Origin of the sequence: Dyadobacter psychrotolerans (assembly GCF_004349265.1) — a bacterium.
Taxonomy (GTDB): Bacteria; Bacteroidota; Bacteroidia; order Cytophagales; family Spirosomataceae; genus Dyadobacter; species Dyadobacter psychrotolerans.
Genome location: NZ_SMFL01000024.1, coordinates 1 through 57,671, shown reverse-complemented (window position 1 = coordinate 57,671; position 57,671 = coordinate 1). Strand labels below are relative to the sequence as shown.

61 protein-coding genes and 1 pseudogene (1 of these 62 running past the window's edge) are annotated in these 57,671 nt (G+C 38.8%); 31 read left to right on the top strand and 31 right to left on the bottom strand.

Translation table 11 applies throughout. From position 1 onward, the window contains the following. From E0F88_RS32265 to E0F88_RS32250, 4 genes are all read left to right on the top strand, one after another. Positions 1-2,929, top strand: the 3' portion of a protein-coding gene (locus tag E0F88_RS32265; protein ID WP_220466419.1) for an efflux RND transporter permease subunit. 200 nt of this gene lie to the left of the window's left edge; the window shows 2,929 of its 3,129 coding nt (coding positions 201-3,129); its start codon lies off the left edge, out of view; its stop codon occupies positions 2,927-2,929. 17 nt (positions 2,930-2,946) lie between these two features. Further along, positions 2,947-4,224 (top strand): TolC family protein, encoded by a 1,278-nt coding sequence (locus E0F88_RS32260; RefSeq protein WP_131962720.1) that lies wholly within the window; start codon positions 2,947-2,949, stop codon positions 4,222-4,224. A 100-nt stretch (positions 4,225-4,324) separates the two neighbouring features. Continuing rightward, the gene (locus E0F88_RS32255) at positions 4,325-4,603 is read left to right on the top strand and encodes an alcohol dehydrogenase catalytic domain-containing protein (RefSeq protein WP_131962718.1); all 279 of its coding nucleotides are present in this window, start codon (positions 4,325-4,327) and stop codon (positions 4,601-4,603) included. Then, on the top strand, positions 4,591-4,875 hold the full coding sequence (locus tag E0F88_RS32250; RefSeq protein WP_131962716.1) for an MDR/zinc-dependent alcohol dehydrogenase-like family protein: 285 nt from the start codon (positions 4,591-4,593) through the stop codon (positions 4,873-4,875). Before E0F88_RS32255 ends, E0F88_RS32250 begins: the two co-directional genes overlap by 13 nt. Before the next feature lie 11 nt (positions 4,876-4,886). Here E0F88_RS32250 and E0F88_RS32245 read toward each other — a convergent pair whose 3' ends face one another. After that, positions 4,887-7,979, bottom strand: coding sequence for a Tn3 family transposase (locus E0F88_RS32245; RefSeq protein WP_131962714.1), 3,093 nt, complete (start codon positions 7,977-7,979; stop codon positions 4,887-4,889). Between the two features lie 762 nt (positions 7,980-8,741). Further along, positions 8,742-9,512, bottom strand: a complete 771-nt coding sequence (locus E0F88_RS32240; protein ID WP_131962712.1) for a PD-(D/E)XK nuclease domain-containing protein — start codon at positions 9,510-9,512, stop codon at positions 8,742-8,744. A gap of 529 nt (positions 9,513-10,041) precedes the next feature. Between E0F88_RS32240 and E0F88_RS32235 the strand changes: the two genes are divergently transcribed. From E0F88_RS32235 to E0F88_RS32225, 3 genes are read left to right on the top strand one after another with little or no spacing between them, the layout of a single operon-like run. Beyond that, positions 10,042-10,485 carry a hypothetical protein gene (locus tag E0F88_RS32235; RefSeq protein WP_131962710.1) on the top strand — a complete coding sequence of 148 codons (444 nt, stop codon included), beginning with the start codon at positions 10,042-10,044 and terminating at the stop codon, positions 10,483-10,485. Beyond that, a complete protein-coding gene (locus tag E0F88_RS34620) occupies positions 10,482-11,405 on the top strand; it encodes an MvdC/MvdD family ATP grasp protein (protein ID WP_131962708.1) in 924 nt (307 codons plus the stop codon). Before E0F88_RS32235 ends, E0F88_RS34620 begins: the two co-directional genes overlap by 4 nt. After that, positions 11,398-12,279 (top strand): hypothetical protein, encoded by an 882-nt coding sequence (locus E0F88_RS32225; RefSeq protein ID WP_131962706.1) that lies wholly within the window; start codon positions 11,398-11,400, stop codon positions 12,277-12,279. The genes E0F88_RS34620 and E0F88_RS32225 overlap by 8 nt, the downstream gene beginning before the upstream one ends. A gap of 330 nt (positions 12,280-12,609) precedes the next feature. On the opposite strand, the gene E0F88_RS32220 is transcribed toward E0F88_RS32225, so the two are convergent. Beyond that, positions 12,610-13,110 (bottom strand): zinc-finger-containing protein, encoded by a 501-nt coding sequence (locus E0F88_RS32220; RefSeq protein WP_131962704.1) that lies wholly within the window; start codon positions 13,108-13,110, stop codon positions 12,610-12,612. Between the two features lie 184 nt (positions 13,111-13,294). On the opposite strand from E0F88_RS32220, the gene E0F88_RS34140 reads away from it, so the two are divergent. Beyond that, entirely contained in the window at positions 13,295-13,867 is a 573-nt protein-coding gene (locus tag E0F88_RS34140) for a DUF6876 family protein (RefSeq protein WP_220466418.1), read from the top strand. A 73-nt stretch (positions 13,868-13,940) separates the two neighbouring features. Here the strand turns inward: E0F88_RS34140 and E0F88_RS32210 are convergent, their stop codons facing one another. The 3 genes from E0F88_RS32210 to E0F88_RS32200 form a co-directional block, all read right to left on the bottom strand. Further along, complete coding sequence (locus tag E0F88_RS32210; RefSeq protein WP_131962702.1) at positions 13,941-14,774, bottom strand: SOS response-associated peptidase; 834 nt, start codon at positions 14,772-14,774, stop codon at positions 13,941-13,943. Positions 14,775-14,786: 12 nt separating this feature from the next. Further along, a complete protein-coding gene (locus E0F88_RS32205; protein WP_131962700.1) occupies positions 14,787-15,029 on the bottom strand; it encodes a hypothetical protein in 243 nt (80 codons plus the stop codon). 61 nt (positions 15,030-15,090) lie between these two features. Further along, positions 15,091-15,360 carry a hypothetical protein gene (locus E0F88_RS32200; RefSeq protein WP_131962698.1) on the bottom strand — a complete coding sequence of 90 codons (270 nt, stop codon included), beginning with the start codon at positions 15,358-15,360 and terminating at the stop codon, positions 15,091-15,093. Positions 15,361-15,893: 533 nt separating this feature from the next. On the opposite strand from E0F88_RS32200, the gene E0F88_RS32195 reads away from it, so the two are divergent. From E0F88_RS32195 to E0F88_RS32180, 4 genes are all read left to right on the top strand, one after another. Next, complete coding sequence (locus E0F88_RS32195) at positions 15,894-16,289, top strand: hypothetical protein (RefSeq protein ID WP_131962696.1); 396 nt, start codon at positions 15,894-15,896, stop codon at positions 16,287-16,289. 122 nt (positions 16,290-16,411) lie between these two features. After that, positions 16,412-16,999, top strand: coding sequence for a Uma2 family endonuclease (locus E0F88_RS32190; RefSeq protein ID WP_229213979.1), 588 nt, complete (start codon positions 16,412-16,414; stop codon positions 16,997-16,999). Then, positions 16,992-17,282 carry a hypothetical protein gene (locus tag E0F88_RS32185; protein WP_131962692.1) on the top strand — a complete coding sequence of 97 codons (291 nt, stop codon included), beginning with the start codon at positions 16,992-16,994 and terminating at the stop codon, positions 17,280-17,282. Before E0F88_RS32190 ends, E0F88_RS32185 begins: the two co-directional genes overlap by 8 nt. Before the next feature lie 53 nt (positions 17,283-17,335). Further along, positions 17,336-17,674: a hypothetical protein gene (locus E0F88_RS32180; protein ID WP_131962690.1), complete on the top strand. Its 339-nt coding sequence runs from the start codon at positions 17,336-17,338 to the stop codon at positions 17,672-17,674. Between the two features lie 186 nt (positions 17,675-17,860). Here the strand turns inward: E0F88_RS32180 and E0F88_RS32175 are convergent, their stop codons facing one another. Next, positions 17,861-18,289: a response regulator gene (locus E0F88_RS32175; protein WP_131962688.1), complete on the bottom strand. Its 429-nt coding sequence runs from the start codon at positions 18,287-18,289 to the stop codon at positions 17,861-17,863. 160 nt (positions 18,290-18,449) lie between these two features. On the opposite strand from E0F88_RS32175, the gene E0F88_RS32170 reads away from it, so the two are divergent. Continuing rightward, positions 18,450-18,926: a hypothetical protein gene (locus tag E0F88_RS32170; RefSeq protein ID WP_131962686.1), complete on the top strand. Its 477-nt coding sequence runs from the start codon at positions 18,450-18,452 to the stop codon at positions 18,924-18,926. 67 nt (positions 18,927-18,993) lie between these two features. After that, complete coding sequence (locus E0F88_RS32165; protein WP_131962684.1) at positions 18,994-20,154, top strand: DUF3800 domain-containing protein; 1,161 nt, start codon at positions 18,994-18,996, stop codon at positions 20,152-20,154. A 137-nt stretch (positions 20,155-20,291) separates the two neighbouring features. Here E0F88_RS32165 and E0F88_RS32160 read toward each other — a convergent pair whose 3' ends face one another. The 3 genes from E0F88_RS32160 to E0F88_RS32150 form a co-directional block, all read right to left on the bottom strand. Then, positions 20,292-20,819, bottom strand: coding sequence for a DUF6933 domain-containing protein (locus E0F88_RS32160; RefSeq protein ID WP_131962682.1), 528 nt, complete (start codon positions 20,817-20,819; stop codon positions 20,292-20,294). Between the two features lie 6 nt (positions 20,820-20,825). Continuing rightward, a complete protein-coding gene (locus E0F88_RS32155) occupies positions 20,826-21,047 on the bottom strand; it encodes a hypothetical protein (protein WP_131962680.1) in 222 nt (73 codons plus the stop codon). 199 nt (positions 21,048-21,246) lie between these two features. Beyond that, a complete protein-coding gene (locus tag E0F88_RS32150) occupies positions 21,247-21,957 on the bottom strand; it encodes a DUF4145 domain-containing protein (protein ID WP_165940219.1) in 711 nt (236 codons plus the stop codon). A gap of 147 nt (positions 21,958-22,104) precedes the next feature. Here E0F88_RS32150 and E0F88_RS32145 point away from each other — a divergent pair, with 147 nt between their 5' ends. Next, positions 22,105-22,338 (top strand): hypothetical protein, encoded by a 234-nt coding sequence (locus E0F88_RS32145; protein ID WP_131962676.1) that lies wholly within the window; start codon positions 22,105-22,107, stop codon positions 22,336-22,338. Positions 22,339-22,442: 104 nt separating this feature from the next. Here the strand turns inward: E0F88_RS32145 and E0F88_RS32140 are convergent, their stop codons facing one another. The 11 genes from E0F88_RS32140 to E0F88_RS32090 all read right to left on the bottom strand — a co-directional run bounded on the left by E0F88_RS32140 (position 22,443) and on the right by E0F88_RS32090 (position 32,926). Continuing rightward, entirely contained in the window at positions 22,443-22,841 is a 399-nt protein-coding gene (locus E0F88_RS32140; RefSeq protein WP_131962674.1) for a hypothetical protein, read from the bottom strand. Continuing rightward, on the bottom strand, positions 22,838-24,118 hold the full coding sequence (locus E0F88_RS32135; RefSeq protein WP_131962672.1) for a hypothetical protein: 1,281 nt from the start codon (positions 24,116-24,118) through the stop codon (positions 22,838-22,840). The genes E0F88_RS32140 and E0F88_RS32135 overlap by 4 nt, the downstream gene beginning before the upstream one ends. Then, the gene (gene traM / locus E0F88_RS32130; protein WP_131962671.1) at positions 24,115-25,167 is read right to left on the bottom strand and encodes a conjugative transposon protein TraM; all 1,053 of its coding nucleotides are present in this window, start codon (positions 25,165-25,167) and stop codon (positions 24,115-24,117) included. Before traM ends, E0F88_RS32135 begins: the two co-directional genes overlap by 4 nt. Position 25,168: 1 nt before the next feature. Further along, entirely contained in the window at positions 25,169-25,978 is an 810-nt protein-coding gene (locus tag E0F88_RS32125; RefSeq protein WP_131962669.1) for a DUF4138 domain-containing protein, read from the bottom strand. Next, positions 25,975-26,577, bottom strand: a complete 603-nt coding sequence (locus E0F88_RS32120) for a hypothetical protein (protein ID WP_131962667.1) — start codon at positions 26,575-26,577, stop codon at positions 25,975-25,977. The genes E0F88_RS32125 and E0F88_RS32120 overlap by 4 nt, the downstream gene beginning before the upstream one ends. Beyond that, a complete protein-coding gene (locus tag E0F88_RS32115; RefSeq protein WP_131962665.1) occupies positions 26,574-27,614 on the bottom strand; it encodes a TraJ family protein in 1,041 nt (346 codons plus the stop codon). The genes E0F88_RS32120 and E0F88_RS32115 overlap by 4 nt, the downstream gene beginning before the upstream one ends. Further along, positions 27,611-30,031 carry a VirB4 family type IV secretion system protein gene (locus E0F88_RS32110; RefSeq protein ID WP_131962663.1) on the bottom strand — a complete coding sequence of 807 codons (2,421 nt, stop codon included), beginning with the start codon at positions 30,029-30,031 and terminating at the stop codon, positions 27,611-27,613. Before E0F88_RS32110 ends, E0F88_RS32115 begins: the two co-directional genes overlap by 4 nt. A gap of 327 nt (positions 30,032-30,358) precedes the next feature. Then, on the bottom strand, positions 30,359-30,751 hold the full coding sequence (locus tag E0F88_RS32105; protein ID WP_131962661.1) for a hypothetical protein: 393 nt from the start codon (positions 30,749-30,751) through the stop codon (positions 30,359-30,361). 26 nt (positions 30,752-30,777) lie between these two features. Then, positions 30,778-31,068: a hypothetical protein gene (locus E0F88_RS32100; RefSeq protein ID WP_131962659.1), complete on the bottom strand. Its 291-nt coding sequence runs from the start codon at positions 31,066-31,068 to the stop codon at positions 30,778-30,780. 328 nt (positions 31,069-31,396) lie between these two features. Continuing rightward, entirely contained in the window at positions 31,397-32,356 is a 960-nt protein-coding gene (locus tag E0F88_RS32095) for a response regulator transcription factor (protein ID WP_131962657.1), read from the bottom strand. After that, positions 32,357-32,926: a GNAT family N-acetyltransferase gene (locus E0F88_RS32090; protein ID WP_131962655.1), complete on the bottom strand. Its 570-nt coding sequence runs from the start codon at positions 32,924-32,926 to the stop codon at positions 32,357-32,359. Between the two features lie 86 nt (positions 32,927-33,012). Here E0F88_RS32090 and E0F88_RS32085 point away from each other — a divergent pair, with 86 nt between their 5' ends. Both E0F88_RS32085 and E0F88_RS32080 read left to right on the top strand, forming a co-directional pair. Then, positions 33,013-34,887: a toprim domain-containing protein gene (locus E0F88_RS32085; protein ID WP_131962653.1), complete on the top strand. Its 1,875-nt coding sequence runs from the start codon at positions 33,013-33,015 to the stop codon at positions 34,885-34,887. 83 nt (positions 34,888-34,970) lie between these two features. Continuing rightward, entirely contained in the window at positions 34,971-35,222 is a 252-nt protein-coding gene (locus E0F88_RS32080; protein WP_131962651.1) for a hypothetical protein, read from the top strand. Here the strand turns inward: E0F88_RS32080 and E0F88_RS32075 are convergent. Continuing rightward, the gene (locus E0F88_RS32075) at positions 35,200-35,598 is read right to left on the bottom strand and encodes a hypothetical protein (RefSeq protein WP_131962649.1); all 399 of its coding nucleotides are present in this window, start codon (positions 35,596-35,598) and stop codon (positions 35,200-35,202) included. The genes E0F88_RS32080 and E0F88_RS32075 overlap by 23 nt on opposite strands. Positions 35,599-35,609: 11 nt before the next feature. After that, positions 35,610-36,290, bottom strand: a complete 681-nt coding sequence (locus E0F88_RS32070; protein WP_131962647.1) for a ParA family protein — start codon at positions 36,288-36,290, stop codon at positions 35,610-35,612. Between the two features lie 241 nt (positions 36,291-36,531). Here E0F88_RS32070 and E0F88_RS32065 point away from each other — a divergent pair, with 241 nt between their 5' ends. Next, positions 36,532-36,786: a hypothetical protein gene (locus E0F88_RS32065; RefSeq protein ID WP_131962645.1), complete on the top strand. Its 255-nt coding sequence runs from the start codon at positions 36,532-36,534 to the stop codon at positions 36,784-36,786. 1,081 nt (positions 36,787-37,867) lie between these two features. Here the strand turns inward: E0F88_RS32065 and E0F88_RS32060 are convergent. Then, complete coding sequence (locus E0F88_RS32060) at positions 37,868-38,809, bottom strand: replication initiation protein (protein ID WP_131962643.1); 942 nt, start codon at positions 38,807-38,809, stop codon at positions 37,868-37,870. A 556-nt stretch (positions 38,810-39,365) separates the two neighbouring features. After that, the gene (locus E0F88_RS32055; protein ID WP_131962641.1) at positions 39,366-40,262 is read right to left on the bottom strand and encodes an ArdC family protein; all 897 of its coding nucleotides are present in this window, start codon (positions 40,260-40,262) and stop codon (positions 39,366-39,368) included. Positions 40,263-41,208: 946 nt separating this feature from the next. On the opposite strand from E0F88_RS32055, the gene E0F88_RS32050 reads away from it, so the two are divergent. From E0F88_RS32050 to E0F88_RS33890, 8 genes are all read left to right on the top strand, one after another. After that, positions 41,209-41,619 carry a hypothetical protein gene (locus tag E0F88_RS32050; protein ID WP_131962639.1) on the top strand — a complete coding sequence of 137 codons (411 nt, stop codon included), beginning with the start codon at positions 41,209-41,211 and terminating at the stop codon, positions 41,617-41,619. After that, a complete protein-coding gene (locus E0F88_RS32045) occupies positions 41,619-42,599 on the top strand; it encodes a DUF5712 family protein (protein ID WP_131962637.1) in 981 nt (326 codons plus the stop codon). The genes E0F88_RS32050 and E0F88_RS32045 overlap by 1 nt, the downstream gene beginning before the upstream one ends. Next, entirely contained in the window at positions 42,589-43,053 is a 465-nt protein-coding gene (locus tag E0F88_RS32040; protein ID WP_165940218.1) for a hypothetical protein, read from the top strand. Before E0F88_RS32045 ends, E0F88_RS32040 begins: the two co-directional genes overlap by 11 nt. A 21-nt stretch (positions 43,054-43,074) precedes the next feature. Further along, complete coding sequence (locus E0F88_RS32035; protein ID WP_131962633.1) at positions 43,075-44,973, top strand: type IV secretory system conjugative DNA transfer family protein; 1,899 nt, start codon at positions 43,075-43,077, stop codon at positions 44,971-44,973. 11 nt (positions 44,974-44,984) lie between these two features. Continuing rightward, positions 44,985-45,227: a hypothetical protein gene (locus tag E0F88_RS32030; protein ID WP_131962631.1), complete on the top strand. Its 243-nt coding sequence runs from the start codon at positions 44,985-44,987 to the stop codon at positions 45,225-45,227. Then, the gene (locus tag E0F88_RS32025; protein WP_131962629.1) at positions 45,228-45,614 is read left to right on the top strand and encodes a hypothetical protein; all 387 of its coding nucleotides are present in this window, start codon (positions 45,228-45,230) and stop codon (positions 45,612-45,614) included. A 147-nt stretch (positions 45,615-45,761) separates the two neighbouring features. After that, a complete protein-coding gene (locus tag E0F88_RS32020) occupies positions 45,762-46,256 on the top strand; it encodes a DUF6934 family protein (RefSeq protein WP_131962627.1) in 495 nt (164 codons plus the stop codon). Positions 46,257-46,288: 32 nt separating this feature from the next. Further along, positions 46,289-46,447, top strand: coding sequence for a hypothetical protein (locus E0F88_RS33890; protein WP_165940217.1), 159 nt, complete (start codon positions 46,289-46,291; stop codon positions 46,445-46,447). Positions 46,448-46,490: 43 nt separating this feature from the next. Here the strand turns inward: E0F88_RS33890 and E0F88_RS32015 are convergent, their stop codons facing one another. The 4 genes and pseudogenes from E0F88_RS32015 to E0F88_RS34470 form a co-directional block, all read right to left on the bottom strand. Beyond that, entirely contained in the window at positions 46,491-47,393 is a 903-nt protein-coding gene (locus tag E0F88_RS32015; protein ID WP_131962625.1) for a hypothetical protein, read from the bottom strand. A gap of 37 nt (positions 47,394-47,430) precedes the next feature. Beyond that, complete coding sequence (locus E0F88_RS32010; RefSeq protein WP_131962623.1) at positions 47,431-48,228, bottom strand: hypothetical protein; 798 nt, start codon at positions 48,226-48,228, stop codon at positions 47,431-47,433. Between the two features lie 21 nt (positions 48,229-48,249). Beyond that, the gene (locus E0F88_RS34475) at positions 48,250-49,005 is read right to left on the bottom strand and encodes a helix-hairpin-helix domain-containing protein (RefSeq protein WP_229213981.1); all 756 of its coding nucleotides are present in this window, start codon (positions 49,003-49,005) and stop codon (positions 48,250-48,252) included. A 309-nt stretch (positions 49,006-49,314) separates the two neighbouring features. Further along, positions 49,315-51,211: pseudogene (locus E0F88_RS34470) on the bottom strand (PHP domain-containing protein); the annotation flags it as partial. Positions 51,212-51,299: 88 nt separating this feature from the next. Between E0F88_RS34470 and E0F88_RS32000 the strand changes: the two are divergent. From E0F88_RS32000 to E0F88_RS31990, 3 genes are all read left to right on the top strand, one after another. After that, complete coding sequence (locus E0F88_RS32000; RefSeq protein ID WP_131962621.1) at positions 51,300-52,103, top strand: helix-turn-helix domain-containing protein; 804 nt, start codon at positions 51,300-51,302, stop codon at positions 52,101-52,103. Positions 52,104-52,195: 92 nt separating this feature from the next. Beyond that, on the top strand, positions 52,196-52,537 hold the full coding sequence (locus tag E0F88_RS31995; protein ID WP_131962618.1) for a RodZ family helix-turn-helix domain-containing protein: 342 nt from the start codon (positions 52,196-52,198) through the stop codon (positions 52,535-52,537). Between the two features lie 32 nt (positions 52,538-52,569). Beyond that, positions 52,570-54,951: a hypothetical protein gene (locus E0F88_RS31990; RefSeq protein WP_131962616.1), complete on the top strand. Its 2,382-nt coding sequence runs from the start codon at positions 52,570-52,572 to the stop codon at positions 54,949-54,951. Positions 54,952-54,992: 41 nt separating this feature from the next. On the opposite strand, the gene E0F88_RS31985 is transcribed toward E0F88_RS31990, so the two are convergent. Beyond that, the gene (locus E0F88_RS31985; RefSeq protein ID WP_131962614.1) at positions 54,993-56,075 is read right to left on the bottom strand and encodes a helix-turn-helix domain-containing protein; all 1,083 of its coding nucleotides are present in this window, start codon (positions 56,073-56,075) and stop codon (positions 54,993-54,995) included. Further along, a complete protein-coding gene (locus tag E0F88_RS31980) occupies positions 56,053-56,709 on the bottom strand; it encodes a hypothetical protein (protein ID WP_131962612.1) in 657 nt (218 codons plus the stop codon). The genes E0F88_RS31985 and E0F88_RS31980 overlap by 23 nt, the downstream gene beginning before the upstream one ends. A gap of 117 nt (positions 56,710-56,826) precedes the next feature. Here E0F88_RS31980 and E0F88_RS31975 point away from each other — a divergent pair, with 117 nt between their 5' ends. Continuing rightward, entirely contained in the window at positions 56,827-57,390 is a 564-nt protein-coding gene (locus E0F88_RS31975; RefSeq protein WP_131962610.1) for a hypothetical protein, read from the top strand. Between the two features lie 18 nt (positions 57,391-57,408). After that, on the top strand, positions 57,409-57,671 hold a 263-nt coding region (locus E0F88_RS31970; RefSeq protein WP_131960120.1), incomplete at its 3' end, for a hypothetical protein.

Sequence of the window (57,671 nt, the reverse complement as noted above, 5' to 3'; positions counted from 1 at the left end):
GGTGACCGATAAGATCGAACAATACCTCTTTTCATTTGAGGAAATACGCAAAGATAAAACCAAATCGGAGACCAAAGAAGGTCAGGTCTTTATTACTGTGGAGCTCCATCCGGAAGTGAAAGACCGTAAAAAGTTTTGGGGCACTTTGCAGCATGGATTGAACATGAACATGGCCGGTGTACTTCCCAAAGGAGTGCTGGGGCCGATTGTGAATAGCAACTTCGGGGATGTAGTAGCCCAGATGATCACCGTGTCTTCGCCTACTAGAAGTTACGCGGAAATTGAAAAGTACCTTGATAACCTGGAAGATGGACTAAAAACGATCCCCACTGTTTCGAAAATCAACCGGTCGGGTGGTCAGAAACAACAGATCTATGTGACTGTCGATGACTTGAAAATGCGACAGTATGGCTTTGACATTTCGGCGATCGTAGGTGCATTGCAGACTCAAAATACAACAGGTTACGCCGGAGAGCTTACCGTTTCTGCAAATAATGTCCCCGTTTTTGCCAGCACAGGTTACAACACAGAAGCGGACATTGCCAATCAGATCATTTATACCAATCCAAATGGTACGGTTGTAAGGCTGAAAGATGTTGCCAGGCTGGAAAGGCGCTATGAAGAAACCTCCTCGTATATACGGGTGGGTGATGACAAAGTGATGATGCTCACCGTGGAGATGCAGCCCGGGAACAACATTGTCGATTTTGGAAACGAAGTAGAAGAAAAGATGGCGCAGGTAAAAGGCACTTTCCCGGACGACGTGAAGGTAGAAGCGATCGTGAACCAGCCGGAAGTAGTAGGAAAAAGTATCAGCCACTTCATGGTCGAATTTGGGATAGCAATAGGTACGGTGCTCATTGTGATTATGCTGCTGATGCCTTTCCGCATCGCGGCTATCGCTTCTCTTGCGGCGCCAATTTCAATTGCCATAACGTTCGGTATCATCAATTTGATGGGAATAGAGCTGCATCAGGTAACCCTGGTCGCGCTGATCATTGTAATGGGTATGGTAGTCGACAATGCCATTGTGGTGGTAGACAATTACATTGAAAAACTCGACGAGGGGATCACGCCGTGGACAGCTGCATGGCAGGCTGCAACACAGCTTTCGCTGCCTATTTTTACTGCGACACTGGCGATTATCTTCGCTTTTGCCCCGCTTGCCTTTTTTATGAACGGGATTGCCAAAGACTTTATCGCTGCATTGCCTGTAACGGTTGCCGTTGCACTGATTGCATCCATGGCGGTGGCACTGCTGGTAACACCATATACCTGTTATCTTTTTATAAAAAATGGCCTGAAACACAAAGTGTCCGATCGTCCGCCAAAACTGACGGTGTTGGACAGGCTGCAGAATGGCTTTAACAAAGTGGTGGAACTATGTTTCCGCAGGCCGAAATCTACGATTGCTGTGGCTGTCTTGTCGGTGGTAATGGCCCTGGTTGTTGCCGGTAATGTTGATCAGGAGTTTTTCCCAACCGCTGAACGTAACCAGTTCAATATGGAGGTGTGGCTGCCTACAGGAACGTCCTTGCCAGTGACGGAAGCTGCTGTTAAGAAATTAGAGAAAATGCTAAAAGAAGACAAAAGGGTAGTGGATGTGGCCAGTTTTGTCGGCGGAAGTTCACCACGCTTTCACATCACGTATGCACCGGAAACGCCGCGCAGGAACTTTGCCCAGATATTTATTACAACTGTTGACGAAGAGGCCACCAACGAAATGGCCAAAGAATACCTGAAAAAGCTCGACGGGTTCCTCCCCGATGGAGAGATTAAAGTGAGGCAGCTAAGTATGCAGGCCACTTCTCCGATCGAGGTGCGGGTAATCGGCGACGATCTGAATGATCAGAAAAGGGTTGCTGCGCAGGTAGAAGAGATTTTAAGAGGCGAACCCGGTGCTAATTTTATCAGAAACGATTATGATACCGATAATTTTGGGGTAACGGTCAGGGTTAAAGATGACGTCGCCAGCCGTTTGGGTGTTTCCAAACAGGCGATCACGCAGACGCTTGGTGCGCAGCTGAAAGGTTTCAGTGCATCCACATTGTGGGAAGGCGACAAGCCTGTTGATATTTTCCTGAGGCTTGACGCGAACAACCGTAAAGATTACAATGATCTCTCAGACCTGTACATCAGCACACAGTTTGGCGGAAAAGTGCCTTTGAAAGAGGTAGCTGAGCTGGTCCCTGGGTGGCATACCGGGAAAATTGCTCATCGGAATGGTCTTCGTACACTTACGATTACTTCCGAGGCCCAGAAAGGGATCCGCGCGTCAAAAGTTCAAGCCAGTATCGAGCCAAAAATTGCCGCATTGGATCTGCCGGAAGGAATCAGGATCCAATATGGCGGCGAGCTCGAAAACAGCGGAGAAAATGCGCCTGGAATGGGAACATCGCTTGGAGTGAGCTTGATCCTGATTTTTCTGACGCTGTTGTTCCAGTTCAAAAACTTCAAGAAAACGCTCATTATCCTTTCCACTTTCCCGTTGAGTTTGCTTGGCGCGTTCCTGGGACTGTATTTAACGGGTAACCCAATGGGAATGACCGCTTTCATGGGAATTATTTCGCTGATCGGCATCGTGGTTAGAAATGGTATTATCCTGGTGGACTATGCTGATGAGCTGGTCCATGACCATGGCTTTACCATTAAAGCTGCTGCGCTTGCCGCCGCCAAACGCAGGATGAGACCGATATTTCTGACATCGTCTGCTGCGGCAGTAGGGGTTATCCCGATGATCATCGGAAAGTCGCCCATGTGGGGGCCACTGGCCAGTGTGCTTGCATTTGGTTTGATGGTATCTATGGTGCTGACACTTTTTGTAGTTCCTGTGCTTTATTACATGTTCATAAAGCCTGAACCTGTAGGAGAAGAATTGCCACAGCCGGACGCCGGCGATCATATCCAGTACCGACCATCTCACGCATAAAAACGAAAGAAACGATCATGCATGCATATATAAAATACAGCCTTGCTGTGGCAGTTACCTTGCTTTCTCAGGTAACAATTGCGCAGAAAAGCCTGACACTCGGGGAAGCAAGAAAGCTTGCACTTGAACAAAGCAAAAAAGTAAAATCCGCGCAGTTCAACATCGATGCTGCAAAGGCGGCGCAAGAGGGGACGCAGGGACTTAATAAGCCTGCCATTGATGGTTCAATTGCTGCTTTTCACGTCGGAAAGCCTTTAAGCGCATTGTTGCCTGCCGTAGGTGTAAGCCCCTCGTTAACTGTTACCCAGCCAATTTATGCTGGAGGGAAAATCAGACTGGGCCAGTCGGCGGCGGCGAAAGGCGTGGAGATCCAGGAAAAGCAAAAAGCACTAACTGAAACGGAAGTACTGCTGAATGTCGACAAAGGATACTGGCAGATTGTGAGCGTCCAGGAAAAGATCAAACTCGCCAACAAGTTCAAAGCATTGCTTGAATCGCTTGATAAGGAGCTTACCAACTCTTTTGACGCCGGGATGATTTATAAAAATGACCTGCTCCGCGTGCAGGTCCAGCGCAATGAAACGGAGATGAACCTTATTAAGGCAAGCGATGGGTTGTTGCTCGCAAAAATGAATCTGGCGCAGATCATTGGCTTACCTGCCGACGCCGACCTCATGCCGGTTGACTCTGTGACCGGATCGTTCGACGCAATTCCAACCAATACATTTGATAGTGCGGTGGAAGGAAGGCCTGAAATAGCACTTTTGAAAGATGTTCTGCAAGCGCAGGAATTGCAGAAAAAAATGCTTCAGGCAGATTTGAAGCCAACCATTGGGGTTCTGGCAGGTGGTTTCGCAGGCTTTGGGAAAAAAATGAACATTGAAACAGGTGGCAACACAATGGCATCTTATTTTGGCATGTTAAGTGTAAACATTCCAATTTGGGACTGGGGACAAAAGGCCAGCAAAGTAAAGGAGCAGGGTTTTAAGATCCGTTCGCAGCAAATCCAAATGGAGGAGACCAAAGAACTTATTTCCCTCGAAATACAGAATGCCTATTTGCAACTTAACCAGGCTGCCAAAAAAATTGAACTGTCGGGTGCTTCACTTCAGCAGGCAGAAGAAAACCTTCGGCTAAGCAACGACCGGTTCAAAGCCGGTACTGTGACTGGCCAGGATGTGCTGGAAGCCCAGACACTTTGGGCGCAGGCCAACAGTAACATTATCGATGCACGTATAGAGTATAAGGTTAGTGAGGCCGTATACAAAAAGGCAATTGGCGAAAACAAGCGTTAACAGGAATATTGACGATGGGTGTTTAACATTTCCGGGGGGCTTGCTATCCTCCGGAATATGTGTACCAAAAACAGAATCTAGTTTTTAATTAAGAATAGAAATGAAAGCTTTGCAAATTATTGCCCACGGCGGAAACGAAGTCGCCATTTTGGTAAGCAATGCCCCAGTGCCCCTTTTGAAGGAAGGCTCTGTTTTAGTAAAAGTCTATGCTGCGTTAAACCCGGTAGACTGGAAGATCCGTGAGGGCTACATGAAAGCATTTCCTCCGCTGGAATTCCCTGCCACAATCGGAAATGATTTTTCCGGTGTCGTAGTGGATATTGCCAGCGATGTGAGAACTTATCATGTTGGCGACGAGGTGTTTGGATGTTCGAGATAATCTCAGAAGGCAGTGGGGCCGTCGCGGAATATCTGGTGACGTCTGTCAACAACATCTCACTTAAAACAAAAGACATCAGTCGCGAAGTCGCATCCGTAATAGCAGGTGTTTGTGCATATCTGGACCTTGATGAAATTAAATCAGGCAAGGATAGTAGAATACTTGTCATTGGTCGTGCCTGCATACAAATTGCCAAACACAAAGGTGGGGTTAAATTAAAGAAAAGGACAAAAACGGTCACGACTTTCGCGGACGTTTTCTCTTTACCGTAAATACTGTGTGTTCAATTCACAGGCGTTAGCATTAGCTTTTTTAGTGCATCCAAATCAAATGTTTTATAATCCTTTCCATCTGAAAAGTCATATTCCCCGACTAAATTGATATGTGCCCAGCTCTGGGTGGATGTGGCAATAATTTTCTTCAAAAGGACTTGTTTGTCTTCTTCTGAGGCTGCTGATACCAATTTTTCAGACAATAGCATCAGGTTATATGCATTTATTAAATTGGCTATCAGCGTTTTACATCTTTCTGCAATTAACTGCTCTTTTCTTGTTGCCCATATGAGCTCCTGATTATTGCCCACCATTATGGCTTTTGAAAATTTATTATTGCTTTCAATTTTGGAAAGCGATCCTGAAACAGATTTTCGGATCACTTCGTCGTCCATATATTCATAAACGTAAATGGTCTTGTAAAGCCGACCTAAATCTTTCAGTGCTTTGTACAAAGGGTGCTGCTTTGAATAAGAGTTCAATCGCCTGAACAATGTTGATGCCTTAGAGTATCCCAGTTTAATGGTACATACCAGCCTTAATATATCGTCCCAATGCTCTTCCAGATGTGCCAGGTTGATCTTTGCATCCGGGATAATTTTATAATTCTGTTCACGATAAGTGCGTACTTCATCAATGCAGTAGAGTTGCTGGTGATGAAAACGGGCAAACCTGGGCCAAAAGGCAATTCTCAAAAGCCCTGTTACAGCAAACACCGGCTCACTGAATCCGTGTGTATCTGTTGAATGTGCATTGGGCAATATCACTTCGTTATGGGTAAGACCGTCGATCACATAATGAGATTCCGGATCCGCTGCACTGAATGTAGTCGAATAAAACAGCTGACCCGATTCATCCAGAAAGGAATAGAATGTAACACCCCTGCCATTTCCGAAATATTTGAAAGATGGGGAAGCAACCAGCGAGGCGACCGATACATCAAATTTCTGCCCGTCACTTGACGTATGAATGAACCCCGGGTCTTTCTTGAAATGTTCAGTGAGAGGCAATGCATTGCTAAAATCAAGCACTGTATCATTGGCCTGTATGAGCATTTCCGGGGAAAAGTAATGAAGTGCCGTGGTTTCAAGCGAGCTGGTGCGGATCCCCTTGGACATAAAAGAGAACTTGCGTATGCCAATATTGCATCCATAGCCCAGTATTGCGGCAAAAAATAGCTTTTCTTCGGGCCGTTTTGGTAGGTAATCAATACCGGCATGCATGAACGCAGAAGTAAATCCGGTTGCATTTTGTACCGTGGTAAGTACTTCCAATAAAGGAATAATGTATTCTTGGGGATAAAGGGATTCGGATTCCACTATATCATCTTCCGATTTATCTTTCATTAGATGCCAGTCACCGCCAGCATCAAAATAAACTTTCTTGTTTTCGCCGGATTCTATGCGCTCATTGGTCCTTTTTATTTGGGCATTGAGCTTTTCGTTCAGCCGGAGCAGTGTTACACGTGAGTCCTTATACGCCGTTAATCCTGCCTGCTCAATGAGCCTATCCTTTTCTTTGCTCCATACATTGGAAGGGATTTCATATTCATCAAAGCTGCGATAATCGTAAGATGAATCAATAGGAAGCGCCCCGGATTTGATATCATCCCGTATTTGTTCGAATAAAAACACTTTGTACAATCCCACCCGCAGTTTTCCTTCCGGGGTCAATACGCGCTGCTGCTGTTCCATCCCTAAAAAATCAGTTGGCACTGCTCCCCTGGCGAGAATGGAGCCATCCTTTTCCTGGAAATACAAGAACGCTTTCAGAATGTCTTTCCCCGATGACGCTGTACTGGCAACCAAAGCTTTGACAATTTCACCGACCTTGCCTGTAAGCCTGGAAGAACCTTTTTCAATAGCCATGTAAAAATCTTCACGGTCATTTATTTTCTGATTTGCTTCCCTGAGCGTTTTAAGGCGCTGCTCGTCTTCCTTTAACAGCTTTTGTGATAACCGTTTGTTTTTGAAAAGCTGTTCGATCAATGTTACCTTGGCCAATGGCTCGATAACCGTATCGACTATTATTTTTTCAATAGCGGCCAGTACATCGATATGGGTGGTGCTCCGCTGTGTTACACTGCTGACCAGTTGGGCGGTCTGCATCCGGTTTTCATAAAGTTCCTGTTTGACGATGCTTTCGCAACCATTGACATAGTTTGTGACCGCACTGTTTAAAGTCAGGATAAGCGCATCGCCCAATAAGTAATATTGATGGATAATAAACGAGATCAAAAGCAGGTACCGGATCGTATTCCGTGTCGCTATTTGCGGTACCTGGTTGTTAATGACGTATTCGGCATAAAATTGAATCGTGCCGTCTGAGAGCTTCAAGCGTTTTGCTACCGGTAATAATTGCAGGTACATCCGCTTTAAATTCTGAAAGTTATACACACGCTCCCGGATCTGCTTTGTCTCCATGGACTGTGAAATACGTTTAAAGAAGGTGATCTCGTACCGTTTCACTTTCAAATGTCGTCTGGAATCCTCCTGGTAAGAGCTATGTTCTATAAGCAGCTGGTCAAGAAGCAAAATATCATCTGCTGTTAAAAACCTGGTTAAAATAGATTCCAAATCTTGTTCAAAATTTGAAAGTGCCTTATCAAGTATTGTTTTTAAAGCCTGGTAGGTTGGAATTTCGATGTGATGTTCCTGGAGAAACCCAACCATGCCTTCAAATATTAAATGCGGCCTGGTCTGTACATGGGCCAGCCTTTGAGTTTCTTCCATCAATGCTTGTACAGATGAACTTTCAAATGCGGTAAATCCAAAATACTTAAGAATATCTTCGCGATGCCGCAGAGCGGTCCGTGGCTCATATTCTTCTATGGAAACAGCATTTACATCAATTGATATTCTTTGCACCAGGAAATCGACATCGCTTTGATGAAATCGTTTTGGGACGAAGAAACGGCTGACAATCCGGAAGTAGCCGACCTGAAGGAGAAATCCTACTTTATTGGAAGGTGTCTGTAAAGTCTTAGCATATTCAGTAGCCCATTGGGGTGCTTTTAAGAAAATAAGCTTTTGCTCCGAATTCAGAACAGGCGGGTGATCAAACCTGTGACGTGCTTCTTGTGACAGATAATCTTTTTTTGGCATGCTGTCGTCTGTTGTATAAAAAAACGGTGGTATTTCTGTACTCTATGACTCATCAATTTTTCTCCCCTTTTAGTTATAAAAAATAGCCATTTTCAGCGCTTGCAAATTACATTTTAGTTGTATACCAAAACAGATTACAGTATATTGCTAACCAACACGTTAAACTGTACTATTTAAGTGAAACGGCCTCGCATACTTTGAGTTGTTGCGCCTATATCCTTGAATTTGATTATAGTAGTAATCGCGTTCTTGGATCACCCACTGAGTCTATCTTATAATTAATTTTTCTAGGGCCTGTTCCTGATAGAGGCTACACATTATCCAAGCTTCCAAGACCACCACAGAAAATATCAATCTATTGGATAACGCCGCATTGAACGAGTAAATCCGTAATATCACGTCACTCCGATCTAACGAGGAACGCCCTGCGTAGCCTGGGAATTTTTCTCCCTCTCTGTAGTTTACCCCAACATTGATCATGGGCGGAAGTGTATTTAATGGAGTGTTAGGATCGTCTTAGAGAGTGTGCGTCAAGACTTTTCCTACCAGCGTCATGAAGAGCATTAAATATCCCGCTCATAAAAACGGTTTCTCATAATATTCCTTCATGTCTACCGGATGACTTCTGAGGACATAAACAAGTTAGAGCTGTGAACCTAAAAAGTAATGATCCAGTAATGAACGAGTATCTGGTCATAAATTTCTCTCGGCTTAGCTTTCGCATTTGGAATATAGAGATTGCGTAACATACAGATCCGAAAGTTAGTGCTTAACGATTTGCACAAAAACAGCCTCATTTTTTTCAAAAGATTCCTTGAAAATGTCCGCGTCTCTAATTTGTCCAATATCGTAGACGATAAAGATTATGTTATGAAATTCAGTCTTATAGGCTAAAATATCGTCATTAATTTGAGCAATCAGCAATTTTGGTGAATCCTTGCATAACTTGATTTCTACAATCAAATCATAATCAGGAAAACTGAAATCTGGGACATACTGCTTGGATGAATATTCAATACGAGGAAATTCGCGTGAATATTTAATCTCTGCCCCGATAAGCAAATTTTCGAAGCTATCTTGAATTTCCTTCTCCATGGACGGCGTTGTACGGATGACTTTCCTTAATTTACTGTTGCCGATGTTTAATACTCGGATTATTTCGCTAGCAGCATCTGAGTTCGACGTGTTGCTCTGATAAACGCCGTCTTGCTCAATTTGATCTCGCACCGATAGAAGAAGCCCTTTTGCTGCTTCTAACTGCCTGACAAAGGCATTAGCATGTCGTTGTGAAACCTCATAATCGTAATTACGGGCATCATGTATTATCATACTCCCCGTTTCACTCCATGTAAAGTTGTCCAGTTGAGTAAAAAACATGGATGATTCGCCGAAAACATTTTTTAGTAAGCTTAGTCCATTATTTAGCCATCGGTTATGCTTAGCTGTTTGTCGTCCAGCGGCCTTAACATCGGGTATGGAGTCTATCAATTCTGTGATTTTACGAAGAGCCTGTTCCTGGGATAATTGGGCCATTTGTTCAGTTGCTATCAATGTTTATAATTATCACCTTTTTTACTGAGAAGCTGCTCGAAAGACGTTAAACTATGGTTTTCTAAGAAAACCCATTCAAGGAATATAGTTGTTATCTCAGATTTTTCACTGCTTAGTTTACATTTAAAGAACCGTGTCTGAGGATGTAGCGTTCAGAAATAGATATGATCTCGAGGTCTCTTTGTGCGTCATACCTTTGCCAACTACTATTTGAGGGCTGCTGGCGGTAGTCTCTAACTGTCTTTGCGCCGTTTTTAAAAGCCAAAACTCATCTTCGTATCGCCATAAAATGGACTTGGTATTTAAGGATCGATTTGTTACTTTAAACTAAGTGTCCAATATACTGTTGTGTTGGTTGTTTTCAAAAGGTCATGACGAATTGGTGCTTAGTTGGTGCCATGCAAGTACTTTCCACCTTTAAAAAATTGCATTTGATTAAATAGCACAATAAGCTTGAAGGAAAAGGGAGAATTGCCTATTTTGCTTAGATTAAACTTATCCTCTTTCAATAATGAAATCAAGAAAGCCATTTATTCTAAATTTTGGGACTGAGGTATCCAATGAAGGAGCTGACATGTCACTTATTGAATATTCGTACAACCAAAACTTAAATGTTGTTAAGGAAACCGGTTTACCAGCGATCGGATTTGTCAATATGGATACCGAGACTTTAACCAAAACCAGTAATGAGACATCTGATTCTGATAAAGATTTTCGCCTGAAACAGTTATTGGATACATCGACAGAAACTCGAAATTTTGGTGAAGTATCCGATTCTGATAACGATTTCAGATTAAAGCGGTTGTTGGATACATCCACAAACACGCGGATGTATGGAGAAGCGTCAGATTCAGATCAGGAGAGTAATGCACGCATTAATATTTTGTCTTTGGTGGACACGGAAACGTTAACGGAACGAGGAGCGGAAGTGAGCGATGCAGACCAAGACAGATGATCTTAATTATTACTCATAAGTCGGACTTTACTGCTGATTTTCTTGTCAATAGGCTAAATGAAAAAGGTATTTCATATTATAGGCTTAACTGCGAGGATATAAGTGTACATACTGAGGTATCCCTGTCAAGCGATTCGAATTTCTCGCCCATTATAGACGGAATATCTAAGTTTACGTCAGTTTGGTTTAGAAGAACAAAACTGCCCGAACCAATTGATGTCGACCCATTTGTCGAGGTATTCTATCTATCAGAACTAAGGTGGTTTCAGAAAAATTTGTGGAATACCTTGGAGGCACGATGGCTTAGTGAACCGAGCGCAGTGTATCGTGCGGAGAACAAGTTCTTACAGTTGAAAATTGCTCAGCAAATTGGTTTTGCGATTCCTTGTACGCTAGTTTCTACCGATGTTGTGAGGATTAAACAATTTTTTGACGATTCGAGGGGCCAGGTTATCATTAAACCGATCTACAATAACCGCTTTGAGTCCAAGTCAAATAGTCATCTGATCTATACATCAAAGATTTCGAGAGCGGACATCGAGAATTTACAAGAATCACTCCCGTTGCCAAGTATTTATCAGAAGTATATAGATAAAAAAAACGAGGTCCGAGTAACAGTTGTAGGGGATAGAGTATTTTCTGCTTGTGTTGATTCTCAGCAAAACGAAATAACAAAAGTCGATTGGAGGAAGGAAAGGCTGCCTTTTAGCAGGTGTTGCTTACCTGAGACGATTCAAAATAAGTGCCTTGAAATTGTACGGGCACTCAATCTCTCGTTCGGAGCCATTGATTTGATTGTAACTCCAGAAGGAGAATATGTGTTTCTCGAAATTAACCCAAACGGTCAGTGGGCTTGGATAGAGATGGATACTGAGTTGCCAATTTCGGACTCCATTATTGAATTTTTGATCAATGACTAATTTCTCAGACACCATGGCGAGTATTGCTGACTTTTATGGCATTAATGACCTGTTCAAAAGGCCTACCAACCAGCCTTCGTCGATCCTAACTTCACCTCCGAACAGCCGAGGGGCGACGTTAGAGGGTCTTAGGTTGAATTACCGGTATACACAAAATGTTTCGGAGGAGCATCTCAAAACAATTCAAGAGCTTGTAAGTGACGAGGACAGTCGGCATAGTTCTATCGAAACAAAAATAAGTAATGTAGTCACGCAGGCGGGACTCGTGTTTTCGATAACTGCAGTTATTGCGCCATTTTTCAATGACACAATAAATGGCCAAAGCTTAGGTGTTAAGATATTGGTGTTGTTCTTTTTCGTTTTGGCTTTTCTAGCTTACGTCGTTTCCATACTTTTTGCTACTCAGATTTTCGGCGTTAACAAGTTCATTTACATTAAAACGAGCCCAGCATCCGTAATTGATTCAGGGGCAACCTATGAGGATGTAATTTCAAAAAGAGTAAGGGACTTGATATTTCAGCACGGAGAGAATAAAGTGGTGAACAACAAAAAGGCCAGTATACTCATTTATGCCAATCGCTGGTTCGTTTCTGGGTTTGTTCTTTCTGGTCTTTTGACGGGAATAATCACTGTATCGTTGGTATTTGTTGACAAGCCAAATGAAAGGGAAAAAGAGCTAGTTCAATTGCTAAAAAGCTTAGATATTAGACTTCATAATGCGGAATCGATACTTACGCAACAGCAGTTTATGGCTTTGGCCGCCCAGGATTCAGTTACAGGGCGAAATATTAAACGAATTTTTCAGAGCAATAAGGCTACGTTTGACAGCATACGTCATGAGTTTGTAAAATTGAAAACTCAAATTAGGAAGTGAGATAATTGCCAACAATATTAAACTGAGGATACGGCATTTTGAATCTGCAAAAGCACATGATTTGTATGTACATCTACTTATTACGGGAGATGGGAAACAAATAAAGGACATGTATCAAAAAGCAGTAGCTTACAACTCAGCCGTAGAGGTAACGGACCAAGCGTTTAAGTCGGTGACTTATTGGCAAAAATGTGCTGTCCCTAATATTTTGATGGAATTAACAGATTAGTATTGATAACATTAACCCAACTGTAAGTATTCCATTTAAACAACTGTGGGTATGAAAGTTGTCGTTCTTTTATTATTGGAAGTTGCAAATACTATTTCAAATCAGACAAACTGTCTGCATATTTCAACAACCTTTTTGCATTGGTCAACATTAAACATTCCAATGTGGCACAATTCCAGGTCAATATCCATTTGCTTTGACAGCCATAGGTAGGCCTTATTTCTGTTGGCTAAGTTTGGTATGTATTCGGTCCAGATTTTATTTATCATACCCGTTCTTGCAATCTGATCGAAGTAAAAATGTGCTTCTTTTTTTGCTTCCCGCAGTTCTTTGTTTGCCAATATCCCGAGCGCTTTGTCTGTTCCTTTGTGAACGCCTACATAGGCGTCGCACGGTTTACAAATATAAATCATGCCGTAAGACTGGCCCCTGTATATATACGAACTGTCAATATATTCTGATTTTTTGCCACAATAAGGGCAGATGAGCCCGGCAAATACAAGGAAAGTTTGTATCCTGTTGGAGGGCAACGGTAAAGCTGCATTCTCACTGCTGTTTGATAGCAACTCTGGGTAGACTGGATACTTTTCATTATTGGTCATTTTTTACACTTTATATCGGCGGAAGAGCACCGATGCCAAATGATCTCTAAGCCCGGCACTGGTAAATGCCATATTTTTTATGACGCCTCTAAAATATTCAAATGTTTTGATTTTCGCTATCTGGAAGGATTAAGATATTTGGCTTGAAAGTATCACACAATTCATCCTGATTACTTCCTGAAGGATGCGCTTTAAAATTAACTTTTCAAGGCTGTTGATACGGCCCTTTCACCTGAGAGAAACGACACAAGTTGCACAAAGCAGCCTGGACGTCAATCACGCTGCCCGATCCATTCGCTTCGCTCCCGTGTTGGTGTTGTCTTTCCAGCCTTTTGCTTTGTGCGGATTCCGTATCGTTCTCCACGGTGGAGGGCAGCTAAACATCAAAGCAATGAGAACGGAAAAATTGACAAAAGCGGATCTTGCAGAATTTACAGGAACAGAGCAGTGGTACCGCCACCCAATCGTCAAAAGCACCTTATACACTGATGGTATAAAATATGTCGCTGAAACAGCCGGGGCGTATTGGCTCATTGATGAAATCGCTTTTCAACAAACTCATCCACTTGTTAAAAACGAAGAATTTCAAGTTTGGACACTTAACGTGGACCTAGAACAATCCAAGGCAGTACTTACTTGCGATGATGGTAATGACCGGATCATCTACACAAAACAAATTAGTTATACCGACTTCCCGCTAGAAGAGATCAAAATCTACGTTACAGATAATGTGATTTTATTGCCAAGTGAATACTGACCAGATTAAGCTGCTCCATTTCCGGAGCAGCTTTTGTTAGTAGACTAGAACAGTTCAATTGTTAAGAAACATTTCAAAAAAGTGATGCTTGTGCTGGTGGAGTAGGATTGTCCAATGCAACCAGCTCATCGTAAATGAACGGAACTGTTGGATCTTCTGCTTTCAGAAAGTCTTTATGAACAGAGCATGCTTCCATTAAGTCTTCCGGAAGCTGGAAAGTTGCAAGTTCAGTAATGCGATCTTCCGGCAGGTCATCCATCATCCACTCCCACGATAGATTGTCTGGCAGTATGGTCGGCATTCTCTTCTTGGAATTGTGAATTTTCGCCATTTTTGCATTTGCTTCAGTAGTTACCAGGCTCACAGTATTAACCGTTTCGCCAGTATCCTGATCTGTCCAGGGTTGCCAGATCCCTGCTACATAGAAGTACGGTTGGTCCTTTACCCCAATGTAGTGGGGGTATTTATCGGCTGTTTTTTTCTTTTCACCAGTACGTTTGTTGATTCCGTACTCATGTCTCCACTCGTAAAAGCCTGAGGATAAAATAAGACATCTACGCTCCAGGGCAGCTTCCCGGTAAATTTTATCAGGAAATAGTAGTTCGCCACCTTTGGCATTCTGTGTGTCGTATGGTTTCTGCCAAGTTCCATCTTTTTTCATGTAGCCTTTCCTGAATTTTTCAACCTGAGCGCGGTTCTTTAGATATTTCGGTAGAAAACCCCATTCCATTTGGACGATATCAAAATTGTCGCGCGTGTAACGTGGTTTTAAGACGGCAATATTTCCAAACTCGAATGCATGGGTTACATTCCTGTTTAGAAATTCATAATCTTTAACGGCCTTTTCAAGCTGCATTAGTTGTATGAATTCGGCTTTGGTCACTTTTTGACCGTTGTAATAGCACATGATTACTGGTTTTTAGTATTTCGAAAAATGTTCAACAATTTTCGCGCCAATTGGAATTGCTTCTGACTGCCTTCCTTCTGGGATCGACATCCAAACCTTGCGACCGTCAAAGACTTTGGACCTACTGATAATCAAAGGCTTTCGTCCATCCGGAAAAGTCAGCTGAAAAACAGTTCTACCAACCATATCCATAACTTTGACAGCCACCTTCAAACCTTCAAATTCCACCTCAAAGTCATCAACTTGAAATAACATACCTGAATTGTCTAGGGTTAAAGTAATCGTTTAACAAATTACACATCTTAAACGAAATATGTCATGGAGCGCGTTGATGAGCTTTAAAAATGTTGCTGATATTAGCTTTCAGATCTTTTCCGAAATCTATTCCAACACTGTGTAGTAGGGTAATTGAAACGATTATACTGACTACAACTATAACAGCTGTTTTTCTAAGAGATTTCATTACTTCCAGAACACCAGTCTGAGAAATTTTGCTTGCCTTAACGGAAAAACCTGACTTTGTTAGGGAAACTTCAAAATTTTCAATGTCTGTTTCTTTGTTTTGAATATCTGTATCTGTTGTCATAACTTTTTTTATTTCAAATAACTGATGTACTGATCGCGGAAAGAAGGAAAGTTGCTATGGGCAAGATTCCATATCTCATGCTTCGTTCATTTAACTTCCACAAACCAAATACATTAGGTGCAAAAATAGTAGGACGCAAAATCACGTTTAATAATTTGTGTGGGACATTAATTAATAAACATTTGATTTATAGCATTTTGTCACTCGTTCTATCAATGATTGATCTTGGATGAATTGGCTAGCTTCAAGAAATCCTACGGATCCGAATAAATGTGAATTCCGGGTAAGCAAATTTTACCATCTTCCAATACAGGGGTTAAGCTTGTGAGGCTTAATCGGGAAAAAACTAGCCCTGAAATTGTACATCCTTCTGACAAAAGCAATTGTTTGTTTCTCGGCTCCTCGCTTATAAATTGTTGTTTTTGATCCATTGTTCCGATTATTTCTGATGCAAAACACGGCTCAGGAACTAAAAAAGGAAAGGATAAGTTATTAATTAATGTGGGACATGAATTATAACAGCCTCATTACTAATGAACATTAAAGGAGCAGGACGAAAACCCATGGAAAGTGAAAATCGCAGGGAAAAAAACATGCGGGTAAGGCTGACTGACGCCGAATTATTACAGATTCAGGAGCTGTATAGAAGGACTCGGAAGCAGACAATTTCTGATATGGTGAGAACGGTGATTTTTCAAGAAAAGCTGTTGGTCCGGATCGAAAATCGAGAATTTCAGGCCGCTATGCAGGATATTTCAAGTCTCATTGATCAGAGCGGTAAGATTATTCGCTCGAAAGCTCCAAAATTTGATGATTTTAAAGAAATTGTAGAGCGCTTGGAAATCTCGCTTAAGGATGCGTCTGCCAAGTTTGGGAATCAGGCATTGACACTTTCAGATTTAAAGGAGGTTAACATATCAGATAAATAAAATAAACAGTGAAATAGTTATTTCTATGAAATACACATGTTCCAACTTGCCATAGCAGTTAGCAAGTGGCAGATATGATTTCTTATATTTGGAAAATGAGTTAAAATAACGTGGTTAAACCATTGAATCTACCTTCAATTAAGCCATTCACTGATAGTGAGTTGGTATCCTTTTGCTTTGCTAATCCTGATTTAAATGTTGAAAGGGATGAGCAAGGACAGCTTTTCATTCAGATGGCAGCTTCTACCGCCCTGATGAGTGCTAACAGAAGTGAGCTGATGGGGGAGATCGGTATTTGGAACCGTATTAATAAGAAGGGAAAAGTTTTAAGCTCAGGCTGTGGTTATTTCTTGCCTGATACTTCGATGCTGACTGCTGACATTGCCTGGATAAGCTTTGACAGGTGGAATACAATCACAGATAAAAGATCCTTTCTTGCTTTGGCACCTGATTTCATTATCGAATTAATGGCAGGGACTGACAACCTGGATGTGCTGAAAGCGAAAATGGTCAAATGGATCGAAAATGGAGTAAAGCTGGCATGGTTAGTCTGTATGGAAGAGAAGACCACGTATGTTTACCAGAATGGAAATTTAAAATGCAAAGTGTCTTTTGAAGAATATCTTTCGGGCGGAACCGTGCTACCAGGTTTAGATGTTCGATTAAGTGATTTTTTTGAAATTGATTTTAATGTAAGCGACAATGAATAATCAGGATCAATATTTTAAGAAATTACAACGGAATGGTATTTATCACTATGCCCATTTAATGGCTAATTTAAAACCGCCAGTTTGCGAAGTCGTAAATTCCCTAAATGGGAATCCAATCATAGAACACCGTGAATATGATCTTTCAAAACCCGGAGATAGAATTGACTTAAAGGCATTTAGCGAAGATTGGGATGAAATTACAAGTGTTGAATATAAGAAGGCCTTTGATGTTGCTACTTCAGGAGATTTTAAGGTTAATATTAACGGCCAGTTCCAAGTTTAAGGTGGTAGTAAATCAAGATACTTTATGTATCAAATTTAATCTAACGGTTCAATATGGCTGATATTCAAACAATTATGCAGCAGATGAAAATTGATCTTGATGGGTCAAGTGTTCACTATTTTATAGTGGGGCAATATATGTTGGATAGCAGAGACGAAATATTCTCCTCGATCCATTTTCATAAGGATTCTGCTTTTGATCTTGTTTTTGAAAGTAACCGTTTGTCAGCCAACGTCATATTAAATAAGCAGCGGCCGGATGATCTGTTCAAGATTGGTTTACAATATTCGAAAATATGGACTGTTGCAAAAGGGAATTCTGCATTTTTTACCAATAAGGATAATATTTACACAAATCCTGATGCTTTAGATTATAACATCAACCGAGCTTAACTTTTATTGATCAAATATACGTTGTAAATAGTAGCAAATTAATTAATATGCTGTAAATCAGTGTAATACATTGTTGTATAAGTTATCTTATGTTAAATAGAAGTTGTAGGACTAATAATTTAGTTCATAATTACGCTCTTACTACTCTGACTATTTTTCTGATAAAAAGCCTGATATGCAGAAATCTCATTTTAAAAAATTATTTGGTGTTGCACATTTTCTCCAGTATTCAACGATCAACCTGATGGTATCCTTGATATCTTCATAGCTGGATGGCTTGACAAAAAAGCCCTGGGCCGAAGCGCTGTACGCATCTATAACAACCTGATGGTTCAAAGCGGTTGTCAAATACAAATATGGGATGCATTTTAGGTTCATATCAGCATCGTTCTTCAATTTTCTTCTTAGATCAAGCCCATCGAGCATAGGCAGATTAATGTCTGATAGGATCAAAAATGGCAATGATATTTCACCATGCAGATATTCCAGCGCTGCAACGCCATCTGGAAAATACATCCGATCATTTTCGTAGCCTAACTCATTAAATGCCTGTTCCAGTAAAAACTGATCGTCTTCATCGTCTTCAATAATAATAATTGCTCCATTTTTATTCATGACTAATATGGGTCAAGTGTGCAATCAGAAACATAAAAAATTTAAGCCAGTGAAATGAATACTATATCAAAGGCCTCTGGAAATCATACCATTCAAATTTTTAAATTTTTCTATGCACTAGTACTATATTGCAGCCAATATGCATTAACCAAAGCAAATAATGGCACCAAAAGACATCCGATTTTTCCTTCCAGAAGAAAACCAGCCAAAAACAAAAGAAAAAGTCAAAGTAAAGACGCTCCCTACGGGGTACATTTCCAGTGCAGGAAAAATCATATTTCTGGCAGCTACGATTGAAGAATTAGGGATTGAGCCTGAGAACACAAAATTTCAGGTGGGTACTGATCAGGGAAAACGCAAGATCAAAAACCTTTACTTGATCCCGACAGATCAGTCAAACGCCTTCGCTATTGTGCGGACTGGCCGTGGCTATTCTCTGGCCCTGGATTTAATCCTGTCAAAAGGTGGAATTGATTATGCTGGCAGCAAACATGTCTTCACTGCATCCATTTTTGATCATGAAGGGGTTGCAGGTTACGCTTTGGCGATATCGCCTGAAACAATAGTTGAAAAAGCGCCCTATACTGGAAAGCCCAGAGGGCGTAAACCAAAAGTCGAAGCTGAACCCGGAAATTAATTGCTCCATTAACCACGCTGAATCGGCGGTCTTTATCAATGACTGATATCAGGCCACCAGATAGAATATGATGCAAAACCGCATAGCCTACCTGAGTGAATGGGGAAATAATTCACTGGACTTTTCTAAAAAGAGCCCAACTGGTCAGCTGGCTTCGACCCATTTTATCGTTACAGCAATCGTTACAGGAAACGAGGGTCTCGCTCAGGCACTTTCCATATTGGAAGCAGTTCAGAAAAGGTATTTCAACAGAAATAACATCGATTCTGATGTGATTGGTAACGATCACGTTAAAAGAAGAGAGATTCTGGAAGATCTTCACGAAGTCGATTTCAAGATATTCGCCCTCATCGTTGATAAACGGCAGCTGATCGGCCAGGGACTTCGCTTCAAAGGATCACTATTCAAATTCATGCACGGACTGGCCGACCGTGAACTTTCTGGATTATTTCCGGATTTGGAATTGGTGACCAACCAGCCCGGCGATGAAAGCTTTATGAAAGGCTTAATCAGCTATGTCCAGCAAAACCACATCTCCAATCTTTTCAACGAATCAACTTTCGGTTTTACCAAGGTTCAAAATAATCTGTTAGTCCAGACGGCAGGCTTTATTGCTGGCAGTCTGGCCAGGTGCTATGATGAAACTGTGATCACCGATCAGCGCACAGAATTCATAGATATTCTCAAAAGAAAACTGCTAACCATCAAGTTTTGGCCGGACGCCTTTGAACAGAATCTGGCAAACCTGCCCGAGCCGGGCCCACACTATGACCCGCTTCTGGCTGAGCTCAGCGTAAAACTCGCTAACGGCTTTCTTTCCCGCAAATCCTCTGACCGGGCACAGCAAAGTATCGATCAGGTCAGTTGCCTGGGTTATCTCCTATTCCATTTCCGGCACATCAACCCTACGCGGTACATCACCAGCTTCGAGCTCATGGAACATGTCGGGGCCAGAAGGGGAAAAAATGTTTCGTTGCATTACTTCCAAACAAAGGTGATAGCACCTTTAAGAGATGCCGGCGTACTTGTCGCCAGTAGCTCACGTGGATATAAATTGCCCGCTAGTCAGCAAGATCTTTACGATTTTGTCAGTCACAGCAATACGATCATAGAACCCATGCTTTCACGGGTTAAAAAATTCCGTGATCAGATTGTGGTGGCAACCGATGGCAGGTTAGATATTTTGGCAGCTGACGAATACAAGCTGATCCGTAAGGTAGTTGATTAGGAACCTCTTTTATACATTATCTAAAAGGAAGGTTTTTCCTGTTTCCAATCAGTATCAATGCAGCAGCAAACATAGAAAATAAAATAAGCAGTGCCAGCGAATTAAGCGCAACCTGGCCAATGCCGCGTTTGGTTAAGTCAAAGAAGGGATACGGTTTTGCCACTAATCAGACTTAGCATCTGCGACATCCTATTTTTTGAACAGCCATAATCCAGCGCCTGCCATGGCATTTTATTGACCTGCTCGGATGCAAAGTTTCGGATTGATTCCAAATCTGCAAATTCTCCCGTGGCAGTAGCTCCTTGGAGGATCGATACAATATTATTAATTGCTCCAAGGGTCTTTCTGTCATTGTCGGTCGAGACCAACTTAATTTCTTTGTTTAGATCCCTGATCAGCGCTTCATGACTTCCAAGTATATTGTCCGATTTAAGTTGGTGGATATACGCTTCCAGGAAAAGCCGGCTGATGTGAGTCATATCCTTTTTGAAAATATCAAAAAGCATCACTGTGTATAAGGTCTTCTTGTGTACGAATATGATGCACTTTCTTCCGGATATAAAAAATAGATGAGCACTCCAGTCATGATCTGTGCGGGGTAAACCGTTATTAATACCATTTTTGACAAATTTAGCCAGTTTTTGGGTGCAATTAATCTGAACCATAACGTACTACTTTAATCCATAATGGGCATTCATCAAAGGTGTAAAAATTTCAAAGAAAGCTTCCTCCGTGACTGCCCTAAGATCATTCACAGTAGATAGTCCCAAGACTAACGCAGTGCGTTGGATTACATGGATTAACTCTTCATTGGCCTCGAAACTTCCATTTGAAAGATAAATGGGAATCATAATATCCTCCTTGATATCAATTGGTTCAGCTTGCGTTTTCATGATTTGTATTCAGTGTTATGGGGTTAAACTTGAAAAACTAGCTTACTGCTCAGGTTCTCTCCTTACTCTTCTTTTCCCTTCCGAGCTTTCCTCTCAAAATATCGTATTATTTACCTGATTTCAAAATTTTATTACGCGTACTTTTTTAACCATTTTGTTCGCATTCATAAACTGCTCAATTGTTGCGGTTTTTATGCCCCTACTTTCTTTTATCCGCCATTGAAATAAGGAGATCCTTCGCAAACTCAGCATGGTGGATCCAGAATACTGTTGATTTTATCAAATTTTTCAAGTCATCCACATCCATTTCATCCCATTCTATGGTATAGTGAGTTTGGTCATTGCCCAACCATGCCGCTCGCTCTGCCACAATATTTAACTGCTTATTTTCCGAGAAACGTTTTATAACTTGTTGTAACGGTTGATAGGCAATCTTGTCTTTATCATTAGGGAAACAAAAAATTGCATAATCTTTTAGTAGAAATTCAAATGATTTACGAAATCCTGTACCTGAAACTTCTGTAAATCCTTGTTCATGAGTCTGATGCGCATGTTCATAGATTTCAAAAAATTTTGTTAAATATGGACGCTTGTCATCGTCGCGAATTGCATCTAAATCTTCGGGAAGACTAGATTCGTATTCATAATTGTACACATCTTGCTGAATAAACGGCTTAGTCTTCCAGTTTTCATCCTTCGGACTGTATTTCTGTTTAAACTCCAATAAAAAAGGAAGCTCGCACATAGATTCTACACAACATGCAAATGCAACAATATGCCTATTGCCATTAGAGGAGATTTTTATTGCATGAAAGAGATCTGGTACGATTGATACGCTACAATGAGGGCATTCAATTGCCTCTTTTGATACTGTGTAGTCGGTATTTGGAATAGTATAGATATTGGCCATGAAAAGAACTATGTTGAAACCGCAAAAATAGTGATACCACAGGATTTTTGAGCATCTCATATTCTACAGAGAAACACAGTACACAAGGTAAGCATACAAACTTTGTGACCCCAGGTAAGCACTGAGCGTCAAATGCTTAAAAGAAGAATGGAAAGTCAGCGTTTAATAGTCTTTCGTGATTCATTTACTGGTGAGGATCTGGCAGTATTTGTTATTTTGGAGACAACAAGATATACACCAGGACAGTGTGTATCCATTCAATCTTCTTCTTCTGAGGGAGAATTTGGTATGTATATTATAGAAAAAATATTAGACTCAATAGTGCTTTGTCGAAATGCAGGGATGGAGGACACACAAGAATCATTCAATTTTTCTTTGTGACCAGAGGAGAGTAGTGGGCTTAAAAAAATACCCCGCAGCGGACAGGCTGACGGGGTACAAGATAACCTCAAACAAAGTGATCTTTGGACTAAGGTACTATATTTTCAAAGTAATGCAATCTTCCATTGACCATTTTCTAGAACCAGGTTGTGAGAGAATTTCTCTCTTTGACCAGTAACTTTCAGAATTCCCTCACAGGTAACATATGCACCATTTTGTTCCTTATTTACATTTGTAGAAATAACCTGCACATTTTTGTAGATGGCACCACCATGAAAAATTACATCAGCTACGGCCGCAATTTTCATATACTCTCTTGATTTCTGGCTGAAGTTCGAGACTATTTTCTGCTGATCAATCTTACCTGTACCATCCATATATTGACGTGTAGCATCGTACGTTTTAATTACGACACCCGCAATCTCGGATTTTAAAATATCTCTTTTGTCGTCCTGCTTGCTACATCCAGTGATGAGCAGAAGAATTATTAATGTGTTTTTCATAACCTTATTTTGCCAAGTTCGTTCAACTGATAATTTCTATATATTACTCCATCCACTGCTTCCTGAATCGGTGTTTTAGCAAGAGCTTCCTTTAAAAGTGCATCTGCCTTCTCCCGCAATTCTTGCGACTTGGTATATAGGTCGATACTTGCTTTGTTTGCCATGATCCGCTCTCCAGTAGTCATTCTCAGTCCATTACTTCCTGTACCCAATTTAAACGGACCAGTATAATCGTTTGCGAGTCCTGCTGTGTAGTCGGTATTATCGGAGGTTTGAATTTTCTTTAAAATCTCATTTTGGATTTCGGCGCTTTGGAATGCTTCAAAATTTGCTTTCCGCTCGTCTACCACCTGCTTAAAAACGTCTTTATCGACCCCCTTTTCAGATTTGCTAGCCGCTTCTTCGTGCACTCCAAAAAAGATATCTTTTCCAATAACTTGTCCTGCGGAATTCACCACTGTTCCATCCCCCCCTACGACAAAATTTTGGCCACCGACATTAACAGTCTTACTGCCTGCTCCGGAGAAAACCTGAGATATATCGCCGCCACTGACAGCATCAGCAAAACCATCCAGGAGACCGTCAATTGAAAAGTCTTTATTTTTTATTGAGATCTTCGTTCCATTTTGACCACTCTTAATACCTTCGGAAATTGAGAGGGCTTTTTGTTCGAGTTTATCAGCAGTTTTAAGATATGTAAGTGCTAGCTGCATCTTTCTTTTCTGTATAGCTGTTTGTCCACCGTACATGGCCATGTGAGAAAAGTTAACTGAAGAGATTACGTCGCTGTATGTTTTACCAGCGGTTTCTAGTGTCGAGTTTTTTACTAAGGCCTCATACATTTGAACACCACTTTTTTCAGTAACCTGTTTTGCATCCATATACTGGATTGCCTCCCATCCAGTCACGGCCATCCAGTTGACCAAATTCTCTGCTTTGGGATAGCCTATTTTCACCAGTTTTTCTAGCTCTCGAAGATCCGCATACACATCTTGGCCAGCTGGTGAGTTTGATAAGATTTTTCCAAATTCTCCGGTTTTCCTAAGCTGTTCTTCTATTTCCAGATTCAACTCAAATATATTTTCTGTATTGAGTTTTGTCCCTTTGGTTTGCTGGTGGATCTGTTTAAGCTGCTTCAATTGAGCTTTGTTCTTTCCAAGTATATTCATTAATGCAATAAGTCTTTGTATGCCAGCTACATCGATGGTTATAACTGCATGACTTTGCGGTATTAAAAATAAAATGAAGAGCATTAGAAGAATTAGATTCCGTTTCATAGCGCTTTGTTTTGTTGGTTAATACTAAATATTACTTTGTAGCCATCAGGTAGTTCAACTTCATTCCGTTTTTTCTGAGACCTTCCTTGGGTCAAAGCTCGCACTCCACCCCTAACCAAAGCACCACTAGCATCTACAATGGCATTATTAACTAGGCCATCGGCATATGGAACGCCATCAACAACATCACTTACAACGTCGCCGGCAGTTTGATTTCTTTGTGTTCTGAGTTGTTCGCGTTGGGGATTGTCTGGGTCAAAATTGAGGCCTAGTGACATATCCTTATCATATAGAGATAAGGAAATCGGAATTACCTGGCCGGTATTATCGGTGACAGATACCGAGTTGAAAAGAATCCTGGTTCCTCCAACCAGGCTGACCGCAGTTATTATTGAGTTCTCTTTAATCAGATAATTTCCTGCTTGAACGGGCTTGGTAACACGGAAGCGGACTTTACGTCCCGACTTAGCCGTTTGTTTACCTAAAACCGCAGCAGTAACCAAGTTGCCTGATGGGCCTCCTTTTGTATTAGATGATCTATCTACTGCGTGATGCGTGTTAAATTCTAACAGAGCTTCTTTAGTCCCTTCATTTTCAGTGAGTATTTTTTTGGGGGAAGCTTTTCTTTTTGGACTTGGCTTGTTAACGTATACGATTTTTTCAATGATGGTGTCTTTTTTCTGGATCGTAGGCACAGATGCCTGGACAGCGGTGTCGACTTTTTGATTGTTTTTCTTTCCATATTTTAAAAGGTCGACTCCCCTAAAAAACTGAAATTTTCCGGTTCTAGCATCCATCTCTTCAATTTTGAGACTATCCCCACTATTGTATAAATTTGTTAAAATAGAATCCGCTTCCTTGGTTGCGCTGTATTTTGGACCACGTTTATCATCTTTCGGGTTCAGCCGAATATTTTGATACATGGTCTGGTGATCACCGGTGCCTACATACTGAATCCCTACAGCTGCTGAAATAAATAATATTGCAGCGGCTATAATTACGGCTGTCTTGTTCCTTTTACTCGTGAAAAATTCTTTGATCTTTTCCATTTCATAGCAATTTAGCTTTTGCAATTTTCTTAGATTTCACATTCATGATGACAGCTCTAACGCCTTTCTTCTCTCTAATGATCACTTCCAAAAAGCCTTTCCTTCCTGGTGAATATAGTGGAACTGCAAAGAGCAATTCTTCATCAGAAAGTGGCTGAATGGATTCGGGGACGTTTTGGGAAATTGGCAGAACTTCAGTATTTTGATTTTCGACGGTATTTCTCTTTTTTGCTTTCCTTTGATCTTTATAGCTTAAAGAGATGAAGTCAATGTGATAAATGACCGTACTGTTATTTCTCAGATTAAATCTGAAATAAGAAGCCTCTTTATCATTCGCTACATTGTGGAGAGTCAGGCTAATATTGTTATTCACTTCACTAGCAATGTCGTTTTTACGCTCATTAAGAAGTGACAGCATTTTCTTCTCAATATTTAAAGTGTTTTTTCCCTTGTATTTTAGGATATTAGCGTCTTCGATAAGACCATCATTTACTTCATCTTTGTCTTCCTTTCGAAGATCCCAAAATGGTTTTTCCGGATTATTCTTGAAACCGATGAAGCCCATAAAAATTTTCCCACCGGTTGATTTAACAAGCAGTGTTGTTGCTTTGGCACCTGGCTGGGTTGCTTTTAGGAATAGCATGTTTCCCGATTCGGCGGCCCCAGTATACTGAGCATTTCCAAAGTTGAATATTTCAATATCATTGTCGAACACCATATAGGTTGTTCCTTCAGTATTAACATAGACCGTATCAACTTGGCCGTAAGCTGTTAATCCGGTAAACGCGAGTAACATGACTAAATATTTCATTCTATTTTCTTATTAATCTTGTAGTCGATAAAAGAGAAATTGATGATTTGTAGGCCATATTTATTTGCCGGAGATCTTTGCACCCTGATTATTTCAAATTTTGCCGCAACAGGATTTTCAATAAGTTGGTCCTGGTACTTTATTATTTGTCGGGTGTATGCAACTCCCTGATAAGGCTCTGTCCCAATATTTACTTTTACTGAGTCAATTGCGAGATTAGTTCCTGAGTTATACCTATTATAACCTTCTATAACCTGTTCATCCTTAAATCGTTTGTATATAGCTAGCCAATCCTGAAGATTTATTAGGCCTCTTGCTTTCTCAATCCTGGATCTATAATTTTCGGCATTGTGGGAAAACATTTTATCCATAAAATCTTCCACCATATTTTCAGCTTCGTAAATTGTTGGAATATATGCTGTTCTTTGTGCTCCAATTGTTCCTAAATCTGTTGTTACATAGACATATTGCATTGACTCTTCTCTAACCAGGTTGTAGTAGTATAACCAAACCAGATTAATTCCAATGAATCCAACAGTAGCGGCGATTGCTATAATGGATAGCGCATTGAACTTTTTTTCAAAATGATTTACTATCATGATTCCGGCGAATTTGATGGATTATTATTTGATCCGGATTTGCCGCCACCCATGAATCTGGCCAGAGCGGGAACCCGTGCCATTCCTGCCAGTAATAATGTTTGTGCTGTCCTACCAACTGCGCTGGCTACTTCTGATGCACCTGATGCTTGAATGTAATAGCTTGTTAAGACAGGTGTGAGCAGATAGCAAACAATAAAAACGAACATTACAACTACGAAATCGAGATTACCGATTAATCCGGTTGCGTCCATTGGTGTTATCGGATTTGCTGTTGCTGATACATAATATGCAATCATCAAACTGTCTAAAATCGCCAATGTTAGCGCCCATAGTGAAGTTGACAGCCATATTCTAAACCAATGCAGCGCTAAACCGCGAAACGCAGGTACGATTGATAAGCTGAGTGCTATTGGGCCAACCAGATAAAGAAACCCGAGTAAGACCATCCGGATCCGCTCCATAGACAAACGGATTATAAGTGCTAAACCTTCGGCCAGAAACATGGTAAGGCTGTCAATAATTGTACGTTTCATCTTTTGCATCGACCCAAAAATGTCCCACCAATATCTACTTTGACCCGTCGAATTATTAAAAGCTACTCTGGTGTCCTTGGATGCATCCGGATCGGTTATTCTGGTAGTTGGGTTTCCACTTTCATCAACATCCTTGTTACCAGCATCCTGAATTTCCTTTTTTAGATCAATATCATTAGTCATTACATTCTTTGATACCTGTGTAAGGACTTCCATTACATTCCTTTTTGGAACCATCTCCTCCAAGTATCTGGAAGCCAATGAGAATGCGTCCATTCCTACCATATACCCAGCAACGGTTATCCAGATCAGAATTCCTCTAATTAGACCCCGTACATCATAGGTAATATCCTTTTCAACTATTAATCCAGTAACCAGGCTGTAAGCAACCTGTATAAAAAGGAACAATGGAATCAGGAGTAAACAACTTTTCAAGATATTGGGCAAAATGTTTTCTACCTCACTTACAAAGTAGGCGGCAGATTCAGGCAGGTTGTTCATATCAGGTTGTTTTGTTTAAGTTTTATAAACTCATCGATCGCTTTGTGGATATCGCCATGCTTGGCTTGTAGTTCGCGTAACTTATTTCGCTCATCCGGCTCTGATGTAAGAATTGCAATGAGATGATAATTCGGATAGATCACATACACTTTGCTTATTTCGCCTTGTTTTACAAAAATCTCCCGATATCCAGGCATCCGTCGGAGACCCTTTATTTTTTCAACTTCATGAGAGTTAAATGAGAGAGGTTGAGAAAAATTGTCAATGCCATTTAGATCTTCATGATGCGATAAAATGTATTTAGTACTCGTATTAACTATGATTGTGTTGCCAATACTACTTTTCTCGATCTCATTAAATCCCTGTGTTATTATCCCAATAGATCCTTTAACCTTACGGATCGTTCTATACATATATTCAATGACTCCTTCCATAGATCCAGAGAGCATTGTCCAGGCTTCGTCAAGCATCATGTATTTTTCAATGTCGGGATACCGGGACAAAACATCCAGAGCGAGTTGCATGAGAAGCATTGTAACAACAGGATATAGCACCGGATTTTCCTTTACCCTTTTCAGATCAAAACAGATTAGCTTACTATCAGACAGATTTTCATATTTAGATGAATTGAGCATTTCTCTGTACAGGCCGGTTGAAAATGGCTCCATGCAGATAAGAAAATTATCAAGGTTAAAATTGTCTCCTACTGCCTTAAACTCCTTGGTTTTTCTCAGATCCTTAAAATAAATTTTAAGAAAGTCACAAAAGCCAGTTAAAGTTGGGACGGCGGCTGGCTGGCTGGAATTGAAAAAATGATAGTAATTTTCGACAAACCGAAGCAAGAGAGCATTTTCGGCTGGGCTTACAATGCCACCTGTTCCTTTCCAGATTGTGCTCAAAAGCAACGAGATAAAAATTATCCTGTCTTTTCCTGTATCCCCGGAAATATTGTAGGTATTGTCTGGCTCCCTTTCAAAAATGAATGGGTTGAAATTCAGTGGTTTACTTGGAGAATACTCTCTGTAAGTACCATTAAGAGCAGTTATAAGAGATAAATATGTGCCTCCAACATCAAGGATGATCGTTACCGCTCCCCGCTCAAAACGCTGTAAAGTCATATAACCCATGGTAAGTGATTTCCCACTACCTGTCGGCCCAATAACTATAAAGTTCTTTCCTGCAATATGTTCTTCAAATGAGTTGTAGTACACCGGGTTGAGAAACCTGTCCAGAACTAGCTCTTTACCTCTTTTTGAATTACGATAATATGTTACATAGCTATTATAGACTGATGCATTATCGCCTGATACTGTAAGCCACCGATAAATTTGGCCGGAATTCCCCGGCGCTAATGAGAACAAAAGATTCGTTGTATCAAAAGTTTCAACATAACATTCTGTTGCGTTCATCTTTTTGACAGCAAACGTTGTTTTATTGATGTAGTCTAGAATTAAATCTTCACGATTCGTGCAAATTATAACGCTTATGTTTATACGAAACACTCCTTTGTTTGATTTTCGAACTTCTTCGGTAAATTCTTCTGCTTCTTCTGCATACATCTTGTTCTCCTGAGAAGCTAACCATTGAAGATTATTGATGATTTTTCTTTCAGTGTCATACTTGCCCAGAACTTTCTCGTCATTTACCTTTTTTACCGTTACACTCAATACATGAGGTATTGTTAACCCCATCAATAGTGGGCTGATAAAAGGCACTCTTACTCCGAAGTCATTGTAAGCAGCATTTTCTACCTGCGCAGCCTGGCTGCTGATTGTAATGATGTGAAGTTTTTTCTCACCCACCAATGCATGATTACCACCACGATGTATTTCACGCGTAAAGTCGGTTTGTTCAGGATAAAATTCCTGATTAAAGTACTTGTAGTAAACACTTTCGAGTTCTTCATCCGATAATCTTTTTTGATGGACTTTGCCCGCCTCGAGTTGATTTTTAAAGGTGAGTGAGTAGTCTTCCAAGTTCTTGGCCGTTCGGGTAATTCCCTTAAATGGATTAGATGTTATATTTTTCCCCAGGGAATAAAAAGTATTTGCGGCATTTCTATCAATCTCATTTTCAGGAGCGAAGCTTAGGAAATTGTAACACTCATGATAGTTTTTTTCTATTTTTTCGTCGTAAAAATCAGCCAGTTTGTCGAAGAAGTAGCCATTATATCTTCTTTCAAGATGATCTTTTGTCGGATAATAAAAATGGAGCGTTTGTAACGCTGCACCAGTTGGCAGGGTTCTCAAAAATGCAGAATACTGAGCATTGAATGCATTTATTTCGCTCACGCTCCTTTCTTCCCATTCCGGACACTCTACACGAAAGCCTATCCCTACTCTCCCATCTTGGAAAAATAGTTTCCTATCTTCCAGTGAGAACACTGGGAATAAATCTGAAAATGTTTTTTTACTCATGTCCTATACATTTCTAGGAACGCCCCGCTTCCAGCTTGGTTTTTGGAAACGAAGTTTTCTCGGTTGTAAAAGAGAATATGAAATAAGAGATATGATATAAGAGGGATGATTTTTACCAGCTCCCCATTTGAGTATATATATTACCGTTACTAAAAAGACTATGGGAAATATATTGACCCATGTTGGTACCTGCCACCAAATTTTGATTATCCCTAATGAGACAGCAAAGACAAGCTCAAATGCTAACATATAGCCCAGGTTATACATTTCCATGGATAGTATTTTTACGGGCTGTTCCAATTTTTTTCGAACCTGCATTGCCATAGCCTATTGATCTCCTTGAAATCCTCCTGATCCTCCATCCCCCATACTTGTTTTGACATCTTCAACCAGAGTGTTGAAACCGTACCAAAGCGCTACCGCTGCAAAGAGCATTATAAGGTTTTTAACCGCATTGGGGCTATTATTGACAAATCCAGCTACTGTTTTTACCAGCCCCCATATAACTGCAATGATAAAAATTAGATTACCCAAGACAACTGCGAGTTCCTTTAGCTTTGTAAAAGAACCTTTTAAACCTTGTGCAAATGCCAGGTCATTAGTCAAAAGCATAATAATGGAGAGGATTGCGAACGTCCTACCATATAGGTATGCAAATTGTTGAAAGCGTTGCATTGTCGGAGAGACCCATGCAACCCACTTGTTTAATTTTACCTTCATAATCGACTATTGATTTAAGTGAAACTTTAATTGTTAGCATTGTATTCTTCAATTTGTTTCGAAGCACTTGTGAAGAGAGCCAATTCTAAATCATCATTATCAAATAGAGGATGTCTTTTATCGGTAAGTTTTTTTAAGGGAATACGGTCGGCCTTCTTATCTCCAATTAACGCGCGTTTTTCAGTTACATCTGCCTGTGGTTGCATTTCAACTGCCGGCTTGGTTGCAGAGAGAGGCTTTTCAGGCACTTTGTCACCTCTGAGAAATTTTAGTATCGCATAATCATTTTCTCGTTCACCCTGAATTCTCACTTTCATTGCAGTCAATGTTAATTGGGGCTAATGGGTCATTTCACAAAGTCTAAACTATCTATTGTTAATCTTACTATTTGACCTGTGTTTTAATAGTGTGATGATAAATACTATGATCCCTATAATTAAATAATATATCAGTACAGGGTAGAAGCCGGGAGAGATATCCATAAGCATGCTAATTTTATTACATTCTTACCGTCGTTTTCTGATTCCAAAATTCTGGGATTGAAAACTCTCAGACAATACGTAGAATGCTGTATTTTTAAAGAAAATGCCTACGTAGAACATACTATTTTTCTCTAAGTATATTTACGTAGGCACTCAAATGAGCTCAATTTGGCGCTTTTTCTTCCTTAATGTCAATCGTTTCCAGCTTTGTTAGGAGTTCTACCTTATTAGATACGCCTACCTTAAAAAATATATTGGCTGCATGTGTTGTTACCGTACGCTCAGATCTATGCAACTCGTCAGCAATGGCTTTATAGGTTTTCCCTTCCCTGATATGATTAACAACCTCTTTTTCCTTGGCCGTTAAGTTGTAGTTTGTAAGGTTTTGTTCAAAAACCTGATTGTTATCGAAAACCTTCCGGTTGGAAAGTTCTTCAAGGAGCAAATGTGAGTCCCGGTCGGTCTTAACTCCTTTGCCGATAAAGAGTATTGTGATCACGATGAAGCCGGCATTTGTCAAGAAAACCTCCTTAACCTGCTCGATTCTGTAAAATGCGCAAAAAGCCAGAAATGCCCATGGTGTAATTGCCACATAAACAGCAATCACCTCGAAGTAATTTTTGCTCTTAACTTGGCCTAGATATTTCTTTCTTATTTCACTTAGGATAATGAATAACAGGATTAGTCCATAGACGCCCGGCAATATAAGTCCATGATTTATAGAGCTTTCTATATTTCCAGTGATTATGGTTTCACTTAGAAAGAATAGGAAAAATGGTACGAGTATTAATAAAGGCACCCCGTACAACGCATGCCACCTAAGACCATTTAGTTCAAATACCCGATAAAAGTAAAAGGGGAAATAGCTAGCCATAACGAATCCTGCGCCATAGGCAAGTCCATACTGAACCGCCAGAGGTATATTGGTGAACCCTGGATCTGGAAAGAGACCGCTAGCAATATTTTTTATTATTAGTAGTCCAAGCAGTATCATGTAATACTTTCTATCGCTATCCTTAGGTCTCGATAAAAACAAAATTGTTTGTGAGGTGAACATTAATAATTCCACTACAACGAATAAGAATGTCACCACATGCATGTCAGTCCCTGCAATTCGTCCCATTTAAGCGTGTTTTAGTAAGTACAGATCATAGGTGAAATCAATCTTATTGTAGACTTCGAATCCAAACTTTTGATACCAATCAATGTTTCTGGATACTGAGGTTTCAAGAAATACCGGCCGAGCATAATCTTCGGCATCCTTCAAAATTTCTGTTAGTAATTTACTACCTTCTCCCCTACCCTGTTGGTCTTGATCAACGCCAATAAACCAGAGGTAGTAAATGTTGGAGTTGGGATAATTTGCATGGATTATTTTCTCTCGTTGCATGGCTTTGGTAACACCTCCAAGGCCTACGGCATTAAATACAAAGTTGATATCATTCAAAATGGAAGATATCGAGGACTTTTTTTTGTCGGGAAAGGACACCAGGGCGCAAGCTGTTTCGTTATCATTTAAGAGGACTTTTCCAGAATTGAAACAAACTTCGAAGCTGTAGTCCATTAAAGCTTCAACCCGTTCTCTTTTTTTACGATCCTGTTTAATTATGTAATTTACACTTGGATTGTTAATGAACGCACTAGTTAAAATCCTGATAACCTTAGGTTTGTCAATTTTTTGAGCGTACTTCATAGCAGTAGAAATTAATAATAAATATATTTAGTATTCATTTATACATACGCAAAGTATTCATTATTTTTGAAAAAATATAAACTACTATGAAAAGAGACTTAAATGAACTTGCTTCTCGCATTAGTTTAGAAGACTTTGCCAAGTCAGAGTTTGGTTATAAAACAGATCATGAAAAGACATCGAGACGTTGGCCGACCTTAGTTAAGGATGATGAGAAAATCATTATTGGAAATGGGAAGGACGGAGATTTTTATTATAACGTCAATGATCCAAGTGATAAGGGTAATGCGGTAAAATTTGCATTCAATCGCTCTAATAACTGGAAGGATACTTTTGAACGAATAGATAAATATTTAGAGCAGCCTCATACGGTATCGCGGGATAATAGAATGATTGAGGTTTCAGAGGATCGCCACATTGCTTTGAGTCGAGATTTTCAATTAAAGGAGTTGAAAGACAGAAAATACCTTCATGAACGGGGTATTTCGGATGAAACCATTGATAGTGAGTCTTTTAAAAACAGAGTTTTCAATAAAACATTCGATTTAAAAGAGCATACAAATAAACTGATTGAAGAAAAATTTCCTGCCAGCTCCTCTAAGGAGCTTCATAGTAAAGCTGTTGAATTGGCCAAGGCCAAAAACTATTCGGGAGATTACATATCGACGATAAAGAGCTTTAATTCTCAGCAGTCCCCTCTGACTGATATTGAAAAGATGGAAAGATTATCCATTACAAAAGCACATTTTGACAAGTCCGACGATCGTAAGATCGTAAATACTGCATTTCCCTTAAATAGCGAAGATGGGACGATCGGATTGATTGTAAGGAACAAGAATCTAAAAGAGATTGACGGATTCCGGGACATAGGCCTTTGGAGCTCGTCGCAAGTTGATGCCCCAAAATCTATCATCATCACGGAAAGTCCTATTGACTCATTAAGTCATTATCAGTTGCACAAACCACAGAAGGCGATCTATTATTCTACGGGAGGAAGCCCCAGTAGTAACCAGCCGATTATTTTACAAAATGAAATTTACCAGTTGAAGCCTGAGAAGGTGGTCTTGGCCAATGATAATGACCTTGGAGGGGTTAAGTCCAATATTCAGATCTTGGATAAGTTGGAGGGGAAGAATAACAACCTGGAAATAGGTCTGGTGACTAATGAAAAGTACAGCGCCTTGGCTATACTTAAAAGCCCAAATATAGATGAAGCAGCAACCCGTCTTGAAAATGCTTTAAATCAGGGTGACGACTTTAAAGTTGTACAGGCCAGGAGAACTGGCGATACAACAGCTGAGATACAGTTCCCGAAAAAAGTAGAGTATTTTCAAAAGATTGAAGAACATTTAATCCGCGAAAAGGGCTTAGAGAATCAGGTAGTTATCCACCGGCCGTTTGGTAAAGACTTTAACGAAGATCTTCAAAATTCGCGCCCGTTTAGTCTCATAAAAGAAAAAGATGACCACAGGGAGGTAATTGGAAAGTATGCATTGGCCTCTGAGGCGAAAGAAGCTATTGAAAAGCAAAATACACTCGGAAAGGAAGAGAGTAATAATAAGTTGTTGCTGGTTACCAGCTATATGGGAAGAGAGATCAAACTTGCTGAGACTGGTCCGGATAAGAAGATTCAGTTTGATAAAGGGTTTGAAAATGATGCGATTACGCAAAAAATTGAAGCGGCCAGGGCAAATGTAAAAAATGGAGATATGTCTGTAGTTGACAAGCTAGAGAATAACTTGGCAAAAACTGATTATAAGGTCGAAACAGATAGTAAAGGTCATGTTGAAATTAAGAAGGAGACCAATTATGACCAAGAACAATTATCAAGACATAGAACAGATGGAAAAGATATTCAAACCAGTATCAACAAAGATGTTAGTGAAGCCGTAAGTGGCAAAAAAGGGAGTGTAGATCTGGATAATCAGCAGTATAAGAAAGATAAAGGTAAGGGTTTATAGAGCATGGTATTTTTGGCTTTTGATAAAGATTTTGCCATATTTATAGTGCAAAACCCAACCTCAATGTTAAATAATACTGTGAGATGAAAGAAATTATCCCAGGGGAAACTTTCACCCAGCATATCGAACGCAGGGCAATTAAACACAAAGCGATATTCCAGGAGCTCAACGTCACCAGAGATGGGTGGTTTAAGAGAAGGACAAAGTTAAGTCGTTTAACCGTTGGAGAGTTAATTTCTCTGGCCTCAATCCTCTCTTTAACATCTTATGAAGTCCTTCAACTGGTTGAAAATGAGATAGAAAACTATATGGCTACTCACCCATCAAATCTTTGAGTCGAGCTTGTTCTGCTTTATGGTAGTCCTGTATCTCTTTTAGATGGGTTTGATAGAGGATGTTTATTCCTTCCTGGATAACGGATTTTATGGATGTATTTAACCCTCGCGCTAGTAAGGACGCTTTTCTATGAATGGCTTCATCTATCGGTACCGCTTTTTGGGTGTCTGAAGCGTATCTTATTTCCTTTTTTGATACTTTTTCTGGGAATGATTTTTGAGTTATTGCCTTTTCTTTTGTCTTAGGCTCTTTTTGTGGACTTGGCGCTTTCTCCTTTTGAGTTGGAGCGGTTAACCCAAAACCGTTAGTATCAGAAGTAAGATCTAGGTCAAAAGGATCAATTTCTGAGTTTTTGCTTTTCTTTGAATTTTCCATTGTTCTAATGATTATACCTTTTCGACAAATTCATTAATAAAGGGTACCAAGTAGGTTTGCACTTTTTCATTGTTGTATTCTGAGTCGTTGGTGTTAAAATTGTTAAACACCGTGGGTACCTCACGAATTTCGGTATCGAAGCGATCGATTTTAAGACCTTTTATGATCTGCCCTACCTTGTCATTCATCTTTAAACTTGCTCTCTTCTTGTTGGCGAGACCAAAAATATTCAACACTAGTCCTTTCTTCTCTTTCGCTTCTTGTAAAGATTTTAATATCTTGATGAACTCAATGGAAGATGTAAGTTCAGATTCCGATGCCAGTAATGGTACTATTACTGTCTCAGTAAACACTAGAATTTTAGATAGTGTTTCAGCATCATAGCCGGTTGTTGAGCGTGGAATGTCAATGAATATATAATCATATTTTTCCGAAGAATACAATTCCCTCGTTATCTGCTTCACATCGTCAAAGGATGACTGATAAATTTCCAGTTTGAAATCTTTTATGCCTTTACTTTCTTCAAGTTTACGACGCTTAACAATTGTTCCCTGTGCATCTGCATCAATTACGGCAACAGTGTAGTTGTATGGCTCAGATGCTAACAATAACGCTGTCTTTACAGTTAACATTGATTTCCCTACTCCGCCTTTCATGTTAGCGAAGCTTATGATTTTAGTTGCTTTGTCCATCGTTATTAATAGTTGGTTGTGCTGATCACTCTAACAGCATCGATGTAAATGTAATAATCAATAATGTTTTTTCCTATACTTCTATATATTTATATTATATAGAAGTATAAGAATGTAATAGGTTGTCACAATTTTTAGGTGATATCGTTTATCTAATTATACCGCTTATAAAGTGTTGGTTTTGGGAAATTAAAGAGATTCCTCGGACTACTTGAAATAGTGAAACGACTCTAATGTTTAAATGGATTTGCGTTTACCCACCCAGTCCTACACTTCGGAACGCATACAAGTTTTCCCCCTGCTCAAAGTAATTGTATTTTTCACTTCACACGCCCGGAAGGCACAACTGAAACAGAAGAATGTTCCAGCAGAGCCTTCCTATAGCATACAAATACTTTCTTCCGGATCACCCAAATCCCCTAAAAGTAATTTCAATGATCCGGAAGTGCTCACACGCAGCAGCAACATTCCAGGCCAGCACACCCACCCGTGTTGAAGGTTGGGCAGGAAGGAAATATTCTATCCAGGTTTAATAAAAAACGCTCCAGCCAACCCAACGGTGGATCTGCCAGTTGGGCAAGGTTACAAAACCGTTTGAGCTGTTTAGTGCCGGCTACTTATAAAATGTTGGTTTTATCTTTAATTTAATCCATTGATTTATATTGGTACTAACAACCTTACAGGGGATTTAAATGTTTTGGCTATCAGTGGAGCATATAAAATGTTGGTTTTACCTAAGGCGAATAGTTGATTCAATCCTATGAATCGCTTATAATTTGTTGGTTTTTGAAGTAAATATGACTTATAAAATGTTGGTTTTAGCATTCACCAATATGTCATATGTTTTACTTATAAAATGTTGGAGTTGGACGAAGCCAGGTAAGTTGATTGTAAAGGTTTATTGTTATACGGTTGTATATCAGTAGTTTATAAAACAAGAGAACTTATAAAATGTTGGTTTAAATTGGATTATCCTTTTGGGAATGACTTTTGAAATCTCAATTCCAACATATTATTTGTACTTATCAAATGTTGGTTTTAGCTAAGATTCAATCCAGCAAATCGCTTATAATTTGTTGGTTTTTGGAGTAATACGACTTATGAAATGTTGGTTTTACCATTAAGTTAACCCACCGATTTAAATTGGCGCTAACAGTGTCACGCAGGGTTTAGTATTTTGGCTATCAGAGAAGCGTATAAAATGTTGGTTTTACCTAAGGCGAGTAGTTGACCCAATCCTATGATTCGCATATAATTTGTTGGTTTTGGAGTAAATATGACTTATGAAATGTTGGTTTTAAGATTCATCAATATGTCAGATACTCACTTATAAGATGTTGGAGTTGGACGAAACCAGGTAAAGTCGATTGTGATAGCCCATTATTATAATGGCTGTATATCAGCTATTTGAACAATATTTGTACTTATAAAATGTTGGTTTTGGTCTGTTTGGATGCAAATTATATGCACTTATAAAATGTTGGTTTAAATTGGATTATCCTTTTGGGAATGACTTTTGAAATTCCAATTCCAACATATTATTTGTACTTATCAAATGTTGGTTTTAGATCCATTCCCTAAATTTTTGTTTTCAGGATTCCCTTTTTTTGAAGCGTTCCTATGATGTAAGAAGGTAAATCTTTGTCCAGGTTAATTCTTTTGGTTCGAATACCTTCCTTAACCTCCGAAACTACGTTTTCGAAGTCTTTGAAGTTTTTCTTGGCAATGATTTTAGCAGTTTGCTCATTAATTCCATAGGCCATAATTGCTTTTACATTTAACTGATAATCAATAGGTTCATTGAAATCTATTAACGTTTGCGACATTTCCTGGAAATTTACGAAGATCTTTATTTTGGTATATGCCCTACCCTCTTTAATGAGCTTATAATCAAAGTTAATGTCAGTACTTTGGTTAATTTCTCTTTTAGCAACATCTAAAACCCTTTTTTTAAATGTGCTTATATCGGTATACTCTTCCTTTTCTATTCCTTTGGGATCTTTCAGATAGAGCATCTCCTTGAGTTCGCTGATGCGCATTGTCGCGATACCTACTGATCTCCACTGGCATGCAAACTGATACAGGCGTTTAGAATGTTTACTGGTGCACGCTAGTGCCGCTTTCAATTTGTATCTTGTGTAATTGTTCTTTAAATCAAAGAGATATGGTCTCATAGATTCACTCAGGCGTACTTCAATGTGTGCTGCACCATCTATATAATCTACGTGCTGAAACATCCACATCTGCCGATATCTATTTTCGAGCTGTATAGAAAACGTCCTACTGCCAAGCCCCTCTGTTGCAAGTTTGAATTGTTGATGATTCCACTGCTTCCCGGTAAGGCTCTCAATGTCCTTGACGTAGATTTTATATATCTTGTCTGGCAGATCATTTTTACCAAGCTGCGCAATGAGCATAAACATAATGTCAAGCTGTGTGGCATTATATTCATACCTGCCTGATGTTATCGCATTGTGCTGTAACACAACCTTTTCTAATATGGATGTTTCCTCTCTCATGGGCGAATCTTAATTCTGACATCTTACTCGTGTCGTAAACTTAGCAAAACAAACTAGCAAAACAAACTGTTGGTTTTAAATTTCAAATTGAAGAATCAGTTTTTTTTGGTGAAAAAACCAACTGTGGATAACATGTGTTGGAGATAGCTTATGATCTGTTGGTTTTAACTTATAATCTGTACCGATTTAACTTATAATCTGTCTAGAGTAACTTATCAAGTGTTGGCTTTAACATATAATAAGTTGGTTTTTCGATATGTAACAGGCACTAAAACAGGCAGTTACGGAGACCTAAAATATAGAAAATAAAAAGAAAATAAAAAAAATAACATAAACACTTCTTTTGTTTTCAATTAAAGGGAAAAAATAGAACTAATAGCTTAGTTAACGAAATTTTATTTCGTCCAAAGTTAAACATTTATTAATGGAATAAATTACACGTTGAGAACTAAGGAATTAGTTTTACCAAATTATATTTGGTTGGAGCTTGTCTGCTGGCTGTATTTTGACATTTGTAAAAATCAAAGGGAGACCTAAGTCTCCCCTACCCTTTCAGTTAGTTTTCATTTAAAATATACTTTGCAGCACTTTTGGCTTTCCCTGACGCTTCAAACAGGAATTTGGTATCAGATTTTAGTTTCTCAAGCCATCCTTTTAGGTAAGCTGTGGCATTATCGATTGTGACATTTTCTATACCGCTAATTGTACAAAGGTAAGCAGCGCCCATTTCAGCCGTTAGTTCCTCTTTTGAATACTCCTCTGAGGAAAACTTTGATATTTGATTCATTTCTTTTCTATTAAGTCTCTTTTCGTGGCCAGTTGAATGAATCAGCTCATGATAATAGGTTGCGTAGTATTCCTCAGGAGAGTCAAAATCCGATAGTGAGGGCATATTTACTAAATCCATCATAGGGCTGTAATATGCTTTACTCCTGTCTTTTGACTCTAATTTGGGCGGATTCTGCATTTGTGAAATTATGCTTTCGCAGGTTTCAATGTTATTGTAAGCCTGGTTATCTTCATACGAAATGCTTGATAATGTGTTAGGTTGTTCAATTGTCGTTTGATCCAAGTTGAAAACATAGTACATCTTCATGAATCCATATTTTTTTTTCTCGGTTTCACCGGATTTCGGATCCTTTACTTCTTTTTCATTAATATTCCAATAAACTACTGGAAGAGCCTTTTCCCCTTGCTTTACAAATCCGTTGCACTCCCCTACCTGTTTAAAGGTTAAGAAGTACGGGGAATCATACGGAGTGCATGACAGTAATACATAATTCACTCCATTGTAAGGCTTTTTGGTGATATAATTTTGAGGGCCTGCATAATTCGTTTTATAGGTAGCTTTGTTACCCCAAGTCCTTCTCCAAGGGGCCACGCCCTCTTCTAATTTTTTGCAAATCAAATTTGTCACAAAATCATAGACATCAAATTTTTGTTGCTTTTTCATAATAATTACTAATGTTTGAGGTTAGAAAAATCCAGGTCTGTCCACCTGTTTGATTTATTAAATATAATAATAATAAAGATATTATACTAATAATAAAGATACTATTTTTAAAATTTTTTCATTGAATTATTTTTGTATTTCTATATATTGACATTTATATATAGCTATACATTTATATTTTAATAGATAAGTTTTGATGCTTGGACAATGCTCCTATATTTTTATACTTCTATATATTGTTATTTTTATATATCTATATTTTGAAGATTAGGTTTGGTGTTTGGACAATGCTCTTATATTCCTATACTTCTATATATTGTTATTTTTATATATCTATATTTTGTAGATTAGTTTTGGTACTTATACAATGCTCTTATATTCCTATACTTCTATATATTGTTATTTTTATATATCTATATTTTGTAGATTAGTTTTGGTATTCGGACATTGCTCTTATATTCCTATACTTCTATATATTATTATTTTTATATATCTATATTTTAGTAGATTAGTTTTGGTGTTGAGATAATGATCCTATATTTTTATACTTCTATATATTATATTTTTATATAGCTATACTTTTATATAATTATATTCTAATAGACTGGATTTTGTGTTCAGGTGACTACGTCTATACTTATATACTTCTATATATTATATTTTTATTTGAAGGGTATCTTAATGGGATTTATGCAATACCTGAATAGAATATGTGTGTCTTTTTTTGACTATAAATTCTGTTAGCAAGAAGAACAATGATAAATCATTGTATATCAATAACATAGTTATTGAAAAATATCTTAAAATATAGTAACTAATTGAAAATAAAGTATGTAGAAATAATAAAAAGATATTTTTTACTTTTATGTATATAATAAGTATTTATTTTTGTAGTTATTATATGTATATTGTAGTTAATAGAATCGGACTCAGCGAAGTAATAAAAATGGAACTGAAAAATGTTAAAGTGAATAATGAACTTTATGATGAGTTGAAGCAGTATCTCTTAACTAGGGTAGGGGAGAAGATTAAGGTCAAAGATTTCGTTGAAGATTCTATTCGATATTTCCTTGATCACGAAATTATGCCTTCCGATCTTAAGAGACAGAAGGCGATTCCAGAGCAAATTCAAGAGGTTAAGAATACAACCATTTCATATCTTAAATTAAATGAAGCCAAGTATTTAGGGCCAATGCTGTCAAATTTTGAAAGAATTAATAATGATGTTAGTGAGACGAAGCTTCTGTTGAAGCTTTTGTTTGAAGCAGTTTATGATACTAGTTCTAAGAGTCCTGACGATATCTTGCGGATTAGAAAGGAGATAGAAAATATTTATGTCAACTCAACAATTGACTAATGTATTCGAAGGTAATAGATCCTGAACGACACGGAAAAGTGGAGTACAATAATAAGTCTTCTGTTAAAAGACTTGTCAATTATCTAGCTCATGAAGCGAAAGAAGATGAGCAGGAAATTTTATTTTTCAATCGGGAACAGGGAGTCTATTATGAATCTGATGAAGTAATGTCTCGGATTGATTTTAATGTAAAAGGGTTGAAGGAGTCAGATGATAAATTTTATTCTCTTTTGATTTCTCCATCTCAGGATGAACTTAAACATATAGGAAATAGTCATTCAAGCCTAGAGGACTTTGCTAGAGAATGTATGGTGAATTATGCCAACAACTATCAAGTCAAGGGTAAGACCTTAGCTGAATCTGACTTGTTGTGGTACGGAACAATTCACAATGATCGAACCTACAAGGGAAATGATGAAAAGGTTGTTTCTGGTGAAAAGCGGCAGGGAGATAAAAAAGATGGTCTAAATACACATATTCACATAATTGTTTCTGCAAGGGACGTCAGCCAGAAAATTGTATTGAATCCCCAGACTAAAAGCACTAAACGCTTTTCTCAGGTAAATTGGGCGGAAGCTAATGCCGAAAAATTTCAAAAGATGTTTGACTTTGAAAAGGGGGTAACAAAGTTTAAGAAGGATGACTTATACAAAAGGATCCGAAGGTGCGAATACATAGTTAATGATCTAAGAAATAAAGGCTATATCAATAAGGACCAGGCGCAGAGAATCGAAAATATATCAAGAGAGAAGGGCTACTCCCGAGAATTTTATAATGAGTTAAATCGGAGTAAGAGGAATGCGGACAAAAATAAGGGCTTTGATTCATCAACGTTTGAAAAGCTAAGGAATTCGAAAGGAGACTCCTTACATTCTCAAGTTAAGCAACCCATTATTAGGTCTCTATATATTCCTGAAGTGGATCGACGGAATTACAAGAAAGCAAATCACCTTGAAGAAAATAATAGGTATGAAATGTAAGATAAAAATTTTGCTCTTTCTGTCTTTTTTGAGCCTTGTAGCTTGTGAAAAGGAAGACGTATCAGATGAAATTGGAGTCAAGGAGACCGATTACCTCAAGGAGCATTCCCTCAGGACGTTTTTCCCGAATTCATACCAAGGAATGTATGGTAAGTGGAGATATAAAGAGAGTAGGAGGGGAGAGCAGGTCCTGGCACTGCATTCTGGATTTATAAATGTTTCAAAAAATGGAGGTAAAACCATTCAAGATAATTCTCAGTATACCGATCAGCAAGGTGCAAAGGGAGAGAATTATTGGCTGACATATGATCCTCAGACGAATGAAACAGTATTTTTTACCTTATCCATCCCAGACATACTAAGTACAGCAACTCGGAAGGTCTATACGATTTCTGGTAATGACTTGAGAATTAGTTCAAGTGCGACGGAAGCAGATTTTTTTATCAAGGAATAGTATCCATTATAAACTAAGTCTATGGAAAATTCAAAGAGAAACCAAATGTTGATATTTGGAGTAACACTGATTCTATTCCTGGCATTAATTGGAGAATATTGGTTGAGTATCACCACTGAGGCTGGAGGTAGTGGATTGCTAAGAAGCGTTATAACTGGATATTCCAGGATAGGGACAATCATTAGAATTCTATTTGTCTTGTTTTACTTCCTATGCTTTTATGTTGTTGATCAATCTGTTGAAGGGAAATTAAAGTGGAAAAAGGAGGTAAGAAGCTCCTTTGTTGAGCGCTATAAATACTATGGTATTTCAGCTTTTATAATTGGCGGGGCGATCTTGGGCACAATTGAGAATTTTATATTTTTCGAATTGTTCTATCCCCTGGCCTTGGCAATGGTATTATTTGGCGGATATTTGGTAGGCAATTTACTTCGTCCTTCATATTTGAAATATGATATTATCAAAACAGATACATCTCCATTAAGGAATCAATACTCCTTTAACATCCCATCTACTGATAACCGATTTTTAAATATTCCGAATCCTTTCCGTGGCATTTTTATGATGGCCGGTAGTGGTAGCGGGAAGTCAGTTATTGCTGAATGGGTTATCAAGCAAGCAGCTGAGAAGCGATATTGTGGCATTATTTATGACTATAAATTTCCTACCCTTACTGACTTTGCTTACACACAATATAAGGATCAAGATGAGATTGACTTCAAAATTATCAACTTCACTGATTTATCCAGGACGAATAGGATCAACCCAATTAAGCCGAGTTATATAAGCCATAACAGTTTTGCCGCAGTCTGTTCACAAGCGTTAATAAGCAATTTAGCTCCTGAAACAATCGAAAATAAGGACTATTGGATAAGGAGCAGCGCATGTATTGTTACCGCAATGATGATATACCTAAGAAACAATCATCCTGCATTCTGTACAATCCCACATATCATGCACATCATCCTGGGACATAAATATAGTGATGTTATTAGATTGATTGAGACTGACTATGATGCTTCAATGTATATGCGTACTGTTTTGACAGCCTACGAATCCAAGGCCGAAGGCCAGTTGTCCGGCGTCTTTGGTACATTACAGTCTATTTTGCCAACTGTAACTACTCCTGAGGCCTGCTATGTTTTATCAGGAGATGACTTTGGATTGGATCTTAATGACGTGGATAAGCCGGTTTGTCTATGTCTTGGTACTCAGCATAAACTTAACTCAGTTATTTCTCCGCTTTTAAGTTTGGTGGTTACAATGTCACTAAATAGAATGAATGAGCCGGACAAGCAGCATGCAATAGTATTGTTGGATGAAGCGCCTCAAATGTACATTCCGAATTTGGCTGATATTCCTGCGACTAGTCGGTCCAATAAAATTTGTGTTTTTTATATTGCTCAGGATTATGTTCAAATGGTAGCCCAATATGGTGAAACCGAGGCCAAAAAGATCATCGCCAATCTTAATAATCAGATTTATGGTCGTTCATCTGAGGAAGGAAGTATCAAGCGGATTATCAATCTGTTTGGTGATAGGGAGGAAGCGAACCGGTCTCAGAACAGGAATATTAGTAGCCATAGTGAAATGTTTTCATTTGGAAAATCAAATATAGGGTCCGGAGAAAACATGTCAGTCCAGCGTAAAAGTCTTTTACGGTCGGAGGATATAACCGGTTTGAAGAGTGGGGAAGTTTTAGGTTTTACAGTGGACGCAGAAAATCCCGAGTTTTTTCTTCGGGTTAAGTTTGAAGAAAATGCTGTCATTGAGCACGTTCCGGAGTTCAATCTTGATTATGATGTTCAGGTTTGTTATGAGAGAATTAAAGCCGAAGCGCATGGCATAGTGAAAGGTTTAATACCGCCAAGGCATACATTCAAGATTGTAAATGATATTGCGGAGTTAGTAGTAATTTAAATGCAAAAGTTATGAAACCAGTTAAATTAGTAGGAATCTTGATATTGTTTTTTGGATTGACCGGATTGTTATTTGGTGGTATAGAACAGTTGATTGAAAGTTTATTAGCTTGTGCTGGGGTAGGTGTTTTACTGGCATTCATTTGGTTTATTTCTCCTGTCGGCAATCAAGCGACCAGGCGACAAACGAGAAAGGATCATTGGGGAGGGCATGGGAACAAGGTCCCACCGCAAAACAACGATAATGCATTTTAGATGATTGATATTGATAGGTTGCTCTATATTCGTCACCCGTTTGACGAACAACATAATAATCAGATTGAAGCTCTGAAAAATTTCCCGGACCATATGAAGGAGCCCATGGCTCAAACATTTAGATTTGGAAATGCTTCTTATCGGTATTACCAGGAACTTGATTCTGATCCAACAAAAGAGGAATATGAAGAGTGGTTAACAGGGTTACCGGAAAATATACGAATTAGTGAAATGCAGAGAGGGTACCAGGCTTGTATGGGCTCATTACCACTCCGTCGTTACAGTTTGGAAAGAAGAGATTTTGGTATGTCAGAATACCTCAAAAAAGTTTTGAATGAAAAAGATTGGGAGGATCATCAAAAGATTAAAAATAGTTGGAATGAGTAATATGCTATAATAGGCATGAAATATCCAATCTGAATTTTTTTAATTTTCAACCGAGTACCTTTGTAAAAATTAAGTTTGAAAGCTGAATTCAAATGGAAATAAGGTCATTTATTTTCATCTTTCGTATCATGAATAATTAAGATTTACATGACGGTACCACAATATAAAATACATTCTGTTGGACTAGAGGAATACAAATATTATCTGAACTATGTTGATGTACTTGACTCGTGCAAGTTTTACAGTAGTGGGAAAAGTGGCGATTTTGAGCTTCGCATGCTGATAACGAGAGAGAAGGGGGGCTTAAGTATTAAGGATCTTAACCTTGGTTTTGGAGTGTGGAACGAAGAAACTAAGGATATTGATGACGGGATTGAAACAAAAAATGGTGATATGCAGCAGATCCTGGCCACAGTCGCCAATAGGGCTTTGGAGTTTTTGGCGAGATACCCGGAGGCTGAGATCTTCGCTAAAGGAAGCACTGCTTCACGTACGAGACTTTATCAGATGGAAATTGCTAAAATCATAGATGAAGTTCCCGAGGGGCTTAGAATAGAAGGACTTATCTCCCAGGGTAGCATTGGATTTGTTGATTTCCGAAAGGGAATAAATTTTGATGCGTTTTTGTTATCAGCTAAATGATTTGTAAATTTGATTATAACAAGATTGACGATATGCCAACTACAACTGTGAAAATCGATAAGAAAGCTGCTAAGGAAGAAAAGGTGGCAAATGTGAGTTATGGGATTGATTATGCAGCGAGTAACATCGTAAGAAAAACTCTTGAAATGGCTGAGACGCTTAGAAAGTATCCTAGACCTGCTCGTAAGTAACTAAAAGTTACTACTGGCTCATCTCCTTAGCTACTATTTTTAACTATCTAATACTTGATTCTTGCTTAAAGGATAGCCACATTTTAATACTATCCGGAATCAGGTTTTCATTCCTTATTACAAATACAAAGAGATCTTCTGGTTGAATAACAGTTACATTTTTGTCAACTGAACCAACACTTCCTTGAGTCGTGAATAGGAAAATCTTGTCTGCGGATTTACTAAGTGAGTTATCTAAGCTGTTTTTCCCCTGTTTTACTTGGACACCAACAGACTCACCTGTTTCGGGATCTTTCAATAAATATTCGTAAGCAGCAGTGTCAATTTTGCAAGAACTAGGAATTAGGCAATATCCATAACTACGTTGTAGATAAAGTCCGACAAGATCCTCACAGTCATAGGAGCTGATCATTTGAAAGAAAGTATGCGCATCAAGTAGGTCAATGTTCTGATTGCTTCTACCACTTTGTGATATATTATTAAATCTCCATGCCGAAAATTCCTCCATCGCTGAATCATCGGAAGTAGTAGCAATGGATTGAAATGTTCGTCTAGCCCTAAAGCTGGCCACAATCTTACCCGGAACATTTTGTTCGTTCCCTATAACTAGCCAGGTGCATTTTCTTTGATTGGGAATGTCTAAATCTAAATGATCTTGGTTGTCAGAATAATACCAATCACTCATAATTTTACCAAGATAGTATTGTCCCACACGATCCCGAGCCCATATATATTCTCCTATCAATGGCTTTGATGCGAAATTCACTGAACTTGGTTTACTGTTATACCTCTTTTTTGTCAGTTCTTGGTATTCTGTGACCGAGGATGGTGATTTCTCAACTGGCCAACCAATCCCAGCGATATTATTTTTAAAGCAATATTCTACTACTTGTAGATGAGTGTTTGGAGGTGTGGGAGAGGGTTTGAGGTGTAATCGCCAGAGCATTGAGTTTTGAGGAATGATTAATTTTAAAATATACAACCTAATGTTTGATCATTTCAGCGACGTCTCTTATTGCATCAATTTCTTCTGGATTTGACCTAGGTATAAAATCGGTGTGTAGTATAAATGGGTCGAATCCATGTGTTTCCAATCTTTCAAAGAATAATGGAAATGTAGATTTATAAATTAAATATACTTTTTCATATTTTTCACGAATGCGCTCATGGGGAATATGAAGTCGATAGTAGTTAATTTCTCTCAGAAATCTAATATCTTCTTCAATTCTAAAAAATGTATCTGTTTCTTCAAATATGCTAACGTCACCAACTGGTAATACACCATTTGTCGTTCTGTAAAGATTTGAAAATGATTGGCATAGAATAACAAAATTGTATTTTTCGCTAAGTGGCACCTCAATAAATGCATTGATATTTCCAGTATCCAGCTTTCTGACAAATAGTCCAAATCCTGGCAAATCCTTTTCATCTTTATAGGCATCAATTAGGGCTTGTCCATGATAGGCCTGGAAATTTGTCAATTGTTTAAAATTAAACTCCCCAGTACAAAGGATTGCTTTAAAATAGATGTTTATTTCGGAAAGCTTATAAAATAATTGTTGCGAATATTCAGTGAGAAATGTAAAATAGTAGTGTAAAGGATTTCCTTCATCCTTGCTAAAAACTATAATGGTGTCCGAAAAAACAATTGTTTGAAGGGCATGATGTTTGAAGACTTTCAAAGAATCAAAAATTTTGAAGATTCTATTAACCTTACCTGATTTAGACCTTACTAAGCTTTCAAAAGCTAGGATATCAATGTAAAGAAAGGCTTTTTGCATCTTGTTATACGATAGTGTGAACTAAGGTAACAATTTCCTATTCACTATTTCCTGCTCCCATGGATTTGGTAAAAGTGGAATCTTCGCACACCGGTTTACAGTGATGCTGCAATATCCAAACTCCATTGTAATGACGCCTTCGACCAGGTAGACGCCCATACCCTGGAACCGATAACCTCTTAGAGAATTGGGAAAGTGTACGGTATTGAAAAAGTTGCCTTCGTCATCAAGAAACGTACCGAACATCATCATTTCACCTTTTTTTGTTCTTACTGGTTTATACGTCACAAAATCTCCCACCATACGAACTGTTTTTCCAAGGTGCTTATCCATGTCATTGGCATATACTCCACGGAAAGTGCTGCGAATTAAGTTAAACCAGGTTCCTGTAATAGGAAATTTAAAATACCTTATTTCATCATAGAGGTGTTCTGCAAGCGAATATTCGAATTTCGGAATCTCCGGAATCTTGACAGCTTCGTCAAAGAGTCCAACTGGAAGGGATCGATCTTTGATCTCAGAACAGATATACAAAGATTCCCACTGCATGTTGGTTTTAACATTGCTGGTAAAGTTGAATGCGCCAATCCTAATGAGAATAGATATTTGCGTTTCGGATACTCCTGTACGTAGAATGAAATTCTCTAAGCTCTTGTATTTTCCGTTCATTTGGCGCTCGTCAAGAATCTGCTTGACAGTTTTTACTTCTAGGTCTTTTACCAGGTCAAATCCTAAATAGATATCAATTCCATAGATTGTGGTTGTCCAATAACTCATGTTCACACAAGGGTTGTGAATCAAGGCACCATTCTTCTGTGCCTCGTTAATGTAAACTTGGGGAGAATAGAAGCCACCATGGTTATTGATGGTAGCGGTCATAAATTCCAGAGGATAGTAAGTCTTCAGATATAAGCTCTGATAACTTTCAACTGCGAAGGACGCCGAGTGTGCTTTACTGAAACTATAACCGGCAAAGCTTTCCATCTGTCTCCAAACCTCTTTTGCCGTTTCAGCGGGGCGTCCTAATTCCTCGCAGTTTTTAAAGAATTTGGATTCGATTTCTTGCAGGTGTGAAATGCTCCGGTGTTTTCCTGACATCATACGCCTTAATACATCGGCATCGGCCAGATCCAAACCTCCGAAATAATGGCCTACCTTAATAACATCTTCCTGGTAAACCATTACACCATAAGTTTCAGCCAGCTGCTCCTCCATGACTGGATGCAGGTAAACCGTTGACTTGGGGTCCCGGTGTCTCTTTATAGACATCCATCATACCGGAACTTCCAACCCCAGGACGAATAACCGAGCTTGCAGCGACAAGAGTTAAATAATTGTCACATTGAAGCTTTGTAATAAGCTGTCTCATTGCGGGAGATTCAATGTAAAAACAGCCTACCGTCCTGGAAGATTTGAGTTGTTGGCTTATGCGTGGATCCGTGAAAAACTTATCTGGATTAGAAATATCTACTTTTTCTCCCCGATTCTGTTCAATAATCTGGACACAATCTTTTATTGCGCCAAGGCCACGCTGACTTAAAATGTCGAATTTTTCGAATTTTATATCTTCGGCCACATACATATCAAATTGTGCGCAGGGAAAATCCATAGGAGGAAAATCCAATGCAGTAAAGTTTGTTATCGGATCCTCTGAAATGAGTACTCCGCAGGCATGGGGTGTCCGCAAGTTGGGAAAGTCTTCTACCAACCCATACAGGCTTTTAATAAGAGCAACTGCGTCTTCTGAATTATGTGAGGATACTGGATTTCGGATTAACTCATCAATCTCAGATTTCGGCAAACCATAGACTTTGCCGAGCTCTCTTATAATACTTCTGTCGCGAAAAGTGCTCATTGCACCCATCATTGCAGTATGCTTTGATTGATAGCGAGTAAAAATATAAGTGAAAACTTCCTTTCGATCCTGCCAGGAAAAATCAATGTCAAAGTCAGGTGGTGTCTGCCGCTTTGGATTTAGAAACCTTTCAAAGTACAGATCGAGTTTGATCGGACATACATCAGTGATTCCAAGGCAATATGCGACTATGCTGTTTGCTCCGGATCCACGGCCAACATGGTAAAAATTCCGGGAGGTTGTGTAACGAATGATGTCATGGGTAATCAGGAAATAGGAGGAAAAGCCCAGTTCATCAATAATGCGCAGCTCTTTAGCAACACGCTGCTTTGCTTCCTTGTTGTTATTGCCATACCGGCGCTGCATACCTGAGACTGCCAGTTTTTCAAGTAAAAGCTTGTCATCATATGGATTGCCCGTAAAATATTTTTTGTTCCGTACAATGGTGAAGTCAAAATTGAAACTGCATTGTGACAGCAGTTTCTCAGTTGCAACAAGTATTTCAGGGAATCTATAGTACTTGTTGATCATATCTTTTCTTTCCGGCATTTTTTCCCAGGAACGAGCTACCATGGGCTTTGTAATCTTAGAATAGATAAGATTGTGATCAACTGCTCTTAGTTGCTGATGTAGCTGATAATCATTTTCATTTTTCACGGTGACTGGCCATAAGATTACATACCTGTCAAAATTGCATCTTGGCTCAAGACTAATTTTGTTAATCTGATCCGGTCTGATGCCAATAAACTCATTTTCACGCAGGCGTTTAATTTCTATTGCACCAAGAGGGTATACGATAAACGCGTGATTGAATTCAGGTGCAAATTTTGGAAGTGGCTGTTTGAGCCGGTTTGCGGTTGTCATGTGCTCATTTAGCTCTGCAAATCCGACTTCATTCCTTGCTATTCCAATATATAATAAGGTGTCTCCATTTCTGTATTCCATTCCGACAAGCCCATTGATGCCCTTTTCCCGGCATTTTTTTATAAATGGGAATATCGCGGAAGAATTATTAATATCTGTTAGAACGGCTGTGTCATGTCCATGGCTAACGACCAGATCTGTAAGATCATCCAAGCTGATAGTGCCATAGCGCAAACTGAAATAGGAGTGGAGATTTAAAAGCATGTTGTGTAAATAGTGAATAGCTCACATTATTTTTTAACTTTGTTCCTAATGGTATCATAGTCATGATTCTAATGGTAGCAAAATAAAAATGGAAGCGCAAGAAATATTTTTAAAAGAGAACCTTAGATTTCTCAGGAATCGCAAAAATTTGACTCAGGAAGATCTTGCAGAAGATTTAGGAATGACCAGGGTCAAACTTCATGCAATTGAAAGTGGAAAGACCGCTAATCCCGTGATAGGGGATGTGATTAAAATTGCAAAGTATTTTAAGTTGGCAACAGATACTCTGCTGACTGTAAACCTGATGCGATTGGGGGAATTGAAGTTGCGAGAACTTGAATCTGGAACCGATGTGTACCTGACAGGTAAAAATGTAAGAGTCCTGGCAATTACCGTTAACCAGGACGATAAAGAAAATGTCGAATATGTACCAATAAAAGCAAAAGCGGGCTATCGTACCGGATATAGTGATCCGGAATATTTGGCAGCTCTTCCTAAGTTTAGCTTTCCTAATCTTCCAGCTGGTGGGACTTTCAGAATGTTTCCAACCACTGGTGACTCCATGTTACCAATTCCGGAAGGAAGTGATATCTTGGCCAGATATGTTCAAAACTGGAAAGAGCTAAAATCAGGAAGTTTGGGTATCGTGATCTTGAAGGGCGAGCAGGATTTTGTCTTTAAAGAAATCACGGTTTTAGCCCAGGGATTATCGCTGCATTCATTTAATAAGCTTTATGATGACTACCAGGTCGACTTTTCAGATGTATTGGAAATCTGGGAATATCATAGTTTTCACAGCAAAGTGCTGCCGGAACCGGTTACTGATCTCAATCTTGTCATTCGTGAGATCCGACAATTGACAATACATGCTGAACGAGAAGTCTCTTTGTAGATGTCGATTCTTTCTTCGTACTAATAATTTTTACTGTATAGATAAATATTATTAGTACATTAGCCAGAGATGTATAAACCACAAACACTATAATGCAAAGTTCCATTACCAACCGTCTTATTTCTGTTTTAACAGAAGTAGAAATGGAAGATATGTATAATCAACTGGCTAGTAAATTGGGTAAAACTCAGTTGGAAAAATCAGAAGAGATAACAGTGATAAAGGAACTTCCTGAATTGAAGATAGACTTGGGAGCTCAATGTAAGCGAAAACGAGAGCGACTTGGTTTGACAGTCTATGCTGTTGCAAAGAACTCCGGGATTCTTCAAAATCAAGTAAAGGCGATAGAAGAGGGGCAGGGATATAACATTGATGGGTTGCTAAAACTTACTGCTTCTCTTAAACTAAACGTTCTGTTGACTGATGCTGAATGATATGAAAGACATTATTTATTCAAACTTAAGAAATGAAGCTTTTCAATAGATTGAAGCAGGCTATAAGTGAGGAAGATGTTAAGGATGCATATATCGAAGCATTGGGTTTAACAGGATATTCTAAAAATCTTGTTGACATTCAAACTAAGGAAATTTGGTTTGAGGCAAAACACAATGCCAAAAAGTCCAGTTATGAAATGTTCACACAATTAATGCATTATGTTCAAGATGCTCTTAATAGAGGACATTACATTCCACCATTTCTAGCTGTCATTGATACTCAGAAAGCTGCAATAATGAAAAGCGAGGATGTTTTACCCTTCCTTGCTAAAAGAACAATAAAATGGGGAAAGTCAGCTAGTGGATACACTCCAGAAGCACTGGACGCAATTTCGGCCCATATAGGAACTCATTTCGTTTCTTTTAAAATTGAAACACATGAAGAAGAATTTATAAGTACTATTAAAAATGCCATTAAAAGTGGTGATATAATCCGTACTCCAATTACACCTGACAATTTAAAACAGGTGTTTGATAAATGGGTAGTAATGATTGGTGGGGAAATTCGTGGCATAAACGAAGAAGACTACGCATTGCTATTCTTTGCAGATATTATGCATGATGGTACCACATCTACACATAGTAATCTTACAGCTGAGTTGCTACATAAAAATAATGCACCAGTTTTTAGCCTTGGGGGTAAATTATATGAATTGGGTAATAAAGAAGGATATCGTCAGTTTTGGGCTATCTATCATAAGCCTCCGAAAGCAGAATATCGAAACTACCTTCTTGAAAGGCGAGACAGTCTAATTCCAATAGATGAACGTAGCTTTAAAGGGGCTTTTTATACACCATTGAAAGTAGTGGATAAAGCATATGACAAACTTACTGAATCACTAGGGAAAAATTGGCAAAGGGATTACGTCGTTTGGGATATGTGCTGTGGTGTAGGTAATCTTGAAGTTAAACATAGCAACCCACGCAACATTTATATGAGTACATTGGACCAGGCTGATGTTGACGTTATGAAGGCAACTAAAACTTGTGTTGCTGCGCAGCGATTTCAATATGATTATTTAAATGATGATATTAATGTTTTTGGACAAATAGATTACACAATCACTAACAAACTTCCCGAAGGACTTAGAAATGCTATTGCTTCCGGCAAGAAAATTCTTGTTTTGATCAACCCTCCATATGCAGAATCTGGCGAGACCGTGGGGAATGATGCCAAAACAAATGTAGCAAAGACGAATGTAGCTAAAAATATGAAAGATTACGGATATGCGACTCGAGAGTTATTCGCTCAATTTCTCGTACGTATATCACAGGAGTTGCCTAATGCAACACTAGCAGTTTTCAGTAAAATGAAATATATAAACTCTTCCAATTTTGAACTGTTTAGGAGTCAATGGAATGCTAAATATTTAGGTGGGTTTGTTGTTCACAGTAAATCTTTTGACGGGTTAAAGGGAGATTTTCCCATTGGTTTTTTAATCTGGCAGACATGTCAAAATTCTGTTAAGAGATATATAATAGACGAAATAACAACTGATGTTCTAGACAAAAACGTTCTTCCTATTGGTGCAAAAACATTTATAAATGTTTCAAGTAAAAATTTATTGAGTAATTGGGTAAAGCGACCTAGGGCTAATAAAATGGATGTTATCCCTTTAAAAAACGCAGTTTCTCCTGCTACTGCTAGTAAAGATGTTAGAGGAACAAAGTGGGCAGATAATGCAATAGGATGTTTAGTTATAAAAGGACCTGACTTTCAAAATGCAGGAACTCAGGCTATTGTGTCGTCTGGTTATGGTAGTGCAGGAACTATTTTTGTTACTACTGACAATATATGGCAAGTTGCCATTGTTTTTGCGGTTCGTAAGTTGATTAGGCACACTTGGCTAAATGATAGAGACCAATTTTTACAACCAAATGGATTTTTATCAGATGAATTTAAAAATGATTGTTTAGTCTGGATGTTATTTCATGGAGGGAATTTAACAGCTAGCGCTAATCATCTGGAATGGAATAATAAACAATGGAGTATCGTCAATCATTTTATCCCTTATACTGAATCAGAAGTAGGTTCCCCTGATCGTTTTGAATCTGATTTTATGGTGCAATATATGAGTGATAAAATATTTTCATTTGAAGCTTTGTCCGTATTGATGGAAGGGAAAAAGTTATGGCAAGCGTATTTTTCTGAAACTGATGTAAGATTAGTAAGAGATTCATTGATGCTAAATCGCTCAGATGTTGGTTGGTATCAAATAAGAAAGGCATTACAAGCTCGTAATGCCAGTGGAGATTTTTTGCCAGTGAATTTCAAAGCATTTGAAGGTGCTTATGAATTATTGAGTGAAAAATTGAAACCTCAGGTTTACGAATTGGGGTTTTTGAAATTGTGATTTACTTTTCATGTTTTCAGCCTTAACGGTTCATTACGTTTTCAATTTCTTAGAATCTTAAACGCGGGAGGGGGAGTTTCTTCAACATTGTACAAGTCAAAAAGATCTTGCAAGTCAGATTTATTCATTTTTAATATTTCCATCAACTCCTCCCTTGTATACTCTAATTCGTTTAAATGCAATTTGACCATTGATTTGATCAACTTAGGCATTTCGAACGTAATGCCACAACCTGGCTCATGCTTTCTATAACCTAACTGACTTATCTGAACATACAAACTAGTATATCTAGATTTATTTATTACACCAAGATCATGTGCTCTACGAATCAGAGATGCAAATGACGTTTTCCAATAACTCTTTAAATCAGCTAATTTGTTGATGGTCAGACCTCCGAATAAATGATTAATTATATCATCAGCAGGCATGAGAAGTTCAGAGGCAAATTCGTTTGCCTCTTTTTCAGCTAGTTCAACATCAAATGTTGGAGCGGTACTGTGCATAATCAAATGTCCGAGTTCATGTGCCAGGGTGTAGCGTTCCCTGTCCGGAGAAAGATTTTTATTAATGCAGATTATTGGCAAGTTACTTTCATCAGGTAGAACCTGTCCGTCAAATTTGTCATCGTCATTGTCAATCAAAAAAATCAATACCCCGGCAGCCTCCAAAATATTTACGAGGTTATTGATTCTACCATTAGGTATCTTCCATTGAATACGGACCATTCTCGCTACATCGGTTGGGCTTATTTCTTCATTATCTCGATAAAATATTTGGCTCGGGAGGTCAAGTGATTCAAGTAATTTTTTTACCCGGAACTTCTTTATAAAAAGGTTTGAGGTTATTCTGGCAATTTCAAAATTATTTATGGCCTTTCTTTTACGATAGTAAACAAGGCTTGCGGGAAGGGTATTGATATCTTCATAAAAGAACGAACTTGGGTAGTCCAACTGACTCGCAATTGTATTAAGCATGTCATCTTTTATACCTATCAATCCCTGCTCGATTTTAGAAATCCTTCCTTGGTCAATGTTTAATTTCTCAGCAAGTTCTTTTTGGCTATAACCACGCGATACTCTAGCCATTTCGACCATACTGCCATTAGGAACCCGTTTGATTGTCATCCGCTTTTCTTTTTAAATGTGGTTTAATTGCCAATACAGGTAATACTTCTTCTTCATCCTGATTGAAAATCATCGGTCGACTTTTATCAATTGTAACATCCGATGGGAATAAAACCCAATTTGTAAAATCGCCAGCCGGGCAAACCAAGACCGTTTCATCAATAGATCTGCCCATATTATCTAAGACAAAAGCACCATCAAGCCTAACACAATCCATGCCAGCTTCTCCAAATAACAACTCCTGGTTACGAAAATCCTTTACCTGTTGAGTATCTATATTACTGGATTTAAAACGGTTGCGGTGTCTGTTCTTTGTAGGAAGTTTTTTAAACCTGACAATGATTTTGTTAAATAAGACTAATACGCCCATTCTCTTTTTCACATACCAGTACGCATTAGGGTCATTAAAGGCAAACTGCTTTGCATAATGCTGAATCAATGAGTTTAGGATCCCGGCTCTGGCCATCGGATTTAGTTTGTAAAAGCTTCCCTGATTCTCCTCCAGGTAATCCTGAAATCCTACGTGAATGATATTGTACAGGTTCTGAGCGTAACTAAACCCGTTAAAGGCATCGGCAAGTAGTAATTCTTTCGTCTGCTGACGATCAATACAATAGTTCTTAGAATGTTGCATATTTTCTGCGGTGAAATGAATTTAACATAGATACGAGCAAATTTAATTTTTTATATTAAAATATGCAAAAAAATATGCAATTTTACTTTTTCTAGCATCTAACGGAATTGTTAAACTATGAATAATTACATTAAAATCCTTCTATACTTAAAGCAATTTGAAGGAGATGCAAAGCACCATAATGTAGAGCTGATATTAGATGATATACCACTCAAAACTCTTGGATCGATACTTTATGAACTCAAAGAACAAGATTTTGTAAAGTTTAAAGGGAGAGAACAACGCTTCGATTCTTTCATTTATACTCATAATCGATTTTCCGGGGAAAGTACAATCGAGGAAAGTCCATTTAATGAATTGAACAAATTACCGCCAGATCCATATGAAGCAATGATTACTTTTAAGGGATCCCGGTATCTAAAAGAAGAATTGGAAATGCAGCAAGCTGGAAAATATAACATTAATGTCGATAATGGCTCTACAGCGAACCTTATATTAGAGTCTACGAGCTCAACTATTACTAGCCACAGTCATGTTAAAGACCGTATAGAGAAGATAGCTGATACTCTTAAAAGTGACACTAGCATAAGTGAATTGGTTAAAACAGAAGTACTAATTATTTTAAATCAGGCAATGTTAGAAATGACCCAGGAAAATAAAGTGATACTAATTTCAAAATAAAAAGTCGTATATTTATATATGAAATATGCTGACATTATTAAGGAAAGTATAGCTGATTTGCTTTTCATGGAAAAGCGTGAAAAGAATGCAATGCGTCGTGATCGAATTCGATTTATAAGATCGCTAAAAATGGGAGAGTATCGTAGCCAAGCTCGTGCAGGTGCTGCGATTGGATTGGGCGAACGACAATCACAACGGCTTTGGAATAGTTATGTTAAGGGCGGAATTAAGGAATTACTATCAACATATTCAGACCGTTGGTGGGGCAAACTCAGCAGTGT

Coding starts and splice junctions, on each gene's coding strand:
- E0F88_RS31990 (WP_131962616.1), top strand. CDS start 52,570: ATGAAGCTTTTCAATAGATTGAAGCAGGCTATAAGTGAGGAAGATGTT.
- E0F88_RS34140 (WP_220466418.1), top strand. CDS start 13,295: ATGCGCTTTAAAATTAACTTTTCAAGGCTGTTGATACGGCCCTTTCAC.
- E0F88_RS32025 (WP_131962629.1), top strand. CDS start 45,228: ATGATTGATATTGATAGGTTGCTCTATATTCGTCACCCGTTTGACGAA.
- E0F88_RS32125 (WP_131962669.1), bottom strand. CDS start 25,978: ATGAAATATTTAGTCATGTTACTCGCGTTTACCGGATTAACAGCTTAC.
- E0F88_RS32085 (WP_131962653.1), top strand. CDS start 33,013: ATGAAAAGAGACTTAAATGAACTTGCTTCTCGCATTAGTTTAGAAGAC.
- E0F88_RS32135 (WP_131962672.1), bottom strand. CDS start 24,118: ATGAAACGGAATCTAATTCTTCTAATGCTCTTCATTTTATTTTTAATA.
- E0F88_RS32115 (WP_131962665.1), bottom strand. CDS start 27,614: ATGAACAACCTGCCTGAATCTGCCGCCTACTTTGTAAGTGAGGTAGAA.
- E0F88_RS32140 (WP_131962674.1), bottom strand. CDS start 22,841: ATGAAAAACACATTAATAATTCTTCTGCTCATCACTGGATGTAGCAAG.
- E0F88_RS32000 (WP_131962621.1), top strand. CDS start 51,300: ATGGAAGCGCAAGAAATATTTTTAAAAGAGAACCTTAGATTTCTCAGG.
- E0F88_RS32170 (WP_131962686.1), top strand. CDS start 18,450: ATGGCACCAAAAGACATCCGATTTTTCCTTCCAGAAGAAAACCAGCCA.
- E0F88_RS32255 (WP_131962718.1), top strand. CDS start 4,325: ATGAAAGCTTTGCAAATTATTGCCCACGGCGGAAACGAAGTCGCCATT.
- E0F88_RS32175 (WP_131962688.1), bottom strand. CDS start 18,289: ATGAATAAAAATGGAGCAATTATTATTATTGAAGACGATGAAGACGAT.
- E0F88_RS32160 (WP_131962682.1), bottom strand. CDS start 20,819: ATGGTTCAGATTAATTGCACCCAAAAACTGGCTAAATTTGTCAAAAAT.
- E0F88_RS31980 (WP_131962612.1), bottom strand. CDS start 56,709: ATGCAACATTCTAAGAACTATTGTATTGATCGTCAGCAGACGAAAGAA.
- E0F88_RS32015 (WP_131962625.1), bottom strand. CDS start 47,393: ATGCTCTGGCGATTACACCTCAAACCCTCTCCCACACCTCCAAACACT.
- E0F88_RS33890 (WP_165940217.1), top strand. CDS start 46,289: ATGCCAACTACAACTGTGAAAATCGATAAGAAAGCTGCTAAGGAAGAA.
- E0F88_RS34475 (WP_229213981.1), bottom strand. CDS start 49,005: ATGAGTTATTGGACAACCACAATCTATGGAATTGATATCTATTTAGGA.
- E0F88_RS32200 (WP_131962698.1), bottom strand. CDS start 15,360: ATGACAACAGATACAGATATTCAAAACAAAGAAACAGACATTGAAAAT.
- E0F88_RS32110 (WP_131962663.1), bottom strand. CDS start 30,031: ATGAGTAAAAAAACATTTTCAGATTTATTCCCAGTGTTCTCACTGGAA.
- E0F88_RS32195 (WP_131962696.1), top strand. CDS start 15,894: ATGAACATTAAAGGAGCAGGACGAAAACCCATGGAAAGTGAAAATCGC.
- E0F88_RS32100 (WP_131962659.1), bottom strand. CDS start 31,068: ATGAAAGTGAGAATTCAGGGTGAACGAGAAAATGATTATGCGATACTA.
- E0F88_RS32035 (WP_131962633.1), top strand. CDS start 43,075: ATGGAAAATTCAAAGAGAAACCAAATGTTGATATTTGGAGTAACACTG.
- E0F88_RS32240 (WP_131962712.1), bottom strand. CDS start 9,512: ATGGCCCAATTATCCCAGGAACAGGCTCTTCGTAAAATCACAGAATTG.
- E0F88_RS34620 (WP_131962708.1), top strand. CDS start 10,482: ATGATCTTAATTATTACTCATAAGTCGGACTTTACTGCTGATTTTCTT.
- E0F88_RS32105 (WP_131962661.1), bottom strand. CDS start 30,751: ATGAAGGTAAAATTAAACAAGTGGGTTGCATGGGTCTCTCCGACAATG.
- E0F88_RS32075 (WP_131962649.1), bottom strand. CDS start 35,598: ATGGAAAATTCAAAGAAAAGCAAAAACTCAGAAATTGATCCTTTTGAC.
- E0F88_RS31985 (WP_131962614.1), bottom strand. CDS start 56,075: ATGACAATCAAACGGGTTCCTAATGGCAGTATGGTCGAAATGGCTAGA.
- E0F88_RS32205 (WP_131962700.1), bottom strand. CDS start 15,029: ATGTTATTTCAAGTTGATGACTTTGAGGTGGAATTTGAAGGTTTGAAG.
- E0F88_RS32245 (WP_131962714.1), bottom strand. CDS start 7,979: ATGCCAAAAAAAGATTATCTGTCACAAGAAGCACGTCACAGGTTTGAT.
- E0F88_RS32055 (WP_131962641.1), bottom strand. CDS start 40,262: ATGAAAAAGCAACAAAAATTTGATGTCTATGATTTTGTGACAAATTTG.
- E0F88_RS32070 (WP_131962647.1), bottom strand. CDS start 36,290: ATGGACAAAGCAACTAAAATCATAAGCTTCGCTAACATGAAAGGCGGA.
- E0F88_RS32045 (WP_131962637.1), top strand. CDS start 41,619: ATGTATTCGAAGGTAATAGATCCTGAACGACACGGAAAAGTGGAGTAC.
- E0F88_RS32080 (WP_131962651.1), top strand. CDS start 34,971: ATGAAAGAAATTATCCCAGGGGAAACTTTCACCCAGCATATCGAACGC.
- E0F88_RS32235 (WP_131962710.1), top strand. CDS start 10,042: ATGAAATCAAGAAAGCCATTTATTCTAAATTTTGGGACTGAGGTATCC.
- E0F88_RS32210 (WP_131962702.1), bottom strand. CDS start 14,774: ATGTGCTATTACAACGGTCAAAAAGTGACCAAAGCCGAATTCATACAA.
- E0F88_RS32040 (WP_165940218.1), top strand. CDS start 42,589: ATGAAATGTAAGATAAAAATTTTGCTCTTTCTGTCTTTTTTGAGCCTT.
- E0F88_RS32050 (WP_131962639.1), top strand. CDS start 41,209: ATGGAACTGAAAAATGTTAAAGTGAATAATGAACTTTATGATGAGTTG.
- E0F88_RS32120 (WP_131962667.1), bottom strand. CDS start 26,577: ATGATAGTAAATCATTTTGAAAAAAAGTTCAATGCGCTATCCATTATA.
- E0F88_RS31995 (WP_131962618.1), top strand. CDS start 52,196: ATGCAAAGTTCCATTACCAACCGTCTTATTTCTGTTTTAACAGAAGTA.
- E0F88_RS32010 (WP_131962623.1), bottom strand. CDS start 48,228: ATGCAAAAAGCCTTTCTTTACATTGATATCCTAGCTTTTGAAAGCTTA.
- E0F88_RS32250 (WP_131962716.1), top strand. CDS start 4,591: ATGTTCGAGATAATCTCAGAAGGCAGTGGGGCCGTCGCGGAATATCTG.
- E0F88_RS32065 (WP_131962645.1), top strand. CDS start 36,532: ATGGATTTGCGTTTACCCACCCAGTCCTACACTTCGGAACGCATACAA.
- E0F88_RS32060 (WP_131962643.1), bottom strand. CDS start 38,809: ATGAGAGAGGAAACATCCATATTAGAAAAGGTTGTGTTACAGCACAAT.
- E0F88_RS32095 (WP_131962657.1), bottom strand. CDS start 32,356: ATGGGACGAATTGCAGGGACTGACATGCATGTGGTGACATTCTTATTC.
- E0F88_RS32150 (WP_165940219.1), bottom strand. CDS start 21,957: ATGGCCAATATCTATACTATTCCAAATACCGACTACACAGTATCAAAA.
- E0F88_RS32260 (WP_131962720.1), top strand. CDS start 2,947: ATGCATGCATATATAAAATACAGCCTTGCTGTGGCAGTTACCTTGCTT.
- E0F88_RS32145 (WP_131962676.1), top strand. CDS start 22,105: ATGGAAAGTCAGCGTTTAATAGTCTTTCGTGATTCATTTACTGGTGAG.
- E0F88_RS31975 (WP_131962610.1), top strand. CDS start 56,827: ATGAATAATTACATTAAAATCCTTCTATACTTAAAGCAATTTGAAGGA.
- E0F88_RS32180 (WP_131962690.1), top strand. CDS start 17,336: ATGGCTGATATTCAAACAATTATGCAGCAGATGAAAATTGATCTTGAT.
- E0F88_RS32165 (WP_131962684.1), top strand. CDS start 18,994: ATGATGCAAAACCGCATAGCCTACCTGAGTGAATGGGGAAATAATTCA.
- E0F88_RS32220 (WP_131962704.1), bottom strand. CDS start 13,110: ATGACCAATAATGAAAAGTATCCAGTCTACCCAGAGTTGCTATCAAAC.
- E0F88_RS32090 (WP_131962655.1), bottom strand. CDS start 32,926: ATGAAGTACGCTCAAAAAATTGACAAACCTAAGGTTATCAGGATTTTA.
- traM (WP_131962671.1), bottom strand. CDS start 25,167: ATGGAAAAGATCAAAGAATTTTTCACGAGTAAAAGGAACAAGACAGCC.
- E0F88_RS32030 (WP_131962631.1), top strand. CDS start 44,985: ATGAAACCAGTTAAATTAGTAGGAATCTTGATATTGTTTTTTGGATTG.
- E0F88_RS32155 (WP_131962680.1), bottom strand. CDS start 21,047: ATGAAAACGCAAGCTGAACCAATTGATATCAAGGAGGATATTATGATT.
- E0F88_RS32020 (WP_131962627.1), top strand. CDS start 45,762: ATGACGGTACCACAATATAAAATACATTCTGTTGGACTAGAGGAATAC.
- E0F88_RS32185 (WP_131962692.1), top strand. CDS start 16,992: ATGAATAATCAGGATCAATATTTTAAGAAATTACAACGGAATGGTATT.
- E0F88_RS32225 (WP_131962706.1), top strand. CDS start 11,398: ATGACTAATTTCTCAGACACCATGGCGAGTATTGCTGACTTTTATGGC.